The sequence below is a fragment of the Arsenicicoccus bolidensis DSM 15745 genome (assembly GCF_000426385.1).
GTDB lineage: Bacteria > Actinomycetota > Actinomycetes > Actinomycetales > Dermatophilaceae > Arsenicicoccus > Arsenicicoccus bolidensis.
Window position 1 is genome coordinate 1 of sequence record NZ_AUFG01000024.1, and the last position, 54,883, is coordinate 54,883.

The 54,883-nt window shown below is 72.2% G+C and carries 51 protein-coding genes, 1 pseudogene and 1 riboswitch (1 of these 53 cut by a window edge); of the genes and pseudogenes, 27 read left to right on the plus strand and 25 right to left on the minus strand.

Annotated elements, in window-relative coordinates:
- Positions 1-150: pseudogene (locus K313_RS23105) on the plus strand (M18 family aminopeptidase); the annotation flags it as partial.
- A 258-nt stretch (positions 151-408) separates the two neighbouring features.
- Here the strand turns inward: K313_RS23105 and K313_RS0112925 are convergent.
- The 9 genes from K313_RS0112925 to K313_RS0112965 all read right to left on the minus strand — a co-directional run bounded on the left by K313_RS0112925 (position 409) and on the right by K313_RS0112965 (position 5,851).
- Positions 409-867: an SRPBCC domain-containing protein gene (locus K313_RS0112925; protein WP_029211952.1), complete on the minus strand. Its 459-nt coding sequence runs from the start codon at positions 865-867 to the stop codon at positions 409-411.
- Positions 864-1,211, minus strand: a complete 348-nt coding sequence (locus tag K313_RS0112930) for an ArsR/SmtB family transcription factor (protein ID WP_029211953.1) — start codon at positions 1,209-1,211, stop codon at positions 864-866. Before K313_RS0112930 ends, K313_RS0112925 begins: the two co-directional genes overlap by 4 nt.
- 232 nt (positions 1,212-1,443) lie before the next feature.
- Complete coding sequence (locus K313_RS0112935) at positions 1,444-2,421, minus strand: NAD(P)H-quinone oxidoreductase (RefSeq protein WP_029211954.1); 978 nt, start codon at positions 2,419-2,421, stop codon at positions 1,444-1,446.
- Positions 2,422-2,463: 42 nt separating this feature from the next.
- Entirely contained in the window at positions 2,464-2,643 is a 180-nt protein-coding gene (locus K313_RS0112940) for a hypothetical protein (protein WP_019286618.1), read from the minus strand.
- A gap of 7 nt (positions 2,644-2,650) precedes the next feature.
- Positions 2,651-3,241, minus strand: coding sequence for a molybdenum cofactor guanylyltransferase (gene mobA / locus K313_RS21075; RefSeq protein ID WP_029211955.1), 591 nt, complete (start codon positions 3,239-3,241; stop codon positions 2,651-2,653).
- Entirely contained in the window at positions 3,238-4,011 is a 774-nt protein-coding gene (locus K313_RS0112950) for an IclR family transcriptional regulator (protein WP_029211956.1), read from the minus strand. Before K313_RS0112950 ends, mobA begins: the two co-directional genes overlap by 4 nt.
- 193 nt (positions 4,012-4,204) lie before the next feature.
- Positions 4,205-4,531 (minus strand): hypothetical protein, encoded by a 327-nt coding sequence (locus K313_RS0112955; protein ID WP_156911388.1) that lies wholly within the window; start codon positions 4,529-4,531, stop codon positions 4,205-4,207.
- 28 nt (positions 4,532-4,559) lie between these two features.
- Positions 4,560-5,447, minus strand: coding sequence for a pantoate--beta-alanine ligase (panC, locus tag K313_RS0112960; protein WP_029211958.1), 888 nt, complete (start codon positions 5,445-5,447; stop codon positions 4,560-4,562).
- A 47-nt stretch (positions 5,448-5,494) separates the two neighbouring features.
- The gene (locus tag K313_RS0112965; RefSeq protein ID WP_029211959.1) at positions 5,495-5,851 is read right to left on the minus strand and encodes a nuclear transport factor 2 family protein; all 357 of its coding nucleotides are present in this window, start codon (positions 5,849-5,851) and stop codon (positions 5,495-5,497) included.
- Between the two features lie 163 nt (positions 5,852-6,014).
- Here K313_RS0112965 and hutH point away from each other — a divergent pair, with 163 nt between their 5' ends.
- Both hutH and mptB read left to right on the plus strand, forming a co-directional pair.
- Positions 6,015-7,577, plus strand: a complete 1,563-nt coding sequence (gene hutH, locus K313_RS0112970; RefSeq protein WP_029211960.1) for a histidine ammonia-lyase — start codon at positions 6,015-6,017, stop codon at positions 7,575-7,577.
- A 208-nt stretch (positions 7,578-7,785) separates the two neighbouring features.
- Positions 7,786-9,273, plus strand: coding sequence for a polyprenol phosphomannose-dependent alpha 1,6 mannosyltransferase MptB (gene mptB / locus K313_RS0112975; RefSeq protein ID WP_029211961.1), 1,488 nt, complete (start codon positions 7,786-7,788; stop codon positions 9,271-9,273).
- 51 nt (positions 9,274-9,324) lie between these two features.
- Here mptB and K313_RS21080 read toward each other — a convergent pair whose 3' ends face one another.
- Complete coding sequence (locus tag K313_RS21080) at positions 9,325-10,362, minus strand: glycosyltransferase (protein WP_205621866.1); 1,038 nt, start codon at positions 10,360-10,362, stop codon at positions 9,325-9,327.
- Positions 10,363-10,482: 120 nt separating this feature from the next.
- The gene (locus K313_RS0112985) at positions 10,483-10,677 is read right to left on the minus strand and encodes a hypothetical protein (RefSeq protein WP_029211962.1); all 195 of its coding nucleotides are present in this window, start codon (positions 10,675-10,677) and stop codon (positions 10,483-10,485) included.
- Between the two features lie 142 nt (positions 10,678-10,819).
- On the opposite strand from K313_RS0112985, the gene K313_RS0112990 reads away from it, so the two are divergent.
- Both K313_RS0112990 and K313_RS0112995 read left to right on the plus strand, forming a co-directional pair.
- Positions 10,820-11,824, plus strand: coding sequence for an ArsR/SmtB family transcription factor (locus K313_RS0112990; RefSeq protein WP_029211963.1), 1,005 nt, complete (start codon positions 10,820-10,822; stop codon positions 11,822-11,824).
- 36 nt (positions 11,825-11,860) lie between these two features.
- The gene (locus K313_RS0112995) at positions 11,861-12,274 is read left to right on the plus strand and encodes a cold-shock protein (RefSeq protein ID WP_019286606.1); all 414 of its coding nucleotides are present in this window, start codon (positions 11,861-11,863) and stop codon (positions 12,272-12,274) included.
- Positions 12,275-12,452: 178 nt separating this feature from the next.
- Here K313_RS0112995 and K313_RS0113000 read toward each other — a convergent pair whose 3' ends face one another.
- Positions 12,453-12,725 (minus strand): type II toxin-antitoxin system VapB family antitoxin, encoded by a 273-nt coding sequence (locus K313_RS0113000; RefSeq protein ID WP_051274135.1) that lies wholly within the window; start codon positions 12,723-12,725, stop codon positions 12,453-12,455.
- Between the two features lie 220 nt (positions 12,726-12,945).
- On the opposite strand from K313_RS0113000, the gene hutU reads away from it, so the two are divergent.
- The 3 genes from hutU to K313_RS0113015 all read left to right on the plus strand — a co-directional run bounded on the left by hutU (position 12,946) and on the right by K313_RS0113015 (position 17,182).
- Positions 12,946-14,601: a urocanate hydratase gene (gene hutU / locus K313_RS0113005; protein WP_019286604.1), complete on the plus strand. Its 1,656-nt coding sequence runs from the start codon at positions 12,946-12,948 to the stop codon at positions 14,599-14,601.
- Positions 14,602-14,670: 69 nt separating this feature from the next.
- Complete coding sequence (locus tag K313_RS0113010) at positions 14,671-16,086, plus strand: purine-cytosine permease family protein (RefSeq protein WP_029211966.1); 1,416 nt, start codon at positions 14,671-14,673, stop codon at positions 16,084-16,086.
- Between the two features lie 181 nt (positions 16,087-16,267).
- The gene (locus K313_RS0113015) at positions 16,268-17,182 is read left to right on the plus strand and encodes an endonuclease domain-containing protein (protein WP_029211967.1); all 915 of its coding nucleotides are present in this window, start codon (positions 16,268-16,270) and stop codon (positions 17,180-17,182) included.
- Between the two features lie 151 nt (positions 17,183-17,333).
- Here K313_RS0113015 and K313_RS0113020 read toward each other — a convergent pair whose 3' ends face one another.
- The 4 genes from K313_RS0113020 to K313_RS0113035 are packed head-to-tail and all read right to left on the minus strand — an operon-like array spanning position 17,334 to position 20,771.
- Positions 17,334-17,942 (minus strand): response regulator transcription factor, encoded by a 609-nt coding sequence (locus K313_RS0113020; protein ID WP_029211968.1) that lies wholly within the window; start codon positions 17,940-17,942, stop codon positions 17,334-17,336.
- Positions 17,939-19,090, minus strand: coding sequence for a sensor histidine kinase (locus tag K313_RS0113025; protein WP_084412826.1), 1,152 nt, complete (start codon positions 19,088-19,090; stop codon positions 17,939-17,941). Before K313_RS0113025 ends, K313_RS0113020 begins: the two co-directional genes overlap by 4 nt.
- Positions 19,027-19,782, minus strand: a complete 756-nt coding sequence (locus K313_RS0113030) for an ABC transporter permease (RefSeq protein ID WP_029211970.1) — start codon at positions 19,780-19,782, stop codon at positions 19,027-19,029. The genes K313_RS0113025 and K313_RS0113030 overlap by 64 nt, the downstream gene beginning before the upstream one ends.
- Positions 19,779-20,771 carry an ABC transporter ATP-binding protein gene (locus tag K313_RS0113035; protein ID WP_029211971.1) on the minus strand — a complete coding sequence of 331 codons (993 nt, stop codon included), beginning with the start codon at positions 20,769-20,771 and terminating at the stop codon, positions 19,779-19,781. Before K313_RS0113035 ends, K313_RS0113030 begins: the two co-directional genes overlap by 4 nt.
- Positions 20,772-20,854: 83 nt before the next feature.
- Here K313_RS0113035 and K313_RS0113040 point away from each other — a divergent pair, with 83 nt between their 5' ends.
- The 3 genes from K313_RS0113040 to hutI are packed head-to-tail and all read left to right on the plus strand — an operon-like array spanning position 20,855 to position 24,771.
- The gene (locus tag K313_RS0113040; RefSeq protein WP_029211972.1) at positions 20,855-22,117 is read left to right on the plus strand and encodes an allantoate amidohydrolase; all 1,263 of its coding nucleotides are present in this window, start codon (positions 20,855-20,857) and stop codon (positions 22,115-22,117) included.
- Between the two features lie 60 nt (positions 22,118-22,177).
- Entirely contained in the window at positions 22,178-23,527 is a 1,350-nt protein-coding gene (locus K313_RS0113045) for a formimidoylglutamate deiminase (RefSeq protein WP_029211973.1), read from the plus strand.
- On the plus strand, positions 23,524-24,771 hold the full coding sequence (gene hutI, locus K313_RS0113050; protein ID WP_029211974.1) for an imidazolonepropionase: 1,248 nt from the start codon (positions 23,524-23,526) through the stop codon (positions 24,769-24,771). The genes K313_RS0113045 and hutI overlap by 4 nt, the downstream gene beginning before the upstream one ends.
- Positions 24,772-24,872: 101 nt before the next feature.
- On the opposite strand, the gene K313_RS0113055 is transcribed toward hutI, so the two are convergent.
- Entirely contained in the window at positions 24,873-25,502 is a 630-nt protein-coding gene (locus K313_RS0113055; protein WP_169516844.1) for a DUF559 domain-containing protein, read from the minus strand.
- Between the two features lie 535 nt (positions 25,503-26,037).
- Between K313_RS0113055 and K313_RS0113060 the strand changes: the two genes are divergently transcribed.
- The 5 genes from K313_RS0113060 to K313_RS0113080 all read left to right on the plus strand — a co-directional run bounded on the left by K313_RS0113060 (position 26,038) and on the right by K313_RS0113080 (position 32,067).
- Entirely contained in the window at positions 26,038-27,330 is a 1,293-nt protein-coding gene (locus K313_RS0113060; protein ID WP_205621867.1) for a sensor histidine kinase, read from the plus strand.
- Positions 27,327-28,001, plus strand: a complete 675-nt coding sequence (locus K313_RS0113065) for a response regulator (RefSeq protein WP_019286590.1) — start codon at positions 27,327-27,329, stop codon at positions 27,999-28,001. The genes K313_RS0113060 and K313_RS0113065 overlap by 4 nt, the downstream gene beginning before the upstream one ends.
- A 133-nt stretch (positions 28,002-28,134) precedes the next feature.
- On the plus strand, positions 28,135-28,899 hold the full coding sequence (locus tag K313_RS0113070; RefSeq protein WP_029211977.1) for an ABC transporter ATP-binding protein: 765 nt from the start codon (positions 28,135-28,137) through the stop codon (positions 28,897-28,899).
- Positions 28,896-31,505 (plus strand): ABC transporter permease, encoded by a 2,610-nt coding sequence (locus tag K313_RS0113075; protein ID WP_029211978.1) that lies wholly within the window; start codon positions 28,896-28,898, stop codon positions 31,503-31,505. Before K313_RS0113070 ends, K313_RS0113075 begins: the two co-directional genes overlap by 4 nt.
- Before the next feature lie 49 nt (positions 31,506-31,554).
- Positions 31,555-32,067: a hypothetical protein gene (locus K313_RS0113080; protein WP_029211979.1), complete on the plus strand. Its 513-nt coding sequence runs from the start codon at positions 31,555-31,557 to the stop codon at positions 32,065-32,067.
- 137 nt (positions 32,068-32,204) lie between these two features.
- On the opposite strand, the gene K313_RS21085 is transcribed toward K313_RS0113080, so the two are convergent.
- Positions 32,205-32,519 (minus strand): DUF4235 domain-containing protein, encoded by a 315-nt coding sequence (locus K313_RS21085; RefSeq protein WP_019286587.1) that lies wholly within the window; start codon positions 32,517-32,519, stop codon positions 32,205-32,207.
- 38 nt (positions 32,520-32,557) lie between these two features.
- Positions 32,558-32,663: riboswitch (TPP riboswitch) on the plus strand.
- A gap of 47 nt (positions 32,664-32,710) precedes the next feature.
- On the opposite strand from K313_RS21085, the gene K313_RS0113090 reads away from it, so the two are divergent.
- Both K313_RS0113090 and K313_RS0113095 read left to right on the plus strand, forming a co-directional pair.
- Complete coding sequence (locus tag K313_RS0113090) at positions 32,711-33,376, plus strand: ECF transporter S component (protein ID WP_029211981.1); 666 nt, start codon at positions 32,711-32,713, stop codon at positions 33,374-33,376.
- Positions 33,357-35,597, plus strand: a complete 2,241-nt coding sequence (locus K313_RS0113095; protein WP_029211982.1) for an ATP-binding cassette domain-containing protein — start codon at positions 33,357-33,359, stop codon at positions 35,595-35,597. The genes K313_RS0113090 and K313_RS0113095 overlap by 20 nt, the downstream gene beginning before the upstream one ends.
- 192 nt (positions 35,598-35,789) lie before the next feature.
- Here the strand turns inward: K313_RS0113095 and K313_RS0113100 are convergent, their stop codons facing one another.
- Genes K313_RS0113100 through K313_RS0113110 form a run of 3 tightly spaced genes read right to left on the minus strand, consistent with a single transcriptional unit; the run spans position 35,790 to position 37,834 of the window.
- Positions 35,790-36,371, minus strand: coding sequence for a hypothetical protein (locus K313_RS0113100; protein ID WP_029211983.1), 582 nt, complete (start codon positions 36,369-36,371; stop codon positions 35,790-35,792).
- Positions 36,365-37,438: a hypothetical protein gene (locus K313_RS0113105; RefSeq protein ID WP_029211984.1), complete on the minus strand. Its 1,074-nt coding sequence runs from the start codon at positions 37,436-37,438 to the stop codon at positions 36,365-36,367. Before K313_RS0113105 ends, K313_RS0113100 begins: the two co-directional genes overlap by 7 nt.
- Before the next feature lie 24 nt (positions 37,439-37,462).
- The gene (locus tag K313_RS0113110) at positions 37,463-37,834 is read right to left on the minus strand and encodes a hypothetical protein (RefSeq protein ID WP_029211985.1); all 372 of its coding nucleotides are present in this window, start codon (positions 37,832-37,834) and stop codon (positions 37,463-37,465) included.
- A gap of 232 nt (positions 37,835-38,066) precedes the next feature.
- Between K313_RS0113110 and K313_RS22490 the strand changes: the two genes are divergently transcribed.
- Positions 38,067-38,909 carry a helix-turn-helix transcriptional regulator gene (locus tag K313_RS22490; protein WP_029211986.1) on the plus strand — a complete coding sequence of 281 codons (843 nt, stop codon included), beginning with the start codon at positions 38,067-38,069 and terminating at the stop codon, positions 38,907-38,909.
- Between the two features lie 4 nt (positions 38,910-38,913).
- Here the strand turns inward: K313_RS22490 and K313_RS0113120 are convergent, their stop codons facing one another.
- On the minus strand, positions 38,914-40,311 hold the full coding sequence (locus K313_RS0113120) for an MFS transporter (RefSeq protein ID WP_029211987.1): 1,398 nt from the start codon (positions 40,309-40,311) through the stop codon (positions 38,914-38,916).
- A 103-nt stretch (positions 40,312-40,414) separates the two neighbouring features.
- A complete protein-coding gene (locus K313_RS0113125) occupies positions 40,415-41,776 on the minus strand; it encodes an MFS transporter (protein ID WP_029211988.1) in 1,362 nt (453 codons plus the stop codon).
- A 282-nt stretch (positions 41,777-42,058) separates the two neighbouring features.
- On the opposite strand from K313_RS0113125, the gene K313_RS0113130 reads away from it, so the two are divergent.
- Genes K313_RS0113130 through K313_RS0113155 form a run of 6 tightly spaced genes read left to right on the plus strand, consistent with a single transcriptional unit; the run spans position 42,059 to position 50,272 of the window.
- Positions 42,059-42,889: a helix-turn-helix transcriptional regulator gene (locus K313_RS0113130; RefSeq protein WP_029211989.1), complete on the plus strand. Its 831-nt coding sequence runs from the start codon at positions 42,059-42,061 to the stop codon at positions 42,887-42,889.
- A complete protein-coding gene (locus K313_RS0113135) occupies positions 42,886-46,623 on the plus strand; it encodes a nitrate reductase subunit alpha (protein ID WP_029211990.1) in 3,738 nt (1,245 codons plus the stop codon). The genes K313_RS0113130 and K313_RS0113135 overlap by 4 nt, the downstream gene beginning before the upstream one ends.
- A 1-nt stretch (position 46,624) precedes the next feature.
- Positions 46,625-48,382: a nitrate reductase subunit beta gene (gene narH, locus K313_RS0113140; RefSeq protein WP_029211991.1), complete on the plus strand. Its 1,758-nt coding sequence runs from the start codon at positions 46,625-46,627 to the stop codon at positions 48,380-48,382.
- Positions 48,379-49,122: a nitrate reductase molybdenum cofactor assembly chaperone gene (gene narJ / locus K313_RS0113145; protein ID WP_019286573.1), complete on the plus strand. Its 744-nt coding sequence runs from the start codon at positions 48,379-48,381 to the stop codon at positions 49,120-49,122. The genes narH and narJ overlap by 4 nt, the downstream gene beginning before the upstream one ends.
- A complete protein-coding gene (narI, locus tag K313_RS0113150) occupies positions 49,119-49,871 on the plus strand; it encodes a respiratory nitrate reductase subunit gamma (protein WP_019286572.1) in 753 nt (250 codons plus the stop codon). The genes narJ and narI overlap by 4 nt, the downstream gene beginning before the upstream one ends.
- Positions 49,868-50,272, plus strand: coding sequence for a cupin domain-containing protein (locus tag K313_RS0113155; RefSeq protein ID WP_019286571.1), 405 nt, complete (start codon positions 49,868-49,870; stop codon positions 50,270-50,272). Before narI ends, K313_RS0113155 begins: the two co-directional genes overlap by 4 nt.
- A 78-nt stretch (positions 50,273-50,350) precedes the next feature.
- Here K313_RS0113155 and K313_RS0113160 read toward each other — a convergent pair whose 3' ends face one another.
- Positions 50,351-50,971, minus strand: coding sequence for a hypothetical protein (locus K313_RS0113160; protein WP_156911392.1), 621 nt, complete (start codon positions 50,969-50,971; stop codon positions 50,351-50,353).
- Between the two features lie 62 nt (positions 50,972-51,033).
- Between K313_RS0113160 and K313_RS0113165 the strand changes: the two genes are divergently transcribed.
- Positions 51,034-52,455, plus strand: coding sequence for a DUF4185 domain-containing protein (locus K313_RS0113165; protein WP_156911394.1), 1,422 nt, complete (start codon positions 51,034-51,036; stop codon positions 52,453-52,455).
- Positions 52,452-52,850, plus strand: coding sequence for a Rid family detoxifying hydrolase (locus K313_RS0113170; protein ID WP_029211995.1), 399 nt, complete (start codon positions 52,452-52,454; stop codon positions 52,848-52,850). Before K313_RS0113165 ends, K313_RS0113170 begins: the two co-directional genes overlap by 4 nt.
- Here K313_RS0113170 and K313_RS0113175 read toward each other — a convergent pair.
- On the minus strand, positions 52,847-54,883 hold the 3' portion of the coding sequence (locus K313_RS0113175) for an alpha-galactosidase (protein WP_029211996.1). The gene runs 174 nt beyond the window's last position; only the last 2,037 of its 2,211 coding nucleotides appear in the window; the start codon falls outside the window, past its right edge — the gene reads right to left on this strand; the stop codon is at positions 52,847-52,849. The genes K313_RS0113170 and K313_RS0113175 overlap by 4 nt on opposite strands.

Here is a 54,883-nt window from a genome sequence, read left to right on the forward strand (position 1 = left end):
GGCCCGATGACCTCGGCCCAGCTCGGCGTCTCCACCATCGACTTCGGGGCGCCGATGCTGTCGATGCACTCGGCGCGCGAGCTGATGGGTGCCGAGGACCCGGCGATGTATGCCGGAGCCCTCGCGGCCTTCCTCTCCCCCCAGCTCTAGACCTACCGCGGGTAAAGGCATCGACCGGCCTTCGTTCGCCAGGCTGATGCCTCGGCCCCCGGTAAAGGCATCGACCGGCCTTCGTTCGCCAGGCTGATGCCTCTGCCCCCGGTAAAGGCATCGACCGGCCTTCGTTCGCCAGGCTGATGCCTCTGCCCCCGGCGGGTCTGGTCCGTGGCCGCCCAGACCGCAGCTCCGCCGCCTCGCGCCGTTGGGCGTGGAGGCGGCGGAGCGACATGCGGTCTGTATGCCGGACGGTCAGGCGGCCTCGTCCAGCCGGGCGAAGCTCACGTCCATGCCGTCCGCCATGCCCGAGGCGTAGGCGCCGTCCCGGGCCTCCTTGGACGGGTAGCGGATGGTGCCCGTGAGCACCGTCCGGCCGTCCTGCTCCGTGAGCTCGACGACGTTGTGGGTCGGCGGCCAGTCGGTGCCGCCCATCTGCTCGGTGGTGACGAGCCGGCGCGGCGCGTCGACCTCGAGCACGTCGCCGTAGATCTCCAGCCGCCCGTCCGGATCGAGCCAGACCCAGCGGAAGCTGCCGCCCTCGCGGATGTCCATGTCGCACACCTCGAAGGTCGTGTCCTCGCTGGGGCCCAGCATCCAGGTACGGACGACCTGGGGGTCGGTGCAGGCCTGCCACACGCGCTCGGCGGGTGCGGCGAAGGTCCGTGTGTAGCTGATGGTGGTGTCGTCGGGAAGGGTGAACTCGGTCTTCATCTCTGCTCTCCTCGTGGATCGCGCGGGGACTCGACGAGTGCTGCGAGCCGGTCGAGTCGCGCGTCCACGACCTGCTCGAACTGCGACACGAAGATGGCGGCACGCACCAGGGGGTCGATCGCCAGGACGCTGTAGATGCGCGTCCCGTCCCGCTCGCGGCGGATGAGCCCGGCGCCCTCGAGCACCTTGAGGTGCTTGGAGACGGTCGGCTGGCTCAGCGTGAACCCCTCGGCGAGGTCGCCGGCGGAGCGTGGCCCCGGGCGCAGGCGCTCGAGCATGGCCCGGCGCGTCCGGTCCGACAGCGCGCTGAAGATCCGGTCGAGCTGGTCGTCGTCGGGAGCCATGGGTGTCCTCGTTCGCAGTATTTCCATGTGGCTATTTAGCTACGTGGCTATCTTTAGGCGCAGGAGGGCATTGTGTCAAGGGGGCTAGGGAGCTGAGCTGTGCGGGTTGCCGGCGGACCAGCCGGTATGACGTCCCGCCCGTCGCGTGGCAGCCCGATCAGCCCGGCTCAGGCAGGGCCAGCGCTGCGAGCGCGGGTTGTGCACGCTGGGCCTCGCCAGGCCCACGCGCGCATCAGATCGTGAGGAGGACCTTGCCGATGTGGGTGCCCTTGTCGAGCTCCTCGTGCGCGCGCGCCACCTCGCGGGCCGGGAAGCGACCGTGGATCACGGGCATGACCTCGCCGGCCTCGACCAACGGCCACACGTGCTCGCGGACCTCGGCCACGATGGCGGCCTTCTCGGCGCGGGGCCGGGCGCGCAGGGAGGTCGCGACGACGGTGCCGCGCTTGCGCAGCAGGGTCGCGATGTCGAGCTCGCCCTTGACGCCGCCCTGCATGCCGATGATGACGAGGCGACCGCCGGTGGCCAGGGCGGCGACGTTGCGGGGGAGGTACTTCGCGCCCATGTTGTCGAGGATCACGTCGGCGCCGCGCCCGTCGGTGGCTGCTCGCAGCTCCTCGACGAAGTCCTGCTCCTTGTAGTCGATCAGGATCGAGGCGCCGAGCTCGCGGCAGCGCTCGAGCTTGGCGGCCGAGCCGGCGGTGACGGCGACGCGGACGCCGAGGCGTCGCGCGATCTGGATGGCCGTCGTGCCGATGCCGCTGGACCCGCCGTGCACGAGCAGGGTGTCGCCGCGCTGCAGCCCGGCGGTCATGACGAGGTTGGACCAGACGGTGCAGGTCACCTCGGGGAGGGCGGCTGCGTCGACGAGGCTGATGCCGGCGGGCACGGGGAGCAGCTGGCCCGCGGGGACGGCGACGTGCTCGGCATACCCGCCTCCGGCGAGGAGGGCGCAGACCTCGTCGCCCTCGCTCCACCCCTCGACCCGGCTGCCGACCTGCACGACGATGCCGCTGACCTCGAGCCCGGGGATCTCGGACTCGCCGGGCGGCGGCGCATAGTTGCCCTGGCGCTGCAGCAGGTCGGCGCGGTTGACGCCGGCGGCGACGACGCGCACCAGCACCTCGTCGGCGTTGATCCCCGGGGTGGGGATCTCGGAGACGGTCAGGACCTCGGGGCCGCCGAACGACGGCAGGGTGATGGCCTTCATGCCTCCACCGTATGACGCAGCCCGGCCGCCGCAGAAGTCCGCTCAGAACTCGTGGTTGAGCGTGAACGACAGCGCGGCCAGGGTCATCACGAGCACGGCGAGGGGGATCAGCACGATCGACCAGGCGGGGTGGCGGCGCCGCACGGGCCCGGTGAAGGCGAAGACGAACAGCACCCACGACAGCACGAACAGCCCCAGGGCGACGAGCTCCCCGGTGCCCACGGCGCCGTCAGCCGAGGTGGATGAAGCGGGCCTCGAAGAGGTCCACCGGGGTGTCGACGTCGAGCAGCGCGCGCGGGGAGGGGGCCGGGATGCCCTCCATGCGGAGGCTGGCGGCGGTGCGGTGCACGGAGACGTCGCGGGTGCCGGGTGGGAAGGCCTGGTGCAGCGGGCCGGTGAGGTAGGCCGCGAGCAGCGGCTGCAGCGAGCCGGAGTCGTCCACGAGGGCCACGGCCTGGACACCGGACGGGGAGTCGGCGAGCGCCTCCACGACGTGGGGCGCGGCGTCGCCGGCAAAGGGCTGGTCGCCGGCGAGGACGACCGTGACGGGGGTGCTGGACAGGGCCGCGCCGGTGGCGATGCCGGCGGCGGGGCCACCGAGCGGCGGGTCCTCGCGGGTCCAGGTGACGGGGCGCGAGGTGGGGCGCTCGGTGCCGACGCAGATGATCGCCCAGTCGTCGGGCAGGTCGCGCAGGATCCGGCCGAGGACGGTCGTCTCGCCGAGCTGCTCGGACGTCTTGTCCCTGCCGCCCATGCGGACGTTGGTGCCGCCGCAGAGGATGACGGCGGTCACGGCGCTGGTCGTGTCGGGGCCGGTCATGGATGCTCCTTGTGATGTCCGCCGAGGCGGCGGGTGAGCTCCTGCGCAGCTCGTCGTGCGGCGCCCGCGAGGGGCTGGACGGACGCCTCCACCTGTCGGGGATAGGTGATCGCGACGGATGCTACCGGGTGCCCGCCGTGGTCCACCACCGCCGCCGCGACGCCTGCGAGACCCTCGGTGACGGTGCCGTCCTCGAGCGCGAAGCCGCGCGCCCGGACGGAGGACAGCTCGGAGCGCAGGGCCGTGAGCGACTGCGGCCCGGTGCCCAACCGGGTCACGAACGCGGACCGGTCGGGGAACAGCGCGCGCACCTGCGGGGAGGGCAGCGCGGCCAGCATCGCCAGACCGCTGGCGGTGAGCTGCGACGGCAGCCGCACGCCGACGTCGGTGACCAGCAGGGGGCGCCCGGGCGCCCGCTCCTCGAGGACGTAGAGCACGTCGCGACCGTGCAGCACCGCCAGGTGGGCGCTGTGCGTGGTCTCGTCGACGAGACGGGTGAGGACAGGTCGGGACAGCCGCGCGAGCCCGGCCTGCCGGGAGTAGGCGCTGCCCAGCTCGAACACCCCGACCCCGAGCCCGTAGCGACGCTCCTCGGGGAGGTGCGTCACCAGACCCTCGTCGGCCAGGAGGGATAACAGCTTGTATGCCGTCGAGCGCGGCAGCCCGAGGTCGCGCGCCACGGCGGCGGCGGGCACGGGCTCGGGGTGACGCGAGAGGTGGCGCAGGATCGCGACCGCCTGGCTCACGGCGGGGGAGGCGCTGCGGGTCATGGCCCCATCCTGACGGGTGTCACCGGTGGGGTGGCGCGGACTGTCCACAGCCTCAGTCGGGTCGCGTCAGCCCTGGGGCTCGGCGGCTCACGTCGGTCGCAGATCTTCGGGTTCCATCCCGAAGATCTGCTTCTGTGCCGAAGATCTGCGATGGGGGACCCCCGCCCCGCCCACGCAACCAGGGCGGCCCGCGTCAGTGATCGGGATCATCCAGGCACCAGGTGTGCTCGTCCTGGATGGCGAGCTCGGGCGGCAGCTCTCGCCGCAGTCGCGTCACGGCGCCCTGCATGCCGTCGGAGTACTGCTGCCTGGTGCTCGCTGAGTCCCACCCGTCCAGATAGTGGAAGTGCGTCTGGAACACGTCGCCCCATCGGCGCAGCTCGTCGGTCAGCTCGGGCGACAGCTCGTAGTCGGAGGGTTGCATCTGGTACTCGTCGGTCCCGCTCTCCCACAGCGGCCACGGGGCGCCGTACTCGTGGAAGACGCGCACCTCTCGCTGTGGTTCACGGGCCAGAGGCATTCCTCGAGGCTATCGTCACGCGGCCGGGTCAGCGGTGGGACGAGACGTCAAGCCCGGCTGGTCGGGGTGCCGGGGCGACGGGGGCCAGGACGAGGTTGTCGATGAGGCGGGTGCGGCCGAGGCGGGCGGCCAGCGACACCAGTGCGCCGCGCGCGGGGTCGACCAGGTCGAGCTCGGTCAGCGTGTCGGGGTCGGCGACGCTGACGTACTCCACCGGCACCGCGGGCTCGGTGGCCAGGACCGCGTGGGCGGCGCCGAGCAGCTCCGAGGCCTGGCGGCGGCCGGCGGCATACGACTCCTCGACCGCGACGAGGGCGCGGTGCAGGACGGGGGCGGCGGCGCGCTCCTCGGGCGAGAGATAGGTGTTGCGCGAGCTCATCGCCAGGCCGTCGGGCTCGCGGCGGATGGGCTCGACGCAGACCTCCAGCCCGAGCGCCAGGTCCTCGACGAGACGTCGGATGACGACGGTCTGCTGGGCGTCCTTCTGGCCGACGTAGGCCCGCGTGGGCCGCACCGCGCCGAACAGGATCGTGCACACGGTGGCCACCCCGTCGAAATGCCCTGGGCGGCGGGCACCTTCGAGGACCTCGGTGACGCCGCCGACGCTCACGTGCGTGGACCAGCCTGGGGGATAGACGTCCTCGACGCGGGGCGTCCAGACCAGGTCGACCCCCTCGGCCTCGAGCATGGCGAGGTCACGGTCAAGGTCGCGCGGATAGCTCGCGAGGTCCTCCCCGGGCCCGAACTGCGTGGGATTGACGAAGATCGACACGACCACGGCGTCGTTGGCGGAGCGCGCTGCCCGCACCAGGGACAGGTGGCCGTCGTGCAGGTAGCCCATGGTGGGGACGAGCCCGACGGTCCCGAGCTCGGCTCTGGCGCAAGACAGCTCGTCGCGGGTGGTGACGACACGCATCGGATCTCCTTGTCCGCAGGGACGTCTCGTATGCCGTCCGACCGCTGTCAGGCGAGCGGGGCGTAGAAGTACGTGGTGCGGTAGGCGATTCGCTCGCCGTCGAGCCGGAAGAAGTCGGCGAACCGCAGGTCCAGCACGCGCCCGTCGCGAGCCGTGCCGGCGAAACGGCCCTGCACCGCCACCTCGTCGCCGTCGACGACCGTGTGCGTCAGCGTGTGCGCGCCGGACGCGATGATCCGCTCCCCGGAGTAGAACGCGGTCAGCCCCGAGTGCCCGCGCATCGGCTCGTAGCCCGGCCGCTCGTACGTCGCGTCCGGCGTGAACAGGGCGACGAGCCCGTCGACGTCGTTGGCGTCCACGAGCTCGTAGTAGCGGGTGACCGGGGCGGGGGCGGTGGTCGTCATGGCGGGGGACCTTTCGTCATACGGCGGGGTCTGTCTGCTCCGACCGTATGCCGAACCTCCCGTCGCGACGAGCGTGACCTCAGGCCGGCTCGACGCCATGTCTCGGATCCGGGACAGAAGGCGGGGTCAAGGGGGTGCTGCGCCGCGCGCCGGGGCTCGCACAATGAGCGGCATGACTGCTGAGCGCACACCCGTCCAGGTCGGCCGCGGGCCGCTGTCCTTCGACGACGTCGTCGCCGTGGCGCGGCACGACGCACCGGTCGTCCTGACCCAGGACTCGATCGACGAGATCGCCCGCAGCCGCACGGTCATCGAGGGGCTGGCGAGCGACACCGTCCCGCACTACGGGGTGTCGACCGGCTTCGGGGCGCTCGCGACGCGACACATCCCCACCGAGCTGCGCGCCCAGCTGCAGCGTTCCCTCGTGCGCTCGCACGCGGCGGGATCGGGTCCGGAGGTCGAGCGCGAGGTCGTGCGCGCGCTGATGCTCCTGCGCCTGTCCACGCTCGCGACCGGCCGCACGGGCGTGAAGGTCTCGACCGCCCAGGCCTATGTCGACCTGCTCGACGCGGGCATCACGCCGGTGGTCCACGAGTACGGATCCCTCGGGTGCTCCGGCGATCTCGCGCCCCTGGCGCACTGCGCGCTCGCGCTGATGGGGGAGGGCCCGGTGCGGCTGCCGTCGGGCGAGACCGCCGACGCGGGTGACGCGTTGCGCGATGCCGGGCTCACCCCGATCTCGTTGGAGGAGAAGGAAGGTCTGGCCCTCATCAACGGGACGGACGGCATGCTCGGCATGCTCGTCCTCGCCATCACCGACCTGCGCGCCCTGCTCAAGGTCGCCGACATCAGCGCCGCCATGAGCGTCGAGGGCCTGCTCGGCACGGACAACGTCTTTGCCGCCGACCTGCACGAGCTGAGGCCGCACCCGGGACAGGGGGACTCGGCCTACAACCTGCGAACCGTCCTGGCGGACAGCCCGATCCGAGAGAGCCACCGCACCGAGGCGTGCACGCGCGTGCAGGACGCCTACTCGCTGCGGTGCGCGCCGCAGGTCGCGGGCGGGGCGCGGGACACCGTCGACCACGCGACGCTCGTGGCGACCCGCGAGCTGGCGGCGGCCGTCGACAACCCCGTCGTCACCCTGGACGGTCGGGTCGAGTCCAACGGCAACTTCCACGGGGCACCGGTGGCCTACGTGCTCGACTTCCTCGCGATCGTGGCCGCCGACGTGGCCTCGATGAGCGAGCGGCGCACCGACCGGTTCCTCGACAAGGCGCGCTCGCACGGGCTCAACCCCTTCCTCGCCGACGACCCCGGCGTCGACAGCGGCCACATGATCGCGCAGTACACCCAGGCCGCGATCGTCTCGGAGATGAAGCGCCTGGCCGCGCCCGCCTCGGTCGACTCCATCCCGTCCAGCGCCATGCAGGAGGACCACGTGTCGATGGGGTGGTCCGCGGCCCGCAAGCTGCGCCGCTCGGTCGACGCCCTCACCCGGGTGCTCGCGATCGAGGTGCTGACCGCCGCACGGGGCATCGAGCTGCGCGCGCCGCTCGAGCCGTCGCCGGCGACCGGTGCGGTGGTCCGAGCCCTGCGCGAGGCCGGGTGGCAGGGGCCGGGGATCGACCGCTTCCTCGCTCCCGACATCGAGACCGCCCGCACGCTGGTGGCCGACGGCACGGTGGTGCGCGTGGTCGAGGAGGTCACCGGCCCGCTGCGCTGACACCTTTCGCCGATTGGTCAGTTTCGGACGGGTGGGGGTGTCGGGATCTGACCAGTGGGCGGGGTCGGGTTCGCCGATTGGTCAGTTTCGGACGGGTTGGGGTGTCGGGATCTGACCGGTGGGCGGGTGGGGAGTCGCCGTCAGGGGTTCGCCGGGACGTCATACGGAGTTCAGCCCGGGACCGGGCGCCCTGCCTAGCGTCGCAAGGGTGATCACCCGAGGCGTCGTCGGCGCGCTCCTGGTCCTCGTCGGAGGCTTCGTCATCACGCCGCTCCCGGCGTCGGTCGGCGCGACGCTCGCCGCGCCTCTGGCCGGGTGGGGCGAGACGATGCCGGGTCACGGCCTCGGGCTCTCGATGGCCGTCCTCGGGCTGGCGCTCCTGTCGTGGGCGTGGATCTCGCTGCTGCACACCTGCGCTCGTGGCCACCGCGGCACCGGCGCCCTGGACCTCGTGCGCAGCGCCACCTGGTCCTGGACGCTCCCGCTGCTGGCGGCACCGCCGCTGTTCAGCCGGGACGGGTTCAGCTATGTCGCTCAGGGCGAGCTGACGAGGCGGCTGCTGTCGCCATACGGCTATGCCCCGGTGACCCTCGCCGGGCCCTGGAGCGAGCGCGTGGACCCGCGGTGGATGGACACGCTCACGCCCTACGGCCCCGTGCCGCTCGTGTGGGGCGCGATGGCCACGACGCTGACGCGGGACCCCTGGGTGGCCATCGTCCTCGAACGCTGCGCCGCCCTGCTCGGGCTGGCCCTGCTGCTGTGGGCCCTGCCCCAGCTCGCCCGCTGGTGCCGTCGCGACGCGGCCACGGTGACGGCGCTCGTGACAGCCAGCCCGCTGGTGGTCGCGCACGGCGTCGGCGGGCTGCACAACGACCTGCTGCTGGCCGGTCTCGGCGCGGCGGCCCTCGTGGTGGCGGGACGCGGCAGCTGGGGGTGGGCCGCGGTGCTCGGCGGGCTCGCCGCCGGCGTCAAGGTGCCCGGCGGCCTGATCTGCGTCGGCGTCGTGCTGGTGAGCCTGGGCGTGGGGGCGACGGCGCGCCAGCGGGTCGGCCGGGCTGCCGCGGTCGGAGGGCTGGGCGTCGTCACGCTGCTGGCCTGCGGGCTGCCCTATCGCCTCGGCGTGGGCTGGGTCGGCGCGCTCGCCGTGCCCGGCGAGGTGCTCACGCCGTTCTCGCTGTCGACGACGGGCGGCCGCGCGGTCGGCTGGGTCGTCGACCACGCCGGCCACCCCGAGCTCTGGGCCCCGGCCCTCACCACGGCACGCACCCTCGGTATGGCGCTGGCCGTGCTCGTCGGCGTGGTCTGCGCGTTGCGGGCCCGCACCGGCGACCGCCCCGCCGCCCTGAGGTCGGTCGCCGTCACGATGCTGGCCGTGCTGCTGCTCGGGCCCGTGGCGCACGCCTGGTACGCCCTGTGGGTGGTGCCGTTCGTCGCAGCCCTGCCGCTCGGGGCGCGGCGGCTGCGGGTGCTGCTGGCCGTCAGCGTGGTCGGTGGGATCAGCGCGCCGCTCGACTCCTCGCTCGAGGGGCGTCCCGTGGCGATCGTGCTCACGGCGGCGATGGTGCTGGCCGTGGCGGTGCCGCTGCTCCTGGGGACACGCAGGGTCCCCGCGTCGTCCGAGCCTGTCCGCGCCCCCGAGTCCGACCACCCCACCGGGTCCGACCCCGCCCCGGTCCTCGCCGGCGCCCGTCGTTGAGAGGCGACAGATGGGGGTTATGAGGCCTTCACAACCCCCATCTGTCGCCTCTCAACGGGTGGTGGGGGCGGCGGCGAGGGTGCGGTGCAGGCTGAGCGTCCGCTCGACGGTCCGGCTCCACGGATAGCGCTCGGCCCGAGCCCGCGCGTCACGTCGCCGCTCGGCCGCCGGACGGGCCACGACCCGCAGCACGGCGTCGGCCAGGGACTCGGGATGCGGGTGCCCCCACGCCCCCGAGCGGTCGTCCACGAGCTCGCGCGCGCCGCCCCGGTCCGCGGTGACGACCGGCGTGCCGCAGGCCAGCGCCTCCAGCACCGCGAGCCCGAAGGGCTCGCCCGCGCACACGCTGAGCGCCACGTCCGCCTCCCCGAGACGGCGGGCCAGCGCCTCGCGCCCCGCCACGTGACCGTGGAAGGTGACGGGGGATCCGGCCGCGAGACGTTCGAGCTCGTGACGGTGGGGCCCCTCGCCATACACGTCGAGCCGCACCGGCAGGCCGCGGTGGTGGAGGGCGACGGCGGTGCGGACGGCGAGGTGGGGATCCTTCTCGCGGGAGAGGCGACCGGAGTGGACGAGGCGGATCGTCCTGTCCGGGGCGGGCTCGGGAGCCGGCTCGAGCGGCCGGAACGTCTCGAGGTCGACGCCCAGCGGCACCTGGTGGAGGCGGTGCGGGGCCAGGGACGCGAGCCCGGAGAACTCGCCCGCCGCGAAGTCCGACGTCGTCACCACGTGGTCGAAGGCCCGCGACAGCGCGCCGTTGAACAGCCGGATCGGGTGACGCAGGCCGCGCTGCAGGCCGATTCGCATGCTGAGCATCGTGTCCAGGCGCTCGTGGGAGAACAGCACGGTCGGCACCTGGCGGCGACGCGCCACGAGCGTGACCGGCAGCAGCGTCGACTTGTCCGAGATCTCGATCGAGGTCGGCGCGAAGGCCTCCAGGGCGCGCAGCACCGGCCGCGGGTCGAGGATCATCTGATAGCCGCCGCCGACCTCGCGCGACGCCACCGTCACGACGTCACCGAGCTCGGTGGGGATGCGGTCGTCGGTGGAGCCGGGGATGATCAGCAGCCGCTGCGCCCCGGCGTCCACGTAGCCGCGCGCGCTGGTCGATCGCCACCTTCATCCCGCCGGACGTGGGCCTCACGAAGTTGGCCAGCTGGGCGATCCGGAGCTCCACGCCCCCAACCTAGCTGGCGCGGAGGCAGAGGTTCAGCGGAACGCCGCCCAGTGGATGTCGGGCCGCCGGCGGACGTCCTCGGCCCAGGCGGCCAGGCCCTGCGGACGGCCGACGGCGCGCTCGCCGGCCTCGCTTCGGCGCTCGTGACGGGCGGCCGGCGCGTCATACGTGGTCGGCGTCGTGGTGATGTCGGTGGCCGAGTCGTGGCAGCGGTCGATGATGGTCATGGGGTGCTCCTCTCGTCGAGACGGGGCGGGTCCTGCACCAGCCCGTATGCCGCCAGGCTGCCTCGGCGCGGGATGTCCCGGCCACGGTGCGGGCAGGGCCGAATCCTGCGGGGGGCCAGCGGGTCCGACCTAGGCTTAGGGCATGGCCGATCTGCTGCTGAGCAGCTCCGACGTCGCGCGGGTGAGGTTCGTGACGACCCGCACCCAGGAGCTCGCGATGTCGCTGCGGGTGCTGCAGCACGACGTGACGGGGCTGCACCGGTCCTGGGTGCGGTCGGCCCGCGAGCGGCTGGCCGCGGAGCCCGCCATCGACTTGGGGCTGCTGGTCGCGCTGGTGCCGCCGGAGGGCTTCCTCGCGGACGTGCTGACACCGTCCTTCCTGTCGACCCCGGCGGACCTCGAGGCCGAGCTCGCCGGCGTGCGCGCATTGGGCCCCCGGGTGCTGCTGCGCGACGTGGACCTGCTGCGGAAGCAGCCGCATGACGCCACCGTCGGAGCGGTCCTCGCGAGGCTGGGCGCCGAGCCGGAGGTCGGCCTCGAACGCGTCGTCGCCGCGATGCGGGGCTACTGGGAGCTGGTCCTCGCCGACCGGTGGGGTGCGATCCGTCGGCTGCTCGACGCGGACATCGTCCAGCGGTCGACCCGGCTCGCGGCGCGAGGGCTCGAGCCGCTGCTCGGCGAGCTGAGCCCGCGCGTGCACCTGCTGCCCGACCGCCTGGAGGTCGCCGGATCCTCTTATCCGGCAGAGCATTTCGAGGGTGGGCGAGGACTCCTGCTGCACCCCAGCGTGTTCGCGGGCCCGAGAGGCCTGATCGGTCTGCAGGAGCCGCTCGTGCCCACGATCATCTATCACGCCCTCGGGGTCGGAAACCTCTGGGCCGCCGAGGAGCTCGACCACGAGCACGCGCTCGACGACGTGCTCGGCCGCACGCGCGCGCAGCTGCTGCGGGCGACGGGCGTGCCCGCCTCGACCACGGAGCTGGCGTGCCTGCTCGAGCTGAGCCCGGGCACGGTGAGCGAGCACCTGGCCATGCTGAGGCGGGCTGACCTCGTCGCGTCCGCCCGATCGGGGCGCGCCGTGCTGTACCGCCGGACCGACCTGGCCCAGCAGCTGCTCGACCGTTCGGCGCGGTGTGACGGATCCTGACGGTTCAGCGGGGCTCACGTGGGTAAGGTGCGTCACATGGCGGATGTGATCCAGGGTGAGGTGCTGTCGTTCGACGCGGTCAAGGGATATGGCTTCATCGCTCCCGACGACGACGGACCCGACGTGTTCCTGCACGTCAACGACATCGTGGGTGATCGCGCGCAGGTGCGCCCCGGCGTGATCGTCGAGTACGTGCCCGAGGAGGGCGCCAAGGGCCCCAAGGCCGCGCAGGTGCGAGCTCTCGGCGACGACCTGGACGTGCGGCGTCCCGCCGGTCGCCCCGTGGAGCGCCCCGACGGCGAGGTCGACGTGCTGTCGCCGCGCGAGTTCGAGGACGCGATCACCGAGATGCTGCTGCGCGCCGAGCCGACGCTCACGGGCTCGCAGATCCTGCACCTGCGGGGGCGGCTGGGGACGATGGCCCGCGGCTACGGCTGGGTCGAGGACTGACGACGAAGGCGTGAGGACCCGAGCGAGGGACGAGCGAGGCCCGGAGCGTCGAGGAGTCGGTCCCATCATGTACGGACTGACGACGAAGGCGTGAGGACCCCAGCGACCTACCGCGCGGGATCGACGTCCGTGTGGCAGAAGTCGTCGCCCGTGAACAGCAGCGGTTCGGCGTCGACGATCATCGAGGGAGGCCGCCCTCGTCATACATCTCGTCCAGGTCCCGCTGCATGGCCTTCCGATCCGCGTCGGTCAGCATGGTGTCGATCCGCTCCAGCACCTGCATGGACCGGGCGTAGCGCTCCTGCGCGACCTGCTCGCCGGCCCGTCGGCGTTGCTCGTCGTGGCGCTCGAGCGCCTGCTCCAGCGCGCTGGTCTGGGTGGTGCCGAGCGTGTCGGCGGCCCGGCGCGCGAGCGCGCACACCCGCTCGTTCTTGATGTTCAGGCTCATCATGGTCTCCCACCTGGCGGTTTCTACCCTGGGGCCACCGACTTTACCGTCGGGTGGAGGTGAGTGCGGGGTGGGCTTGGTCTCGGATACGGGACAGATGCCGGTATGCCGGGGGTGGCCGCCGTGACGTCGGCGCGGTTCGATGGGGGGACCCCGCTCCGGTGACGACGCCGGGTGGTGACCCCGGTTTCGTCATACGACCCGATCGCCCGAGGAGGCAGCCATGGAAGGCTCCCGTCCCGTCCGCGCCGCGCGCGGCACCACCCTCACGGCCCGCAGCTGGCAGACCGAGGCGCCGATGCGGATGCTGATGAACAACCTCGACCCGGAGGTCGCCGAGCGGCCGGACGACCTGGTCGTCTACGGCGGGACGGGGCGGGCGGCGCGCGACTGGCGCAGCTTCGACGCGATGGTGCGGACCATGCAGAGCCTGCGCGAGGACGAGACGATGCTCGTGCAGTCGGGGCGCCCGGTCGGCGTCATGCAGACCCACGAGTGGGCGCCGCGCGTGCTCATCGCCAACTCGAACCTCGTTGGTGACTGGGCGAACTGGCCGGAGTTCCGGCGGCTCGAGCACCTCGGGCTGACGATGTACGGCCAGATGACGGCCGGGTCGTGGATCTACATCGGCACGCAGGGGATCCTGCAGGGCACCTACGAGACCTTCGCCGCGGTGGCCGAGAAGCGTTTCGGCGGAACGCTGTCCGGCACGCTGACCCTCACCGGCGGGTGCGGCGGCATGGGTGGGGCGCAGCCGCTGGCCGTCACGCTCAACGGTGGCGCCTGCCTGGTCGTCGACGTCGACAAGGCGCGGCTGGACCGTCGCGTCGAGCACCGCTACCTCGACGAGGTGCACGAGTCCATCGACGCCGCAGTCGAGTCCGCCCTGCGGGCCAAGGACGAGAAGCGCGCGCTCTCGGTCGGTCTCGTGGGCAACGCGGCCGAGGTGTTCCCCGAGCTGCTGCGTCGCGACGTCCCCATCGACATCGTCACCGACCAGACCTCCGCGCACGATCCGTTGTCCTACCTGCCGGTTGGCGTCGAGGTCGACGAGTGGGCGGAGTACGCCGAGAAGAAGCCCGACGAGTTCACCGACCGCGCAAGGGAATCCATGGCGACCCACGTGCGGGCGATGGTGGAGTTCCAGGACAAGGGCGCCGAGGTCTTCGACTACGGCAACTCGATCCGCGACGAGGCGCGCCAGGGCGGTTACGAGCGCGCCTTCGAGTTCCCGGGATTCGTGCCCGCCTACATCCGGCCGCTGTTCTGCGAGGGCAAGGGCCCGTTCCGCTGGGTGGCGCTCTCGGGCGACCCCGAGGACATCTACCGCACCGACCGGGCCGTGCTCGACCTGTTCCCCGACAACGAGCGACTTCACACGTGGATCAACGGTGCTCGCGACAAGGTCGCCTTCCAGGGGCTGCCGTCGCGCATCTGCTGGCTGGGCTACGGCGAACGCGACCAGGCCGGGCTGAGGTTCAACGAGATGGTGGCGAGCGGCGAGCTGTCGGCCCCCATCGTGATCGGGCGCGACCACCTGGACTGCGGATCGGTCGCCTCGCCCTATCGGGAGACCGAGTCCATGGCCGACGGCTCCGACGCGATCGCGGACTGGCCGCTGCTCAACGCCCTGGTCAACACCGCCTCCGGCGCCTCGTGGGTGTCGATCCACCACGGCGGCGGCGTGGGCATCGGACGCTCGCTCCACGCGGGGCAGGTGTCGGTCGCCGACGGCACGCCCCTCGCCGCCCAGAAGCTCGCGCGCGTCCTCACCAACGACCCCGGCATGGGCGTCATCCGGCACGTCGACGCGGGCTACGACATCGCCGAACAGGTGGCCGAGGACAAGGGCGTCCGCATCCCCATGCGTGAAGACTGAGTTACAACCTGGGCGTCACCTGCGTCTGCCCGTGGCGCGAACGGGCTGGTGGGGGCCATGCTGACGCCCATGGCTCAGACAACCCGCATCGAACGCCGCAGCATCGACGTCGTCCCCGTCAGCGAGCGACACGGCACCCCGCTCAACCAGCTCACCCTCTGGTTCGGCGCAAACATGCAGATCACGGCGATCGTGGACGGCGCGCTCGCCGTGATCTTCGGCGCGGACGCCCTATGGGCGATCGTCGGCACGCTCGTCGGCAACCTGCTCGGCGGGATCGTCATGGCCCTGCACTCCGCCCAGGGGCCGAGACTCGGTCTGCCGCAGATGATCTCGAGCCGGGCGCAGTTCGGCGTCATCGGCGCGGTGGTGCCGCTCGTCCTCGTCGTCCTGATGTACCTCGGCTTCGCGTCCACCGGGACCGTCCTTGCAGGACAGGCGATCTCACGCACCATGGGCCTTGACAGCCCCAACATCGGCATCGTCGTGTTCGGCATCCTGTCGGCGGTGGTCGCCATCGTCGGCTACCGCTGGATCCACGCCATGGGGCGCGTCGGCACCGTGGTCGGCATCATCGCGTGGACCTACCTGCTCGTGCGGCTGTTCACGGCATACGACATCCCGGCCCTGCTGGGGCACAAGCCTTTTGACATCGTCACCTTCCTCCTGGCCGTCTCCCTCGGCGCCGGCTGGCAGCTGACCTACGGGCCGTATGTCGCGGACTACTCGCGCTACCTGCCGCTGGGCACGTCCGAGACCAAGACCTTCTGGGCGACCCTGGCCGGCAGCGTGCTCGGATCGCAGTGGTCGATGACCCTCGGCGCGCTCATCGCCGCCGTGCCCGCCGTGACCGGCAAGGGCTTCCTCGCCAACCAGGTCGGCTTCATCGGCGAGCTGGCCGGCGGCGGCATGCTCGCGATCGTGTTCTACCTCGTCATCGTCGTCGGCAAGCTGACCGTCAACTGCCTCAACGCGTACGGCGGCTCGATGACCATGCTCACCACCATGTCGGCCTTCCAGCGGACCGCCCGCGTCTCGACGCTCGCGCGAGCGCTCTACATCACGGCGTTCATCGCCGCGTCGGTGCTCGTGGCCCTGCTCGCCAGCGCCGACTTCCTCAACAACTTCAAGAACTTCGTGCTCGTGCTGCTCATGGTGTTCACGCCGTGGAGCGCCATCAACCTGGTCGACTACTACCTCGTCGCGCGCGAGCGGGTGGACGTGCCTGCGCTGTATGACGCCCGCGGTCGCTACGGCAGCGTCAACGGCGGGGCGCTGCTCATCTATGCGCTCGGGATCGCGGTGCAGGTGCCCTTCCTCGCCCAGGCGATGTACACCGGCCCCGCCACCAAGGCCCTCGGCGGCGCCGACATCTCCTGGATCGTGGGCCTCCTCGTGACGGCGGCCCTCTACTACCCCTACGCCCGCCGGACGGCACGCCACCCCTCGCGGATCATCTACCCAGAGGGCGTCCTCGACGCCTGACCCCCACCGCGTCTTCGCGCCTTTTCGCGCTCGGAGCTCACAGAGTCTCGATTTTCGGGTGTCATTTCGAGCTTTCGTGAGCCCCGAGCGCACAACTGCCCGCTGTGGATAACTGTTGGCCGGATCGCCCGGCTGGGGATAACGCGGTTGAACACCCGCAAACGCCCTTCATCGTGGTCGCATGACCTCTATTGCATCGATTCCGGCAGCGCTCGACGGGATGCTCTTTTTCACGACCTCGGCGGCTCTGAGATCCGGCATGTCGCGGTACGCGATCAGTCAGCTGGATCACCGTCATCACGGCGTCGTTGGTCGACGCATGCCGATGACCATTCTCGAAGACGCCCAGGCGTTGGCCCTCGTCCTGCCATCGGACTGCGGGTTCACCCACTGGTCCGCAGCTTGGCTGCTCGGCCTGGGTCTGCCCGCGAGGTGGACCGCCAGTCCGCGACCTCGGTTGGACGTGGGTCGGCACGGAGGCACGCCGCCACGGCACCGGACCGTGAGGGGGCATCGATTGTCGTCAAGCGACATCCCGACGGTTGTCGTACCAGGGCTCGATCGACGGGTCATCGCGCCGGAGCACCTGTTCCGCCAGCTGGCCGACTCGATGAGCCATACGGATCTGGTCGTCCTGCGAGATGCGATCTGCAGCTGGAAGTCGAATCGCTCGGTAGAAGATCTCGACTCGGGGCTGAGCATCCGGTCGCCGGGGCTCGTGGCGGCTCGCTCAGCGCGTGCCGAGGTGCGGGCCGGAACCAACTCCGTCATGGAATCGCGGCTGCGCCAGGACTTTGCGCGTGAGGGTCTGCCGGAGCCGGAGCTCAATGCACCTATCGCCGACGGGACCGGGCGGGTCCTGGCCTACGCGGACTTCCTGTGGCGGGCAGAACGTCTCGTGGTGGAGTACAACGGTGCGCACCACTTCGCCTCGGCGGAGCAGAGGGTGGCCGACGAATCGCGACGAAACCTGCTCGAGCGGATGGGCTATCGCGTGATCATCGTCAACAAGACCGACTACTTCCAGCACCACGCCGACACCATGCGCGCCGTCAGGGAGGCGCTTGCCGACCAGCGTGCACGTGTCAGTGCCTGAGCCCTGGTCGGTATTGGTGAGCTGGGAGCGCGTGAAGGTGCGGGGTGGGGCGTCGGGGTCGTGCGTTTGTGAGCTGGGAGCGCGCGAAGGTGCGGGGTGGGGCGTCGGGGTCGTGCGTTTGTGAGCTGGGAGCGCGTGAAGGTGCGGGTGGTCAGAGCCAGCCGCGGGACTGGGCCTCGCGCGCCGCCTCGACGGCCGTCGAGGTGCCGGTCTTGGCGATCGCGGAGGACAGGTGGTTGCGGACGGTCCCCGGTGAGAGGAACAGGCGCGCCGCGATGTCGGGAGCGCGGTGGCCCTCCATCGCGAGCTGCAGGGTCTCGCGCTCGCGCGCCGTCAGTGGCGAGGCGCCGCCGTAGAGGGACTCGGTCGCCAGCGCGGGGTCGACCACGCGGAGCCCCGCGTGCACGCGCCGCACGGCCTCGGCGAGCTCGGAGGCTGGCGCGTCCTTGACGACGAAGCCACTGGCCCCCGCCTCGAGCGCCCGCCGCACGTAGCCCGGCCGCCCGAAGGTCGTCACGATCAGCGAGCGGACGCCCGGTGCTTCGCGAGCCAGCTGCGACGCCACCTCCAGGCCGTCGAGGCCGGGCATCTCGATGTCGAGCAGGCACACGTCGGGCGAGGTCACGCGGACCGCGCCGAGCACCTCGTCGCCGCGGCCGACCTGCGCCACGACCTCGAGGTCGGTCTCCAGGTCGAGCAGCGCCGCGAGGGCCCCACGCACCATGGCCTGGTCGTCGGCCAGCAGCAGGCGGATCGTCATAGCCGCACCTCCAGTCGGGTGCCCCGCCCGTCCGGTCCGGGGCCGAGCATCAGGGATCCTCCGGCGCCGGCGACCCGCTCGCGCAGCCCGCGGATGCCGTTGCCCTCCTTGGCTCCTCGCAGCCCGCGCCCGTCGTCCTCGACGACCAGGCCTGCGGCCGAGAGCCGTATGGCGCACCGCCCCGCCCCGGAGTGCCGCACGACATTGGTGACGGCCTCGCGCAGCACCCACGCGAGGACCGTGCGGTGACGTGGGTCGACCACGGTGAGGTCGCCCGGCAGGTCGGCGGCGATGCCGGCACCGGTGAGCGCCATACGGGCGCCCTCGACCTCGTCGCCGAGCGACGCGACCCGCAGCCCACCCACGGTCTCGCGGATCTCGGCGAGGGCGGTGCGGGTCAGCGAGCGGATCTCGATCAGCTCGGCGCGGGCCCGCTCGACGTCGACGTCCAGCAGCCGCTCGGCGAGCTCGGTCTTGACCGCGACCACGGTCAGGGAGTGCCCGAGGACGTCGTGCACGTCGCGGGCCACCCGCTCGCGCTCGGAGGCGATGCGCAGGGCGTCCTTGGTGCGGGTGTAGTCGAACTCCTTGTCGTTGGCGACCCGGGTCACCGCGGTGGAGATGAAGACGATCGCCAGGATGATCGTGAGGAAGCCGAAGCTGCCGAACACCCCGGCCCACCAAGGGAGCCCGACGGCGAGGGCGAGCAGCACCCCGGCGATGCCGAAGGCGTGGCGCAGCGGGAACGTGAACATCGCGAAGCTCAGCAGGAAGGGCGACATCCCGACGACCTCGACGCCCAGCACCGGCACCGTGACCAGGCAGAGCGCGATCAGCACGGCGTACCACCGCACGGCGGCGGGGTTGACGCGCCGGCCCTCGCCGAAGGCCCAGAGCCGGTTCATCGACCAGACGTAGACGAACGCGAAGCACGCGATCGCGGCCAGCGCGATGCCCTTGAGCCAGGTCGGCGCGGAGTCCTGCAGGACCTCGATCACCGGGAAGCCGAGGAAGGCGAGCCAGACGGCGGCCATCACCCACCCGTAGCGGCTCCACGGGTTCTCGAGGGTCGGGTGGGCTCCGCTCACTGCCGTCCCCGGCTGCGGCGCACGAGCCAGGTCGCCAGGATCGCGAGGAGCGTCAGCCATGCGGCCACGTTAGCAACGGGGATCCACAGGCCCTCGTTGATCAGGACGTCGCCGGACATGACGCGGCCCTCGGTGAGCGGGTAGCGGCTCAGCTGGACCAGGCCGTAGAGCGGGGTGAACCGGGCGATGGTGAGCAGGACGCCCTCGAGCGGGATGAAGATGTTGCCGAGGAACGCGAGGATCACCAGGGAGCCGCTGGCCGCCGAGACCGCCGACTCGCTGCGCAGCCAGAGCCCGAAGACGAGGCCGTAGAGCGCGAACGCGGCCGCTCCGGCGACGGTGATGAGCGGGCACAGGACCCAGGCGAGCCCGTCGGCCCGGGCTCCGGTCAGCGCGCCCGCCGCATAGATCAGGGCGATGGGGATCACCGCGATGGTGAGGGCGACCAGGACCTTGACGGAGACGAAGGTGCGATCCTTGAGCGGGGTCAGCCCCAGCTGGCGTCCCCAGCCCAGGCTGCGCTCGGTCGCGGCCGAGGCGCCGATGCCGGTCGTGGCGGTGACGGCGCCGTAGGCCGCCATCGACACCATGATGTAGAAGGTCACGTTGCCGTGGCCGGCGTTCTCCTTGCCGAAGGACTGGGCCGCGCCGAAGACGAGGTACATGAACAGCGGGATGCCGACGGTGAAGAACAGCCCCACCCGGTCACGGACGAAGCGCAGGACCTCGAGGCGGTAGTAGGTGGCGTTCATCGCACGTCCTCCGTGGCTGCGGCGGCCTGCTCGGCCTGCTCGGTGATCTCGAGGAAGGTCTGGTCGAGGGAGCCGCGCGAGACCTCCAGCTCGCGGGCGCCAAGGTCGCCCAGCAGGACCCGGGCGACCCCGTCGGAGTCGGTGCAGCGCACCACGACCCGGATGCCGCTGGCCGCCGTCCCCGTGTGGTCGACGTGGTCGACGCCTGCCACCCGCTGCAGCACGTCCGTCACGCGGGCGAGCTCGCCCGCCACGATCTCCGCGCTGACGAGCCGCCCGGTCGCCCGGGCGCGCAGCTCGGCGGTGGTCCCGTCGGCGACGACCCGCCCGCCGGCGACCAGGACGATGCGCCGGGCGAAGTCCTCGGCCTCCTCCAGGTAGTGCGTGGCGAACACCACGGTCCGGCCGGCGTCGGCGTCGGCGTGCATGGTCGACCAGAAGTCCCGCCGGGCGGTGACGTCCATCCCCGCCGTGGGCTCGTCGAGGACCAGCAGGTCGGGCGAGGGCAGCAGCGCCATCGCGAAGCGCAGCCGCTGCTGCTCACCGCCGGAGCACTTGGACACGCGGCGACCCGCGAGCCCGGAAAGGCCTGCCCGCTGCAGGACCGAGTCGACGCTCTCGTGCTGCGGGAAGGTCGAGGCGATCAGCTGCACCGTCTCGCGGACGGTGAGGTCGGGGAGCAGCCCGCCGCTCTGCAGCACCGCCGACACGCGTCCGGCGGCGACCGCTCGACGGGGGTCCTCGCCATACGTCCGGGCGGTCCCGCTGGTGGGCTCGGTGAGCCCGAGGACCATGTCCAAGGTGGTGGTCTTGCCGGCGCCGTTGGGGCCGAGGAAGGCCACCACCTCGCCGGGCTCGATCGTCAGGTCGAGGCCGTCGACCGCGGTCACGGTGCGAGAGCCGGGCTTGCCCTTGGCCCCCTTGCCCGTGCCCTTGAAGGTCTTGCGCAGGTCCCGCAGCTCCACCGCGGGTGCTGTCGTCGTCGTCATGTCTCCAGCCTGCTGACCTGCGCCGACGGGGCCGTGCGGGTCCTGTCACGAGTCACGGGTGACAGGTGTCATAGGTTGGCCGTATGTCGACGCCGACCGCCTCCCAGCCCGCCGCCCACGGCCCCGCCCACGCAGAGCTGGACCGGATGTGGGGCGAGCTCGCCCCGGTGGGGCGGGACGGCGGGTCGGGGGGCTACCGGAGGTTCGCGTGGACGCGCGAGGACGCGACGCTGCGGGAGTGGTTCGCGGGGGAGTGCGCCCGGCGCGGCCTGGACGTCGTCGAGGACCTGGCCGGCAACCAGTGGGCGTGGTGGGGCGACGTCGACGCGGCGCGGGCCCGCGGGGTGCAGGGCGTGGCGATCGGCTCGCACCTGGACTCGGTGCCGGACGGCGGGGCGTATGACGGACCGCTCGGCGTGGTCACCGCCCTCGCCACCGTCGACGCGCTGCGGGCGGCCGGGCACGAGCCGACCGTGCCGATCGGGGTCGTGAACTTCGTGGACGAGGAGGGCGCGAGGTTCGGGGTGGCGTGCATCGGCTCCCGCGTCGTGACGGGGGCGATGACGCGGGAGCGGGCGCTCGGGCTGCGTGACAACGACGGCGTGACCCTCGCCGAGGCGCTGCGGGACGCCGGGCGCGACCCCGACGCGATCGGGCGCGACGACGAGGCCCTCTCTCGCGTGGGCACCTTCGTCGAGCTGCACGTCGAGCAGGGCCGCGGCCTCGCCGACCTGGACCGGCCCGTCGCCGTCGGCACCGCCATCTGGCCGCACGGCCGCTGGCGCCTCGACCTCGCGGGGCAGGCCAACCACGCCGGCACCACCCGCCTCGAGGACCGCGACGACCCGATGCTGCGCCTCGCGTCCGCGATCCTCACCGCCCGCACCGCCGCCACCGCGCACGGCTGCGTGGCCACCATCGGCAAGACCCGCGTCGTCCCCGGCGGCGTCAACGCCATCCCCTCCGCCGTCACCGCATGGCTCGACGCGCGCGGCCCGGTGGAGGCGGACGTGCGGGAGGTCGTCGAGGCGGTGGCGCGCGACAGCGGCATACGGCCTGCGGCGGAGCCGGTCTGCGAGTCGTGGACCCCGGAGACGACCTTCGACGCGGACCTGGCCGCCCGGTTGTCCAGCCTGCTCGACGACGCACCCCTGCTCGGCACCGGGGCCGGCCACGACGCCGGCATCCTGACCAACGCGGGCGTGCCGACCGCGATGCTCTTCGTGCGCAACCCGACCGGCGTCTCGCACGCCCCCGACGAGCACGCCGAGGTCGCCGACTGCCACGCCGGGCTCGATGCGCTGACGGCCGTCGTCACCGACCTCGCGGCACCGGCCGGGGGATAGGGTGGGGGCGTCGCCGACGCCGAGGCCGACGACTGGGTCGATGCGAGGGGGCCACGGGTCATGACCACGTTCTGGTCGGAGCACGCGCTGCTGCCGTCCGGGATCGCCAACGGCGTGCGCACGACGGTGTCCGAGGACCGGATCACCGCCATCGACGTCCGCACCCATCCCCGGCCGCACGACATCAAGCTCCACGGCGTGACCTTCCCCGGCCTGGCCAACGTCCACAGCCACGCCTTCCACCGCGGGCTGCGCGGGCGCACCCACGGCAACGGCGGCGACTTCTGGTCCTGGCGCGAGCGGATGTACTCCCTCATGAGCCACCTGCAGCCCGACACCTACCTCGACCTCGCCCGGGCGACCTTCGCGGAGATGGTGCTGGCGGGGTTCACCTGCGTCGGCGAGTTCCACTACGTCCACCACCAGGAGGACGGCACCCCCTATCCCGACCCCAACGCCATGGGGCACGCCATCCAGCAGGCCGCCGCCGAGGCCGGGATCCGCCTCACCCTGCTCGACACCTGCTATCTCACGGGCGGGCTCGACGGGTCGGGCTACCTGCCGCTCGACCCCTACCAGCGCAGGTTCGGCGACGGGACCGCCGAGGGCTGGGCCGCCCGCGTGGGCCAGCTCCGCGAGAGTCCGATGTCCCGCGTGGGCGCCGCCATCCACTCCGTCCGGGCCGTCCCCCGCGAGCAGCTCGGCGTCGTCGCCGAGGCCGCCCGCTCGGGGCTCGGCGTGCACCGTTCACCCGTCCCGCTGCACGTGCACCTGTCCGAGCAGCTCGCCGAGAACGCCGCCACGCTCGCGTGCTACGGCCGCACCCCGACCCAGCTCCTGCACGAGCAGGGGGTGCTCGGGCCCACGACGACCGCGGTCCACGCCACCCACCTCACCGAGGAGGACGTGCGGCTGCTCGGCGACAGCGGCACCGGCGCGTGCTTCTGCCCCCTCACCGAGCGCGACCTGGCGGACGGCATCGGGCCCGCCCGCGACCTGCACCGCGCCGGCGCGCGCCTGTCGATCGGCACCGACCAGCACGTGTCCATCGACCCCTGGGGCGAGCTGCGCTCCCTCGAGATGCACGAGCGGCTCGTCACCAACGAGCGCGGGCGCTTCGACCCCGCCGAGCTCGTCGACTTCGGCACCCGCCAGGGCTATGCCTCGCTCGGCTGGGAGGACGGCGGCCGCCTCGAGGTCGGGGCGCTGGCCGACCTGTGCAACGTCCGCCTCGACAGCGTCCGCACCGTCGGCGCCAAGCCCGCGCAGGTCGTCTTCGCCGCCACCGCGGGCGACGTCGACGCCGTCGTCGTCGGCGGCCAGCCCGTCGTCGAGGGCGGCCGCCACCGCATCGGCTCGGTCGCCCTCATGCTCCGCGCCGCCCTCGACGCCCTCCTGGAGGAGCCGTGACCGCAGTCCTCGTCACCGACATCGGCCAGCTCGTCACCTGCTCGCCCGAGCTCGGCGACGGATCGCCCCTCGGAGTCCTGCAGGACGCCGCCGTCGTGCTCGAGGAGGTCCCTGCGGCGGGCGCGTCGGCATACCGGATGATCGAGGGCGAGCCGGTGCCCGACCGCGGCCACGTCGCCTGGGTGGGGCGCGCGGCCGACGCACCCGCGGCCGACGAGGTGCTGTCCGTCGGGGGCCGTTGCGTGGTGCCGGGATTCGTCGACTCGCACGCGCACCTGATGTTCGCGGGGGACCGCGGCGAGGAGTTCGCGGCGCGGATGACGGGGCAGCCCTACGACGGGGGCGGGATCGCCGTGTCCGTGGCCGCCACCCGCGCCGCGTCCGACGAGGAGCTGCTCGACCTGCTGCTCGACCGGGTCCTCGAGATGCGCGCGCAGGGCACGACCACCGTCGAGGTCAAGTCGGGCTACGGGCTCACCGTGGAGGACGAGGCGCGGGCGCTGCGCCTGGCGTGCGAGGCCGGGATCGAGGAGACGACCTTCCTCGGGGCGCACGTCGTCCCGCCCGAGTTCCGTTCCCGCCGTGCGGACTACGTGTCCCTGGTGACCGGACCGATGCTGGAGGCGTGCGCGCCCTACGCGGTGTGGGGCGACGTGTTCTGCGAGCCGGCGTCGGCGCACGCGTTCGACGGCGACGAGGCGCGGGCGGTGCTGCTCGCGTGCCGCGAGGCGGGGCTGGAGCTGCGCGTCCACGGCAACCAGCTCGGCCACGGCCCGGGCGTCCAGCTGGCGTGCGAGCTCGAGGCGGCGTCGGTCGACCACTGCACCTATCTGTCCCCGGCCGACGTGGACGCGCTCGTGGGGGCGGCCGGCACCACGACCGCGACCCTGCTGCCCGGCGTCGAGTTCTCCACCCGCTCGCCCTATCCCGATGCGCGCGCCCTGCTCGACGCCGGGGTCTCGGTAGCGCTCGCGACCGACTGCAACCCGGGCACCTGCTACTCCTCGTCGATCCCCTTCGTGGTGGCCCTGGCCGTGCGCGAGATGGGTATGACGCCCGCCGAGGCCCTCCTCGCGGTGACCCTCGGCGGGGCTCGCGCGCTGCGGCGCAACGACGTCGGCCACCTCGCGGTGGGGGCGCGCGCGGATCTGACGGTGCTCGACGCCCCGTCCTACGTGCACCTGAGCTATCGCGCCGGCGTCCCCATCGCGACCGCCCTCGACCTGACCCCACCGCCTCGTTGAGAGGCGACAAATGGAGGTTATGAGGCCTGGATGGCCCCCATTTGTCGCCTCTCAACGTGGGGGATGGGCGGAGCGACCCACCTGGGAGGCCCATGCCGGCGTCAAGCCACCCCTGGACGCCACCCGGCGCGCACCAGGGCACGCCGCACGATCGCCAGGGCGTCGGGGGTGCGGCCGTTGACGTTCCTGCTGATGAGGCGCTCGTAGTCGTACCCCGCATCGCGAAAGGCCCTCTCCCGGGCCACGTCTCGCTCCCAGGTGTTTTGACGCTCCACGTGGTGACGACCGTCGTACTCCACCACCAACCGCCACCGCCTCCAGAACAGGTCCACGATCCCCAGCCACCCTCCCTCGTCCGTCACGGTCACGTTGAGCTCCGGCTCGGGCAGGCCCCCGCGCACCAGCTGAAGTCGGGTCTTGGTCTCCATGGGGCTCGCCGATCCAGGACGGATCTCCAGCAGGGCCGCCCGCGCCGTGCGCACGCCGCGCATCCTGCGAGGCAGGACGCGGGCAAGGTCCCCGACGGTGCGGGTGGAGCGTGGTCGGAGGATCCAGTCGCCCGCTGCGATCAGCTCGTCCACCGACAGCGACGCGGCGGCGTCGGCCCAGGTGTGGAGGTCATCGGTGCAGGTCAGGCCGTTCTCCAGGAGGATGGTTCCACGTCGCTGCAGCCCACGGTGGTTGACGATCCCCGGCCGCTCGAGGTGGAACTGTCCGCTCCGGGTGACCACGTGAACCGGCTCGTCGGGTGTCCACCGCGTCGGCCAGGTCCCCATGAGTCGGGCGGCCGTCACGTTGCTGAACGCGTGCGCCGGCGGCAGCACCGGTAACGCGTCCTTCGCGGCCTGCTCGATGCCAAGGAGAGGGAGCGGGGATCTGACGCCGTGATGAGGGGCTCGAGTGTCGGACGCTCGGAGTCGATCGCGTGAGACCCCGGATGCCATGGCGTCGGACGTCCTGAAGGGCTCGGCATCATACGGGTCGGGCAGGGGAGAAGGTGAGCGCACGCAAACTATCGTAAATGGCAACAAATGTAGTCTGAGAGGTTATCCACAGCGCTGCCGCCGCCCAATGAGAGGCGACAGATGGGGGTTATGACGCGCCCAGAACCCCCATCTGTCGCCTCTCAACGAGTGGTGGGGGGCCGAGAGCGCAGGGCGTGGGGGTGGGCGTCGGCGGGGGCGGTGGCAGAGGACCCAGAGTGGAGGGGGAGGATCAGACCGCGGTATGACGACCCGGCGCCGCCCGCACCTCTAGCGTGGAGGGATGCGTGCGTTCTTAAGGCTCCAGCGGTGGCTCCGCGAGCACGTCATGCTGGTCGACGCCTTCTGGGCGGGGGTCGTCACCCTGCTCTGCCTCGTCGTGTCGGCAGGCGTGCTCGACGAGCTCACCGTCGGCTGGGTGGGCTGGCTCGCGTGGACCCTCCTCGGCACCAGCCTGCCCCTCGTGTGGCGCCGCACCAGGCCCGACCCGGCCATTGTGGCGGTCGCGCTCGGCTGCGTGGTCCAGCTCGTGATCGCTGACAACGTCATGCCCCAGAACCTCGCGGCGCTCATGATGCTCTACGCGGTCGCGGCCCACGGGCACCCGCGGTGGCGCTACTGGTGGCTCGCGGCCGCGCTGGTCGGCGGGGTGGTGGGCGCCTGGGACTGGACCTACAACTGGGTCCGGCCTGCCGGCGCGCAGCGCGTGGAGTACGCCGTCATCAGCTGGGTGTTCGTCGCCGCCATGAGCGTCGCGTGCTTCGTGCCCGGGGCCCTCGCGAGGCAGCGGCGCGACATGGTGCAGAGCCTGCGCGACCGGGCGGACTCCCTGGAGCGCGAACGCGACTCGATGGCGCGCCTCGCCGCGCAGGAGGAGCGGGCCCGGATCGCGCGCGAGATGCATGACGTCGTCGCGCACTCGCTCAGCGTGATCGTGGTCCAGGCGGACGGAGCGTCGTATGCCGTGGAGCACGGTGACGTCGACGCCTCGCGCATGGTCGCCGCCCGGACGCTCGCCACGATCGGCGACACCGCCCGGGGCGCGCTCGGCGAGACCCGGCGCCTCGTGGGGGTGCTGCGCGAGGAGGGGGAGGCGGCGGCCTACACCCCGCAGGCCACGCTCGAGCAGGTAGAGGAGCTGGTGGCGCACGTCAACGACGCGGGCTTGCCGGCGACCCTGACGCAGGTCGGCGACGAGCGGGTGCACGAGGCGCTCGGGCCGGCGCAGCAGATGGCGGCCTACCGCGTGGTGCAGGAGGCGCTGACCAACGCCCTCAAGCACGCGGGACCGGCGGCGACCGTGCGGGTCGAGCTCGCTCACCACCCGGACCGGGTCGAGCTGGCCGTGCGCGACACGGGTCGGGGTCCAGGTGGCGGGTCGGACGGGCGCGGCCATGGGCTGATCGGGATGCGCGAGCGGATGGCGTCGATCGGCGGGACCTTCACGGCCCGGGAGCGGGTAGGGGGTGGCTTCGAGGTGCTTGCTAGCCTGCCGACGCGGGACCCGGAGGCGCCGCCGACGGCGCCCACCGTGCCGGTCCCGGTCACGACGGGACGACGACGGGAGCGCGAGTGAGCGACGAGCAGATCAGGCTGCTGCTGGCGGACGACCAGGAGCTGGTGCGGATGGGCTTCCGGATGGTGCTGGACGCCCAGCCCGACATGCAGGTCGTGGGTGAGGTGGGCGACGGCGCGGCGGCGGTCGAGCTGGCCGCGCAGGCCGACGTGGTGCTCATGGACATCCGGATGCCACGCATGGACGGCGTTGAGGCGACCCGACGGATCGTGGCCTCGGGCGCCGCGGCCAAGGTCCTCGTGCTCACGACCTTCGACCTCGACGAGTACGTCCACACCGCGCTCAAGGCCGGTGCCGGCGGCTTCCTCCTCAAGGACGCGGGCCCGGCGGAGCTGCTGGCCGCCATACGCGCTGTGCACCAAGGAGACTCGGTCGTCGCCCCGAGCGCGACCCGGCGCCTGCTCGAGAGGTTCCTGCCCGGGCTGCCCGACGAGCACGAGCCCCTGCGGAGCGCCGAGGAGCGGCTCGCCCCGCTGACCGAGCGGGAGCGCGAGGTGCTGCTCGCGGTGGGGCAGGGGCGCTCCAACCAGGAGATCGCGGCCGAGCTCTATGTGGCCGAGGCCACCGTCAAGACCCACGTCGGGCGGATCCTCGCCAAGCTCCACCTGCGAGACCGGGTGCAGATGGTCGTCCTCGCCTACGACACAGGGCTCGTGCGACCGCAGTCGTAGGCCCGCTGCGCCCGTGGTCCTCGGGTCGCCCCCGGGGTCGAGACCGCAGGTCGATCCGGGCGACACCGGCCGCTCCCTAGCGTCGACATCGACCGCGCACCAGCGATGTCCGACGACCAGACGGAGCGACCCGATGACGACCACCAGCCCGACCACCAGCCCGACCACCGTGACCCGCGCGGCCGTGCGCGCGCGTGACCTCACCAAGACCTATGGCAGCGGCGACACCCGCGTCGTCGCCCTGGACCACGTGGACGTGGAGATCGCCGAGGGGGAGTTCACCGCGATCATGGGCCCGTCGGGGTCCGGCAAGTCGACGCTGATGCACTGCGCGGCGGGCCTCGACGACGTCACGAGCGGGCAGGTCTGGGTCGGCGACACCGACCTCACCACGCTGGACGACACGCGGCTGACGCTGCTGCGGCGCGAGCAGGTGGGGTTCGTCTTCCAGGCCTTCAACCTGCTCCCGACGCTGACCGCCGAGGCCAACATCACCCTGCCCCTGCGCCTCGCGGGCCGCACCCCCGACCGCGAATGGTTCGAGCATGTGGTGCGGGTGCTGGGCCTGACAGATCGTCTGGGGCACAAGCCGACCGAGCTCTCCGGCGGGCAGCAGCAGCGCGTGGCGGTGGCCCGCGCCCTCGTCATGCGGCCGCGCGTGATCTTTGCCGACGAGCCGACGGGCGCCCTCGACAGCGTGACCGGGCACGAGCTGCTGGACTTCCTTCGGCGCTGCGTGCGTGAGCTGGGCCAGACCGTCGTGATGGTGACCCACGACCCCGGGGCCGCGACGTATGCCGACCGCGTGCTGCTCCTCGCGGACGGTCGCATGGCGGGGGAGCTGCGGCACCCCACCGCCGACGACGTGCTGGCCGCCCTGCGCGGGCTGGGGGCGTGATCGCCGTGCGCACCTCGATCTCCCTGGCGGCCAGCATGATCCACGGTCAGGCCCGGCGCTTCGTCAGCGTCCTGGTCGCCATCACGATGGGCATCGCCTTCGTCGCGGCCACGTTCATGGTGGGCGACACCTTCCGCGAGTCCCTGGCGCGCGACGCCGCCGGCTCGGTGGGCCGAGCGAGCGTGGTCGTCACCACGCCGGACGGGTCCTCGGGCGTGGGGGGCGCGCCTCGCGGCGGCCCGGCCGCCATACCCCCCGGGCTCGCCGCGCAGGTGACGCGCGCCTACCCGGGTGCCTCCGTGCGCACGGTGGCCGGCGGGGCCGTCCAGCAGGACCTCGGGGGTCGCGAGGCCTCCCTCGTGCTGCGGTCAGTGCCGCAGCTGTCCGGGACGACGACGCTCACGGCCGGACGCCTGCCCGCCCGCCGCGGCGAGATCGCCGTCGTGGACTGGGTCGCCTCGGCGCGCAAGCTCGCCGTGGGCAGCACGACCCGCCTGCTGCAGCGCGGCACCGGCACCAGCCCTGGCACCGGCACCGAGCAGCGGCCGCAGGAGGCCCGTCCGGCCGAGGCCACGGTCGTCGGCATCGTCAAGCCGGGGCGTGACGTCGTGCAGGGCCAGGGGATGCCGGTGGCCTTCGCCCAGGACCAGGACATCTGGGCCTGGACGGGCACCACGGGCTATCGGGAGCTCGACCTGACGCAGGCTCCGGGCGGCGCGGCCGTGGACAACGAGCAGCTGCGCGCCTCCGTCGCCGGTCTCCCCGCAGCCAAGGGCCTCACGGTCCGCACCGGCCAGCAGGAGAAGGACCACCGCGTGACCCAGATGGTCCAGGGCGTCACGCAGCTCACCGCGATGCTGCTCGTCTTCGCGCTCATCGCCGTGTTCGTCTCGGCGCTGGTCATCGCCAACACCTTTGCGATCCTCGTCGCCCAGCGCACCCGTCAGCTCGCGCTCCTGCGCTGCATCGGCGCCGAGCGGCGGCAGGTGCGCGGGTCCGTCGTGGCCGAGGCGCTGCTCGTCGGCGTCCTCGGCTCCGTCGCGGGGCTGGCGCTCGGCGCGGGTCTGGCGGCGACGCTCGTGCAGCTCTCGCACGGCACCGACATGGACCTCGGCAGCCTGGTCGTCACCCCGCTCGCGGTCCTGGCTCCCCTCGCGACGGGCATCCTGGTCACCCTCGTGGCGAGCCTCGCCCCGGCCCGCGCGGCGACGCGCGTCAAGCCGCTCGCGGCCCTGCGCCCCGAGACCGCGACGCGGGTGCGGCGCGTCCGCGCCCTGCGCGTCGGGGTCGGATCGGTCCTCGCGGCAGGTGGGTTCGGGCTGCTCGTGCACGGCGCCCTCCAGCACCAGCTCGTGACGGGCATCCCCGGTGGACTCCTGTCCTTCCTCGGCGTGCTCATGGTCGCCCCCGTGGTGGTGCCCGGCCTCGCCCGCGCCGTCGGTGCGCTGCCCGCCCGCCTCGGCGGCGTCCCCGGGTCGCTCGCCGTCGACAACGCCGGCCGCAACCCCGCTCGGGCCGCGGCCACCGCGAGCGCCCTGCTCGTCGGGGTCACGCTGATCACGATGATGAGCGTGGGCTCGGCGACAGGGGTGCGCTCGGCCACCGACGCGCTCGACAAGCAGACCCCCGTGGACGCCCTCGTGCAGGCGCCGCAGGGCCTGGCGCAGCGTGACCTCGACACCCTGCGGCGCAGCAGCGTCGTCGGTGCGGCCACCCTCGTCGTCGACGCCCCGGCCACGCTGACCCACGGCGGACGGCCGGTGCACGTCGGCCAGAGCGGTGGGCAGAGCGACGGTCAGGCCGGCGGATCGAGCGGCGGGCAGACCACCGTCACCGGCGCCGACGACGCGGCGGTGCAGGTCTCGCGCCGGCCGCAGCTCTTTGCCGGGCTCGACGACCACACCGTGCTCCTGCCGGCGAGCTCCGGCCTGCGGACCGGCGACACCGTGACCCTCGCCCACGGCGCGACGCGGCTCGACCTGCGCGCCGACGTCAGCGCGGACCATGCGGACGCACCGGTCGTCACGGCGGCCACCGTGCGGCGCCTCGACCCCCAGGCCAAGGGGTCCGCGTGGATCAGGTTCGCCGAGGTCAAGGACGCGGCCACCGCGTCGGAGCAGCTCGCCCAGGACGCCGTCGCCATCCAGGGCGCCCAGGTCCAGGGGGTCGCCACCCAGCGCGCCGAGATGGAGCGCATCATGGGCGTCGTCCTGCTCGTCGTGACCGGCCTGCTCGGCATCGCCGTGCTGATCGCGCTGGTCGGCATCGGCAACACCCTCGGCCTCTCGGTGCTCGAGCGCACCCAGGAGTCCGGCCTGCTGCGCGCCCTCGGCCTCACGCGCCGCCAGCTGCGCAGCACGCTCGGGCTCGAGGCGCTGACGCTGGCGGGCGTGGGCACGATCGTGGGGCTCGCGCTGGGGGTGGCCTACGGCCTCGGCGGGGCCTACGCGCTCTTCGGCAGCGAGATGACCATCACCACCGAGATCCCTTGGGCGCGGCTGGGGCTCGTCGTCGCCGTGGCGCTCGCCGCGGGGTGGCTGGCGTCCGTCATACCGGCTCGTCGGGCCGCGCGGGTGAGCCCGTCCGCGGCGCTGGCCACCGACTGACACGCGGCTCCCAGGCCCCGGGCCTAGGCTGGCAGGAAGGAGGGACGAGATGGGTCGGGTCGAGCGCGAGGTCTACGCCGCGGCCACGTCACCGCGCCACGTGCGCGCGCTGACGGTCGGTGCCGGCACGCTGCTCGCCGCCCTCCCGCTGCCGGCGCCGCTGCGCGCGGGCCTCGGGATCGCGGGCTACCTCGGCGGGCTCGCCCTGCCGGCCGACCACGTCCCGACCGACGAGCCCGACCACCTGTGGCACCTGCGCCGCCAGGTCGGGGCGGTCGGCGACTGGCTCGACGACCGCCGGGGAGCGCTCGGCTGGGACGTCGAGACCTGGCTCGACCGGGTGCTGGCGCGGGCGCGCGGCGTGCTCGACGACCCGAGGCTGGTCACCGACCCCGAGCGGCTGGCGGGCCTGTCCCGGCTCCTGCTCGTCGAGCTGCCCGAGGTGCTGCGCGACGGCGACGACGTGGCGCTCGAGCCCGACCCGACCCGGCGCCGGCTGCGGGTGGCGCTGCGGCTGGACCAGCTCGACCGGCGGCTGGCGGCCCTGCGCACCCCCGCCTGATCGCCGCCACGTACCCCAGGCCCGAGGCCGCCACGCACCCAGGCCCGCAGACCCCCAGGCCCGTCATACCGCCCAGCAGCAGCGAGTCGCCCCGACCGATGGACCGGTCGGGGCGACTCGCGTGACGGACGGGGTGATCAGGCCTTGTTGGTGCGGGCGTCGATCTGCGCCTGCAGGTCGACGTCACCGATGTCGTTGCTCTGGCGCTTGACCGCGGAGACGAACCCCTTGGCCGCCTGACGCTGCGCCACCAGGCGCGCGATGCCGATCACGAGACCGGAGAACGCCGCGAAGGCCAGCGCTTCCTTCCAGTCCACGTCGGGGTTGGTGGGGTCGGAGGGGGCCTCCTTGCCCGTGGCCTTCTGCCAGCCCGAGTTGACGATCTTGTTGGCCACCATGCCGGCCAGCATGGCGGCGCCGGTGCCAATGAGCTTCCACACGTTAGGTCCCATGCGTTGAGTCTCACACGATCTTCGCGGTAGCGTCACGTTTCACACGACAGGGGAGCGCAGATCGCGCTGAGAGTGCGGGCGACCGCAGACCCTCCGCACCTGATCCGGTTAGCACCGGCGCTAGGGAGTCGGATTCTCGAGGCGACCCGAGGGGTCACCTTCCCTCTTGGTGACCGACCAGGAGATCTCGTATGCCGAACACCACCGGCTCCGCCGCCACCGCGCGGCCGGGCCAGCACGCACGACCGTCCGCGCTCGCCACGGGGGCCCTCATGTCATGGCGAGGCATCGACCTCGTCCTCGGCGCCGTCCTCGCCGTCGCGCTGGGCGTCGCCTTCTGGGGGTGGGACAGCACCCTCTACCACGTCGTCGAGGCGGCCGCCGTCGGCTATGCCCCGATCGGCTCGCTCGCGCTCGGCGTGTGGGTGCTCCCCGCCGTGGCCGGCGCGCTGCTGATCCGGCGTCCCGGCGCGGCCCTCTACGTCGAGCTGATCGCCGCGAGCGTGGAGACGCTGCTCGGCAGCAAGTGGGGCTGGCTCGTGATGCTGTCCGGGCTGCTGCAGGCGCTCGGGGTGGAGCTGGCGATGTGGCTGTGGCGCTGGCGGCGGTTCGACATGGTGGCCGCGGTGCTGGGCGGCGTGCTCGGTGCCGTCCTGGAGATCTGCCTCTACGAGTGGTGGCAGTACGTCCCGCAGCTCGCCTGGATCCACAAGCTCGTCTACCTCGGCTTCGGCATGGTCTCGTGCGCGCTGATCGCCGGGCTCGGGGGCGCCGCGCTGGTGCGCGCGCTGGCCCGGGCCGGCGTGGTCGACGCCTTCCCGGCGGGCCGCGAGGCGCGTGAGTCCCACGGCCGCTGACGCCTCCCTCGAGCGTGGTCTCGACCTCGACGAGGGTCCGAGGGGGGCTCTCGTCGAGGTCGACGACCTCACCTGGCTCCCGTATGGCGCCGCCCGCCCGGTCCTCGACGCGGTGTCGCTGCGCGTGGCGCCGGGGGAGCGGGTGCTGCTCGCGGGCGCCAGCGGGTCCGGCAAGTCGACCCTGCTCCGGGCGCTGGCCGGCGTGCTCGCCGACACGGGTGGCGGTGACCAGACGGGGCAGGTGCGGGTGTCGCGGCAGGTGGGCCTGCTCCTGCAGGATCCCGACGACGCGGTGGTCGCGCGGACCGTGGGGCGCGACGTGGCCTTCGGCCCCGAGAACGCCGGCGTGCCACGCGGGCCGCTGTGGGAGCGGGTGCGGGCGGCGCTGGACTCCGTGTCCTTCCCGTATGCCGTGGACCGCGAGACGCGCGCCCTGTCCGGCGGCGAGACCCAGCGCCTCGCGCTCGCGGGCGTGCTCGCCCTCGACCCGGGCCTCGTGCTGCTCGACGAGCCCTGCTCGATGCTCGACCCCCAGGCCGCGGAGGCGGTCCGGTCGGCGGTGGCCCTGGCCGTCGCCGAGGTGGGGGCCACCCTGGTGGTCGTCGAGCACCAGCTCGCGCACTGGGTGGACGTCTGCGACCGGCTCGTCGTGCTGGGCGACGGCGGTCGGGTGGTGGCGGACGGCCCGATGACGTCGACGCTGGCCGCCGAGGGGGAGCGGCTGGCAGAGCTGGGCCTGTGGGTGCCGGGGGCGCCGCCGCCGTCGTCGATGGAGGTGGCGACCGGGCTGGTGACCCCGGTCCGGCCGGGCGGGGTGACGGCCTCGATCGACGCGGTGCTGCGCCAGGTGCAGCCCGGGCTGGCCTCGTGGCAGGCGGTGCACCCGCCGCAGCTCGTGCTGCAGGACGTGGCGCTGGAGGCCTCGCCGGGGGAGGCGGTGGCCGTCACCGGCCACTCGGGCGCCGGCAAGTCCACGCTGGTGGCCTGCGCCGCCGGGCTGCTCGAGCCGACGTCCGGCACGGTGCGGCTGGGGGCCGGCGACCGCGAGGCGCCGCATGGCTGGCGGGCTGCGGAGCTTGCCGCAGCGGTCGGGTGGGTGCCCCAACGACCCGAGCTGCCGATCACCGCCCGGACCGTCGTCGACGAGGTGATGCTGACCGGTCGGGCGCTCGGCCAGGACGAGGACGCCCTCGCAGCCCGGGCCGGGGCGCTGCTCGAGGTGCTCGGCCTCGGCGACCGCCGCGACGCCGACCCGCACACCCTCTCGGGGGGTGAGCAGCGACGTCTCTCGCTCGTCGCCGCCCTCGCCCACGGCCCGTCCGTGCTCCTGCTCGACGAGCCCACCGTCGGCCAGGACCGCCACACGTGGGCCGCCGTCACCGGGGTCGTCGAGGCGGCCCGCGCCGCAGGGACGACCGTGGTGGTGTCCACGCACGACCGCAGCCTGGCGTCGCGCTGCACCCGCGAGCTCGTGCTCGCGAGGCCGCAGGCCGGCGCAGAGCCGGTGCGCCGTCGTGCGCAGGGGCTGGCGGCATACGCCTCGGCCCTGCCGCTGATGCTGGTGAGCCTGGTGGCGATGGTGGTCGGGTTGGTCGTGCCCACGGTGCCGGCGGGGCTGGGTCTGCTCGGGGCCGAGCTGGCGCTGCTCCTCGTGCTGTGCGGGGTGCGCTGGCCGCAGCCGGTGCTGCGGCTCACCCCGGTGGCGATCGGCGCGGCCTCGTTGTGGTGGTCCAACTGGTGGTGGGCCGAGACGCGTGATCCCGTCGCGGCGCTGCTGCCCGCGCTGCGCATGACGTCGGCGGCGCTGCCCGGCGTGGTGCTGGCGGGCTACCTCGAGCCGTTCTCGCTGGGGGACCAGCTCGGGCAGCGACTGCGGCTGCCGGCACGTCCGGTGGTGGCGGCGGTGGTGGCGCTGCAGAGGTTCGACCAGCTGCGGTCGACCTTTGGCGACCTGCGCGCGGTGCGCCGGGCGCGTGGTGTCCTGGGGCGGGGGGTCAAGGACGCGGTCGTGCTGACCTTTGCCCTGCTGGTGCAGGCGTTGCGGCAGGCGGGGCGGCTCGCGGTGGCGATGGAGGCGCGGGGCTACTCGTCGCCCGTGGTGCGGTCGGGGCGGCGCACGTGGGCGGAGCCCGCGCGGTGGGGCCGGACGGACCTGTGGGTCGTGGTGTGCGCCGTGACGCTCGCCGCCGCGGCGGCTGTGGGGCACCTTCTGGGGAGGTAATGGATCCCTAGTCCTGGTGACGGGTCTCGACTACTCTGGGTAACGCCTAGTGGGTATCAGCAACGTCATCCGTGACGCCCCCACGGCCAGCGGGTCGGGCTCCCGAGGGGGGAGTCCGGCCCGCCTCGGCGTCCGCCGCCGAGTGGTCAGTTCTGGCCACGGGTAGGTGCTTGGCATCTGACCAGTGGGCGGTCAGGGAGTCGGTATCTGACCAGTGGGTGGAAGGGGTGTGCCGGACGCGGTGTCGTCTTCGTCCTCGCGCCGTCGTCGGGCCAGGGCGATCAGCAGCATGCCGACGCCCACGGCTGTGCCACCCGCGGCGAGAAGCACGATCACGTCGGCCCCCGTGTGCGCCGGGGCTCCGGAGAGCGGCCCCGAGGACACGCCGAACGCGTCCCCGCGGGGCACCGAGCCGTCACTGCCACCTGTCTGACCCACGTCTGCTCCAGTCACGTCGGTGCTCGGCGGAGCGAGATCGGCCGGCGTCATCGCCATCGACACCCTGATCGGATCCGTCCACGTGTGATTTTCGGCCAGCGTCCGGTCGACATCGCCGACGGCGCCCGCCAGGAGCGCGGCAACCTCCACGCGGACGACCTGGCCCGGGCGGACGGCGCCCGTGGTCAGATCTCCTCCCCTCGCGGCGAGGCTGGCGGCGGTCGGCGAGGTCTCGGTCGGCGTGGCGGCGCCGCCGATGCCGGCGGCCAGGTGCAGCACCTCGGCGAGCGGGTCGGAGACGGCGTCGCTGCCAGGAACGGCCCCGATCGTCAGCATGGCGGTGTCGGGGAGGCATTCTTGACGTACAAGGCTCCGCCGACTTTCCGGCCCGGGACCAGGCGCTGGCCCGCGTGGAAGATGCCCGTGTCCAGAGTGGGCTCCCACGGTCCGGTGGGGCGCGTCGCGTACCACATCACGGTGCTCTCGGCGTACTTCGTGCTACCGGCGAAGGGGTAGACACGCACGACGAACTCGTAGGTGCCCGGGCCATACCCGGCGTTGTTCATGGCGATATAGCTGACCCACTGGTCCCGGTCGTTGGCTGGGATCCCGCCCTGGACCAGCTTGAAGGGGACGGTCGAGCCCTTGGGGCGAGCCCAGACCTCCCACCGGTTGATCGCCGGGGTGCTGCCTGACGAGCTCGTGGCGGCGTTGGGCCAGGCCCAGTACAGTCGCACGTTCTCGGCCAGGCCCGTGGTGCAGACGTTTCCGTCGGAGCCCAGCATCGGGGAGGGGATCGAGATGACGTAACGACTCGTCCAGGTCCAGTCCTTGGTCGCCGTGCCGGCCACCGAGACGGCCCGGCCGGTGGTCGTCACCTGGAACTCGCGACCTGCGAACCTGTTGTAGCGGTCGTAGTCGGTCCCGCTGGGCTTGACGATCACGCAGTGGGACGTTGAGGAAGCCTTGGCGAGGGGCGTGCGGACCGCGGCGGTCACCGGCGACACGGCTGTCGTGGCGGCCGTCCCGAGAGCTGTCTGCCACAGCGCGGTCGTCGACGAGTATCCCGTGTAGTCGTACTGCACCCTGTTGTTCAGGAAGTCGCTCGCCATGGCACTGGTCGTGGGGGTGCTAGGTATCGCCGTCAGGTTCACCTGGTAGGGGCGGTACTCGAGGCCGTAGCCGGCGTCGTTCTTGAGGGTCGCCTTGAGCGCGTCCGTGAACGGCTTGGTGACGGGGACGTCCGTGGGCGTCAGAGTAGGCGTGCCCATCGTCATCCTGGGGACGACGCTGGTGCGGGTCTCGGTCCACCGTGCCTGGGTGTCACCGGTGGGCGCCGCGATGACGGCGGTCGCCGCGACGGCGGTGACGCCGAGCGTGGCCAGGACGCGCCGACGGGACATGGGGTGCCTCCAGGGATCGGTGGATCAGTTCTGGGTGAGGGTGAAGGGCAGGTTGCGGGTGGACACCGAGGTGCCGTTGAGCGTCGTGTTCCACCATCCGCTGCCGCCGGCCGGCTCGGTGCGGGCCGCGCCGGTGCTCGTCGCGCGAACCGTGTACTTCATGGTGGCGAGGTAGGTCGCGCCGTTGTGGGCCGAGGTGATGGCCCACTGGTTGGTGCCGGTGCTCGTGAGGTTGGGCGCGGTCCCGACGGGCGTCAGCGTCACGACGGAGCCGTTGTTGACGTTGACCTCGGAGACCAGGGCCGCGGTGCCGGTCAGGGCTGCCGGGGCGGTCGAGAGGGTGGCCTTGAGGTTGGTGCCCACGGCCTGGACCGTGATGGGCAGCGTGATCGTCACCTGGTCGCCGGGGGCGAAGGGGTGAGAATCTGTCCGATTGACCCACTCCCAGCCGACCACCGCGACAATCGGGCATGAACCGACGTCGAGAGGCGCCGGAATGGTCTTGGGGTTGACAGATCGTGTCCGCCGCCCGAGCCGGAGGTCTCCGCCACGACCGGGCCGGCTGGCACTACGCTGATCGTTCAAGGGCCGCCATCACCGAGCGGTCGTAGCACGCTGGAGGCAGGCCATGCCCAAGGATCGCGAGGCGCTCCTCTCGTCGGCGGTCCGCCGGTCCATCACCGACCTGGTCGCCGCCGATCCCGACCGTTGGACCGCGAGCCGGCTGGCCGAGGAGCTCGACCTGCACGTCACGACCGTGCGCTTCCACCTCGACCAGCTCGAGCAGGCCGGCGTGCTGGAGTCGGGCGTCGAGCGACGCGACCGGCCGGGCCGTCCCAGCAAGGTCTATCGCCGTCGCGCCGAGGCCGTGCCCGTCAACACCGCCGCGTATGTCGTCCTCGCGGACGTGCTCGCCGAGACGCTGGGCGGCGACGAGGACGCCCGCGTGGAGGCGGCGACGCGGGCCGGCGAGGCCTGGTCACGCCACCATCTGGACCACGTGGCCCCGGAGGGGTCCCAGGGCGAGGTGCCGGTGCGCGAGCTGCTCGACGTCCTGGCGCGGTGGGGCTACCCACGCGAGACGGTGACCGTCGAGGGGGACCCCGCCGGGCGGTGCCAGGCCACGTTGACCCACTGCCCGATGAAGGCCGCCGCGGTCCGGCACCCCGACGTCGTCTGCGCCATACATCTCGGTCTGGTCCGGGGATCCCTCGAGGGGCTCGGCGTCCAGGACCCGGCCGTCCGGGTGACGCCCATGGTCGCCCCCGACGTGTGCACCGTCGAGATGAGCGGTGCCCTCCACGCCGGCGAGCAGGTCGCCGAGGGTCTGGACCTCGCCCACGTCCGCCGCCGCCCGGAGGCCGCGAGCGCAGACGCCACGACCTCCGATGTCACGACCCCGGACGCACCCAGCCCGGACGCGACGGAGGGCCGGTCGACGAGCGACCGGCCCTCCGAGGCGACGAGCTGAGCGATCAGCCGGGCTTGGGAGCCCCCTTGCGGGCGTAGCGCATCCACGTGATCGCCACGCACATGACGGCCCAGACGACGCCGACCCAGTAGAAGAGGGTGGCGCCCATGATGCCGATGCCGAGGGCGAAGAAGAACGGACCGAAGGCGGCGATGGCGGCGGTCCAGCCGATGACGCCGCCGGCCTGACGCTTCTCGAAGATCATCGGCATCTGCTTGAACGTCGAGGCGTTGCCGATCCCCGAGAACAGGAAGATCGCGAGCATGCCCCACAGGAACCGCGTGAAGTCACCCTGCAGCGCCGCGGCGGACGAGGTGTCCGGGGTGAGCGCCGGGATCGTGTAGACGATCGAGGCGATCAGGCCGAGGCCGGAGATCAGCGTCCAGATCGCGCCGCCCATGCGGTCGGTCAGCGGGGAGAACAGCATGCGGGCGAGCGCGCCGACCAGCGGGCCGAGGAAGACGAACTTGACCGGGTCGGGGACCGCGTAGCCCTCGACGAGGATCTTGGCGGCGGCGCCGGAGCCGGACACGATGTCGGCGTTGCCGGAGCCGTAGAGGTTGCCCATCAGCAGACCGAACTGGGCGGCCAGGCCCGAGAAGGTGCCGAAGGTCATGATGTAGATCAGCGTCATCCACCAGGTGTCCTGGTTGCCGAAGATGTCGAACTGCTGGCGGACGTTGGCCTTGACCGGCACGGACTTGAGCGCGAACCACGCCCAGGCGGCGCCGATGAGGATCAGCGGGATCCAGATGAACGCGGCGTTCTGGTACCACACCTGCGTGTTGGGCTTGCCCGCGACCTTCATCGCCTGTGAGCCGCCGAGGAACCCGATCATCGAGAAGCCGATGAGCCACGGCGTGAGCAGCTGCACGAGGGAGACGCCGAGGTTGCCGATGCCGGCCTGCAGGCCGAGCGCGGTGCCCTGCATGCGGCGGGGGAAGAAGTAGGACGTCGACGGCATGAAGCCGGAGAAGGCGCCACCACCGATGCCGGCGAGGAAGGCCAGGACCATGAGCTCCCAGTAGGGGGCGGAGGGGCTCTGGACGCGCACGCCCCACCCGAGGATCGGGAAGACGAGGAGCAGCGTGGTCAGCGCGACCATCTTGCGGGTGCCGAGGATGGGCGGCAGGACCATCCAGACGATGCGCAGCAGACCGGCGGCGAGGCCGGGCATCGCGGACATCCAGTAGAGCTCGGTCTTGCTGAAGCTGTAGCCCAGGGCGTTGAGCTTGGGGATGACCGCGCTGGGGAGGTACCACGCTACGAAGCACATGGTGAGGGTGAACGTCGTGATCGTGAGGGTGCGCCAGGCGAGTGCCTTGTCCCAGGTCTGGTCGTTCTCGGGATCCCAGGACTGGAGCCACTCGCCCCCTTGGCGGGAGCTGGTTGCGGTGCTCATGGGTTGTCTACTCCACGGGTGCTGAGGTGGTGGGACGTCTCGACCGTATGACGGGACGCGGGCTGGTGCAGGGTGGTGGGTGGGTTATGCCTGTTGGGGTGTCTCACGCGGGGTGGCGGGAGGGCTCGGGGTGCGGCTGGTCGAACTGGTCCGCGAGGTGGGGGGACCGGTCGTGGAGCATCCGCACGATCGTGAGGTGCATCCAGATCAGGCACACGGCGGTGAGGAGGAACAGGACGAAGAAGGTGCTGGACGGGAAGCCTGACCAGGACTTGGTGTAGGCGAACAGCGGCGGGAGGAAGAACCCGCCGAGGCCGCCGAGCATGCCGACGAGGCCGCCGACGGAGCCGACGTTGTCGGGGAAGTACTCGGGGATGTGCTTGTAGACGGCGGCCTTGCCGACGCCCATGGCGCAGCCGAGGAGGAAGACGACGATCGTGAACGGCACGATCGAGATCGCGTAGGGCAGGTGCTCGGTCTGGGAGCCGTCGGCGTGGTTGATGGTCAGGTGGCCGTTGGGCATCATCAGCAGGCCCGTGGTGGCGAGCATGACCCAGAAGGTGCCGTACATCGCCTTGCGCGCGCCGAAGCGGTCGGAGAACCAGCCGCCGACGGGGCGCAGCAGGGACGCGGGGAAGATGAACAGCGCGGTGAGCAGGCCGGCCGTGCTGAGCGAGACGCCGAAGGTATCCATGTAGTAGTTGGGCAGCGTGCTCGAGAGGGCGACGTAGGCGCCGAACACCGCGACGTAGTAGAGGCTGAACCGCCATACGCGCACCTGCCGCAGCGGGGCGAGCATCTCGTCGAGGGGCTTGGAGGCGCCGGGCATGCGGTCGGTCGAGGGGGTCCCGAACCACGTGGCCGCCGCGAGGAGCACCAGCAGGACGGAGTAGATCACCGGCACGAGGCGCCAGCCGCCCTGGACGACACCGAGGTACGTGGCTCCGGCGGTCGTGGCGATCAGCGGCGGGCCGATGAACTTCGTGACCGAGGCCCCGACGTTGCCGGCACCGAAGACGCCGAGCGCGAAGCCCTGCCGACCACGGGTGAACCAGGCGGAGTTCCACGCGATGCCCGAGGAGAAGGAGTTGCCGGCGAAGCCCACGAGGAAGGCCAGCAGCAGGAGCATGCCGTAGCTGTGCGCCTGCGAGACGAGGTAGGCCGGGACGGCGCTCGCGAGCAGCAGCACGGTCATGACCTTGCGGCCACCGATGCGGTCGGTGATCATGCCGGCGGGCAGGCGCCACATCGAGCCGTTGAGGATCGCCGCGGCGAGGATCCAGGAGTACTGCTCCTCGCTGAGGTGCAGCTCCGCCCGGATGGGCTTCTGCAGGATGCCGAACATCATCCAGACGGCGAACATCACGGTGAACGCGGTGGTCGACCAGGTCAGGACCCGGTTGGCGCCGACGGGCTGGCTCTCGTGGGACGTGGTCGTCGGGGCGTCGGTGGCGGGTGTGCTCACGACGTGCTCCTTGCTCCAGGCATTAATAGGATCAGGCTGTATGGCGGAGACGCTGCTGGTGCAGTCGCCGCGAGACGCCCGGCTCAGGCCCTGCGAGGCATTGCGCGGAGGATCTCACCAGCAAGTTTGGCACAGCCTCCGAATATAGAGGAGGGCACCCCCCCTCTGTCGTGGCATCGCTGGTCCGGCTATGCTGCAGGCGTGCTCCTCTTTTTGGAGGAGGCATGCACCGATGGCGTCGATGACACCGGTGCACCGTGACGGGCGACCGCAGGAGAGGCGATGAGGAGCGTGGCGCAGGAGCTCCGGTGGGGCCCCGAGGCCGACGGCCGCCCGAGCCTGCTGGCCCCGTCCATGCGCCGGCGCATCATCGACGTCCTCGCCTCCGCGCCCGTCACGGTCCACGGCCGCCCCGGGCTCGCCGCGCAGGACATCGCCACCCGCCTCGACATCCACGTGACGACCGCGCGCTTCCACCTGGACGTCCTGCTCGCGTCGCACGTCGTGGAGGCCCGGTCCGAGCGCCTGGGGACCGTGGGGCGGCCGCGCAAGATCTATCACCTCGTCCCCGCGGGGGTGCGGCTGCACCCGACGCACCGCGAGCTGTCCGCCCTGGTCACCTCCTGCTGGGGGCTGGCGGAGCCGGCGGGCTCGGAGGCGATGTTCCCCGCCGCCCGCGCCTGGTCCCGCGAGCACGCCGACGTCGAGCCGCCGGCCTGGGCGCCGGCCGCGACGCCGGGGGAGTGGCTGGTCACCGTGGAGCGCCTCGTGCAGACCATGGCGCAGTGGGGCTTCCGGCACGACATCTCGCTCGTCGAGGGTGGCCGCACCGTCGACCTCGAGCTGCGGGCCGCGCCCTTCCTCGCGATCGCCGCCCGGCACGCGCCCGTCCTCTACGCCTTCCGCCGCGGCCTGATCACCGGGGTCCTCGACCGGCTCGGCGAGCCCGAGGTCGACGTCGTCATGACGCCGCACGACGACATCGCTGTCACCACGGCTCACCTGACGACGCGGACCCCCTTCCGGCATACGGTGGGGACAGGCCTCCCGGGGCCGGTCCTGCCACCCAGCACCACGACCCGACGACGCGCCAACCGCAGGAGAGACGCATGAGCACATCGACCCATCGCGGAGGTCGAGGCCCCTCGGGCATCGACACCCCCCTCGCCGAGGCCCTCGTGGGGACCCGGCGGTTCTTCACCAAGGGGGAGGTGAGCCCCGACAAGCGGACCCTGCACCAGATCGGCGGCCGCAAGGCCGACGCGTTCTACCGCGACCGCTGGAGCCACGACAAGGTCGTGCGGTCCACCCACGGCGTCAACTGCACGGGCTCGTGCTCGTGGAAGGTCTACGTCAAGGACGGGATCATCACCTGGGAGGCGCAGCAGACGGACTACCCGTCGACCGGCGGCGATCGCCCGGAGTACGAGCCCCGCGGCTGCCCCCGCGGCGCGGCCTTCTCCTGGTACACCTACAGCCCCACCCGGGTCCGCTACCCCTACATCCGCGGCGTGCTGCTCGACATGTACCGCACGGCCAAGCAGGAGTACGGCGACCCGGTGCTCGCCTGGGCCTCGATCGTGCAGGACGAGGACAAGCGTCGTCGCTACCAGTCCGCCCGCGGCAAGGGCGGGCTCGTGCGCGCGAGCTGGGGCGAGGCGGCCGAGATGGTCGCCGCCGCCAACGTGTTCACGATCAAGCGCTGGGGCCCGGACCGCATCGCCGGCTTCTCGCCGATCCCCGCGATGTCGATGGTCTCCTACGCCTCCGGGGCCCGGTTCACCGAGCTCATCGGCGGCACCATGCTCTCCTTCTACGACTGGTATGCCGACCTGCCGGTCGCCTCGCCCCAGATGTTCGGGGACCAGACCGACGTCCCCGAGTCGGGGGACTGGTGGGACGCGGGCTACCTGATGATGTGGGGCTCCAACGTCCCGCTCACCCGCACGCCCGACGCGCACTGGATGACCGAGGCGCGCTACCGCGGGCAGAAGGTCGTCGTCGTGTCCCCGGACTACGCCGAGAACGTCAAGTTCGCCGACGAGTGGCTGGCGGCCCAGCCCGGCAGCGACGCGGCGCTCGCGATGGCGATGGGCCACGTCATCCTCAAGGAGTTCTTCGTCGACCAGCAGGTCGAGTTCTTCCAGGACTACACCAAGACCTACACGGACCTGCCCTACCTGGTCTGGCTGGACGTCGAGGAGGGCGCGGACGGCGGCCAGGTGGTCACGCCCGGCAAGTTCGCCGTGGCCGGCGACGTCCCCGGCGGCCCGGAGTCCGGGTCCGAGAACGCCATGTGGAAGCCGATGCTCGTCGACGAGCGCACCGACGAGGTCGTCGTGCCCCGCGGCTCGCTCGGCCACCGCTTCGGCGACGAGGGCATGGGGCAGTGGAACCTCGACCTGGGCGACGTCAGCCCCCGCCTGTCCCTGCTCGCCGACGGCGCCGAGACGCTCGAGGTGTCCCTGCCGCGCTTCGACGCCCTGGACGGCCAGGCGACGCTGCAGCGCCGCGGCGTCCCGGTGCGCCGCATCGGCGACCGCTACGTCACGACCGTCTTCGACCTCATGCTCGCGCAGTACGGCGTGGCCCGCCCCGGCCTGATCGGCGACTGGCCGACCGGCTACGAGGACGTCACCGGCGCCTACACCCCGGCCTGGCAGGAGGACATCACCGCCGTCCCCGCCGACAAGGTCGCCCGCATCGCGCGCGAGTTCGCGCAGAACGCCGTCGACACCCACGGCCGCTCGATGATCCTCATGGGCGCTGGCACCAACCACTGGTACCACTCGGACCTGATCTACCGCGCGATGCTCGTCCTCACGACGATCACCGGCTGCCAGGGCCGCAACGGCGGCGGCTGGGCGCACTACGTCGGTCAGGAGAAGGTCCGCCCGCTGACCGGCTTCCAGCACACGGCCTTCGCCCTCGACTGGCAGCGCCCGCCGCGCCACATGATCCAGACGGCCTACTGGTACCTCCACACCAGCCAGTACCGCTACGACACCTACACCGCCAACGACATCGGCGCGGGCCGAGGGGCCTTCCCCGGCAAGACGGTGGCCGACCTGGTCGCTCAGTCCGCGCGGCTCGGGTGGATGCCGAGCTACCCGACGTTCAACCGCTCCTCGATCGCGTTGCCCGACGAGGCGGAGGCGGCCGGGATGGAGGTCCCGGCCTACGTCGTCGACCAGCTCAAGAAGGGCGAGCTGAGCTTTGCGGCCGAGGACCCCGAGGCCGAGGAGAACTGGCCGCGCGTGCTGATGATGTGGCGCGCCAACCTGTTCGGCAGCTCCGCCAAGGGTGACGAGTACTTCCTCAAGCACCTGCTCGGCACGGACCACGGCGTCAACGCCGAGGAGGCGCCGGCGGACAAGCGCCCGGCGGACGTCGCCTGGCCCGAGCGGGCCCCCGAGGGCAAGCTCGACATGCTGATGACGATCGACTTCCGCATGACGAGCTCGACCCTGCTGTCCGACGTCGTCCTGCCCGCCGCCACGTGGTACGAGAAGAACGACATCAACACCACGGACATGCACCCCTTCATCCACTCGTTCAACCCGGCGATCGCCCCGCCGTGGCAGAGCCGGTCGGACTGGGACGCCTTCGTCACCATCGCCGAGACCTTCAGCGAGCTCGCCGGGACCCACCTCGGCACCCGCAAGGACCTCGTCGCCAAGCCGCTGTGGCACGACACCCCCGAGTCCATGGCGACGGTGCACGGCCGGGTCCTGGACTGGAAGGCCGGCGAGTGCGAGCCCGTCCCCGGCAAGACCCTGCCGGTCCTGGCGGTGGTCGAGCGGGACTACACCAAGGTCTTCGAGAAGATGACCACGATCGGGCCGCTGCTCGACAAGCTCGGGACGACCACCAAGGGCGTCACCTACGACGTCAAGCGCGAGGTCGACTACCTGCGGCGCAAGAACGGCGTCGCGAGCCGCGGTGCCGGGCAGGGCAACCCGCGCCTCGACACCGCTGTGGACGTCGCCGAGGCGATCATGGCGCTGTCGGGCACCACCAACGGCCACCTCGCCACCCAGGGCTTCAAGACCCTGGAGAAGCGCACCGGCCACCAGATGCACGACCTGGCCGCCGAGCACGAGGGCAAGCAGGTCACGTATGTCGACACCGTGGCCGCCCCCGTCCCCGTCATCACCTCCCCGGAGTGGTCGGGCTCGGAGTCGGGCGGTCGCCGCTACAGCCCGTTCACGATCAACATCGAGCGGCTCAAGCCGTTCCACACACTGACCGGGCGCCAGCAGTTCTACCTCGACCACGACTGGCTGCAGCGGATGGGGGAGGCCCTGCCGACCTACCGCCCACCGCTCAACATGACCCAGCTGTTCGGCGAGCGCCCGCTCGGCGAGGTGTCGGAGTCCGACGCAGGAGTGGCGGTGTCCGTGCGCTATCTGACCCCGCACAACAAGTGGTCCATCCACTCGGAGTACCAGGACAACCTGTTCATGCTGTCCCTCGGTCGCGGCGGCCAGTCGATCTGGATGTCCGACAAGGACGCCGCCAAGATCGGGGTCAAGGACAACGAGTGGGTCGAGGCGGTCAACCGCAACGGCGTCGTCGCGTCCCGCGTGATCGTCACGCACCGGATGCCCGAGGGCACGATCTACATGCCCCACGCGCAGGACCGCCTGATCGACGTGCCCCTCACCGAGCACAACGGCAAGCGTGGCGGCATCCACAACTCCATGACCCGGATCATGGTCAAGCCGAGCCACATCATCGGCGGCTACGCCCAGCTGTCCTACTTCTTCAACTACATCGGGCCCACGGGCAACAACCGTGACGAGGTCACGATCATCCGCAAGCGCTCGCAGAAGGTGGAGTACTGACATGAGAGTCATGGCACAGATGGCCATGGTCATGAACCTCGACAAGTGCATCGGGTGCCACACCTGCTCGGTCACCTGCAAGCAGGCGTGGACCAACCGGGCCGGCACCGAGTACGTCTGGTTCAACAACGTCGAGACGCGCCCCGGCCTGGGCTACCCGCGACGCTACGAGGACCAGGAGGAGTGGCAGGGCGGCTGGGTGCTCGGCAAGAACGGCCGGCTCAAGCTCCGCGCCGGCGGCCGGTTCAAGAAGCTCCTCAACATCTTCGTCAACCCCAAGATGCCGTCGATCCAGGACTACTACGAGCCCTGGACCTACGACTACGAGACGTTGCTCAACGCGCCGGCCGGCAAGCACTTCCCGGTCGCGCGGCCGCACTCGCTGATCTCCGGCAAGCCGATGAACATCTCCTGGTCGGCCAACTGGGACGACGACCTCGGCGGCTCGATGGAGACGATGCACCAGGACGTGATGCTCAAGGGCATCGAGGACAAGGTCACGACCGACTTCGAGTCGACCTTCATGTTCTACCTCCCCCGCATCTGCGAGCACTGCCTCAACCCCTCGTGCGCGGCGTCGTGCCCCTCGGGCGCGATCTACAAGCGCGAGGAGGACGGCATCGTCCTCGTCGACCAGGAGCAGTGCCGCGGCTGGCGCATGTGCATCTCGGGCTGCCCCTACAAGAAGGTCTACTTCAACCACAAGACCGGCAAGGCCGAGAAGTGCACCTTCTGCTTCCCGCGCATCGAGGTCGGGATCCCGACCGTGTGCTCGGAGACCTGCGTCGGTCGCCTCCGCTACATCGGGCTCGTCCTGTATGACGCCGACCGCGTCCTCGAGGCCGCGTCGGTCGAGGACGACCAGGACCTCTACGAGGCGCAGCGCTCGGTGTTCCTGGACCCGCGCGACCCGGCGGTGGTCGCCGAGGCCGAGCGCGCCGGCATACCGTCCGACTGGATCACGGCCGCGCAGCGGTCCCCGGTCTATCGCCTGATCAACGACTACAAGGTCGCGCTGCCGCTGCACCCGGAGTACCGCACGATGCCGATGGTCTGGTACATCCCGCCGCTGTCGCCGGTCGTGGACGCGCTGGCCGGGTCCGGGCACGACGGCGAGGACAAGGACAACCTGTTCAACGCCATCGAGACGCTGCGCATCCCGATCGAGTACCTCGCCAACCTGTTCACCGCCGGGGACGTGAAGCCCGTCGACGGCGTCCTGCGCAAGCTGGCCGCCATGCGGTCCTACATGCGCGACATCAACCTCGGGCGCGACCCCGACGGGTCGATCCCCGCGGCCGTCGGCATGGAGGAGGAGGACATGTACGACATGTTCCGCCTGCTCGCCCTCGCGAAGTACGAGGAGCGCTATGTCATCCCGACCGCGCACGCCGAGGAGGCGCACGCCCTCGAGGAGCTCGCCACCGAGTGCTCGGTCAGCGACTACCAGACCGGCAACCAGGGCGCGTTCGGCGAGGGCTCGGGGTCGCTGACCCCGATCGCCGTCGAGAACTTCCAGATGCTGCAGGCCCGCCAGACCGCCGACACCCTCGTCGGCGGCGGCTCCAAGGAGGGCCGGGTCAACCTGCTCAACTGGGACGGCAAGGGCATGCCCGAGGGCCTCTTCCCCGGTCAGGGTGGCAGCCTCGGCGCCGGGATCTCCGAGGAGGCCCGCCGCGAGGGCGAGGGCATGCCGATGGGCTCCGACCCGAGCGCCTCGCACGACCGCGGTGCCATCCCGCCCGAGGACATCCGGTGAAGGTCGCCCTGCGGCGTCGCAAGCAGGCCGCCCTGCCGGTCGGCACCGACGAGATGCAGGCCGCCTGGCAGTGCGCGTCGCTGCTGCTCGGCTACCCGGACGAGGAGCTCCTGCGCCACCTGCCGGTGCTGCGCGACACGGTCGCGCAGCTGCCGGCGCCGGTGGGGGAGCCGCTCGGTCGTCTCGTCGCGACCATCTCCGCGGCCGTGGAGGCGGGGGAGCTGGACGTGGTGCAGAAGCGCTACGTCGACACCTTCGACTACACGCGCCGGTGCGCGCCCTACCTGACCTACTTCGCGCACGGCGACACCCGCAAGCGCGGGATGGCGCTCGTGCAGTTCAAGCAGACCTATCGCCGGGCCGGCGTCGAGATCGGTGACGAGGAGCTGCCCGACCACCTGTCGGTGGTGCTGGAGTTCGGCGCCACCGTCGACCTCGAGGCCGCCCTCAAGCTGGTCCTCGACCACCGCGCCGGGCTCGAGGTCCTGCGCCTCGCGCTGCTCGACCGCGGCGTCCCGTGGGCGGACGTGCTCGTCGCCGTGTGCGCCACCCTGCCGCCGCTGGACGGTGACGAGCAGACGGCGGTCGCGCGGCTGGTCGCGCAAGGGCCCCCGTCGGAGGACGTCGGGCTGGCGCCATACGAGATCGACCCCCGGCTCAACCCCCACCCGGCCACCGACCCATCACCCGAGGAGCTCGAGGCCGAGCTCCTGCAGCACTCGCAAGGAGGGCGCTCATGAACACCCTGCTCTGGGTGGTGTTCCCCTACATCTGCCTGACGATCTTCGTCGTCGGTCACCTCTGGCGCTACAAGTACGACAAGTTCGGCTGGACCACGCGCTCGAGCCAGCTCTACGAGGACCGGCTGCTGCGCTGGGGCTCGCCGATGTTCCACTTCGGCATCCTCTTCGTCGTGATGGGGCACATCATGGGCCTGCTCGTGCCGAAGTCCTGGACCGACGCCGTCGGGATCTCGCAGTCGGTCTATCACTTCCTCGCCCTGTCGGTGGGCCTGCTCGCCGGCTTCCTGACCCTCGTCGGCATGGCGATCCTGATCTATCGCCGCCGCACCACCGGCCCGGTCTTCTCCGCCACGACGCCGATGGACAAGGTCATGTACGCCTTCCTCGTCGTCGTCATCCTGCTCGGCCTGGCCAACACGCTCGGCTGGCACGCCCCCGGCATCAACAACCTCGGCGGGCCCGCCGAGCACTACAACTACCGCGAGGGCGTCTCGATCTGGTACCGCCAGTTCCTGACCTTCCACCCCGACGCGGACCTCATGGCGGCGGCGCCGCTCGGCTTCCAGCTGCACACGCTCGTGGCGTGCATCCTGTTCGCCCTGTGGCCGTTCACGCGGCTCGTGCACGTGTTCTCGGCGCCGCTCGGCTACGTCACCCGGCCCTACATCGTCTATCGCTCGCGCGACCGTCGCCCCGGTGCGGGCGTCGGCAGCCGGGCCCCGCAGCGCGGGTGGGAGAAGGTATGACGGACCAGCCGTCTCGCGGCTCGGCCGGCGGCTCGGCACGCGGCTCTGCCACCGGCCGGGACCCGGAGACGCCCGAGCTGCTGCCCAACCTCGTCGAGCTGGTGGACGAGCTGATCGGGGAGGCGCACGCCTCCTCGTCGGGGCGCGCCACCCAGTCCGTGATGCACACCGACCTGCTGCGGACGGTGGTGATCGCGCTGCGCGCCGGGGCCACCCTGGCCGAGCACGAGGCGCCGGCCGCCGCGTCGCTGCAGGTGCTGCGCGGCGAGGTGACGCTGGGCACCGGGTCGGTGGACTTCCACCTGACGACAGGGCTGTTCACGCCGATCCCGCACGAGCGGCACTCGGTGGTGGCGCACCAGGACTCGGCGCTGCTGCTGACGGTGGCCACCGGTCGCTGACCCAGCCATCCCCTCGCCCCACGATCTTCGGGGTTCTGGGGGTTCTGGGGGCTCTGGGGGTTCTGGGGGGTCTGGCGTTCAGGGGGTGAGGTCGACGCTCCGGAGGGCGCGCCGCAGCCCCGAGGTGGGATAGCTCGAGACGGGGGCCTGGGCGATGACGGTGATCGTGCCGGCGGGAGTCTCGGTGCTGAGTGCCTCCACGTGCAGCCCGGTCGAGGTGTTGACGTAGGCGAGGTGGGCCGGCCGCCCCTCCCAGGTGGTCGTCGTGACGATCCCGCTGGCCGTGCCGGCGTCGCGGCTGCCCCCGGTCCGCGCGATCGTCCCGGCCGACTGCTGCGCCGTGGTCTCCGCGGTGGGAGCGACGCTCAGGCCGAGCGAGGTCTGCGGGTTGCCCTTGGGGTCGGTGAGCCGCTTGTAGGTCCAGCCCTTGCGCGGCGCCGCAGGCCCCGCGTCGGCCTCCGTCAACGCGGCCGGCGCCACGACCGACACGGGACCCCATCGCCTCGGGGTCTCGCCCACGTCGGCCGGTTGCGGCGCGAGCAGCTCACGCACCCGCGAGGACTGGTCCTGGGCCGAGCGGGCAGCGGCGCCGGTCAGGGTCGGGCTCGGCGCCGGGTCCGAGGCGCACCCCGCGAGCAGCAGCCCCGCGGCCGTGAGGGTGACCGTGGAGGAGGCGGCGCGTTGCGGCATACGGGGCATATGTGAACCCTAGGTGATCAAAGCGGCGCCATGCGTGCCCGTCGCGCCCGTAGCGTGCCCGTATGACGCCAGCGCGGGGGACGCGGCGCACGAGTCGTGCCTGCGGGCTGCTCGTGCGCACGACGCTGATCACCCTGGTCGCGGTCGGCGGCGCCGTCGCGCCCGTCGGGACCGGCGCTCTGGGCGGGCGCGATGTGACGGCGATGGCGCTCGACGGACCGAGGGGACCCGCGACGGGCGGCGCCCGCAGCCCCGCCCGCGACACCGCCCGCGGCGCAGCGCGACCCGTTCTCACCACACCCTCCGGCCGACGACCCGATCCCAGGGGGACGACCCCGCCCACGAGCGCCGGCCCCCGCCCGGTCGCCCCGGTGACCACGACCCTGCAGACCGGCTGCGCCGCACGAGGGTCCTTCGACTCGGTCGAGGCGATCAACCGGGCCGTCGACCAGCTGCACGTGGCCCCGACCTTCCTGGGCGCCGACGTCGGCGCGGGGGCCCGGCTCCAGGACGGACGCCGGCTCCTGCTCTTCGGCGACACGCTGCGCTCGCCGGACGTCGCGGGGCACCGGTTCGTCCGCAACTCCATGCTGCTCAGCAGCCCCGGCTGCCTGCGGGCCGTCCTGCCCGCCGGTCGTGGCGCGATCGTGCCGGACCGCGCGAGGCCGGCGGGGAGCACGGGCGCGGTCGTGGGCTACTGGCCGATGTCCGTCACGGTCACCCCGCGCGCGGGGCAGGACCTGGTGACGGTGATGCTGCAGCGGGTGGGGACGACCGGGGGAGGGACCTTCGACTTCGAGAACCTCGGGCCGTCCGCCGCGCTCTTCACCGTGGGCCGGGGTGGCACCCCGCAGCTCCTGCGGCTCGTCGACCTGGGGCCGGACTCCCCCGACGTGACCCGCCCGGCCTGGGGGGCCGCCTCGGTCCTGTCCGACGGCTGGCTGTACCTCTACGGGACGGCAGGCTCGACCGAGGCGATGACCTTCGGGCGCTCGCTGCGCGTCGCTCGGGTCCGCCCGGACCGGGTGCTGACCCAGTCCGAGTGGACCTACTGGGACGGCAGGGGGTGGTCGCGGTCGGCCGCCGCCGCGGCGCAGCTGATCCCGGCGGTGAAGGGGACCTCCCAGACCCTGTCCGTCTTCGCGCAGGGCGGTCGGTGGTACGCCCTCAGCAAGCGGGACGACTTCCTCGGCCGCGACCTCACGGTGTGGACCTCGCCGACCCCGTGGGGGCCGTTCGACACGGGCCGGACCGTCGCCGACCTGCCCTCCGACCCGGAGACGGGGGTGCTGCGCTACATGCCGCTCGCGCACCCCGACCTGCTGCCCGAGCCGGGCACGGTCGTCGTGTCCTACAGCCGCAACAACACGGACCTTGCCACGGTCCTCGCGGACCCGTTCTCCTACCGGCCGCGCTTCCTGCGCGTCCGGCTGCCGGTGGGCGAGGTGCGCTCCACCCGGTATGCCGGAAGGCTGGCCCCATGACTCGAACCACCGTGCACGCCGACGCCGCCCCCGCCCCGGTCGGCCCCTACTCGCACGCCGCGAGCAGCGGCGAGCAGGGCCTGCTCCACCTCTCCGGCCAGACGCCCATCGACCCGGGCACCGGCCGGCTCGTCGACGGGGACGTGAGCACCCAGGCGAGGCAGGTGTTCACCAACCTCCAGGCGGTGCTCGCCGCCGCCGGCCGCACGCTGGACGACGTGGTCAAGGTCAACGTCTACCTCGTGGACATGGCCGACTTCTCGGCGATCAACGAGGTGTACGCCACCGTGTTCGCCGAGCCGTATCCCGCCCGGACCACGGTCGCCGTCGCGGGCCTGCCGCTGGGCGCGCGGGTGGAGATCGAGCTGGTGGCGGGGCACCCGTCCGTCCGCTAGTCCGTCGTCAGGTGGAGGACGACGATCTCGTCGGGGGACAACGCAGGTGCCTCCACCCCGACCGCCTGCATCGAGCGACCGCGCAGCAGGACGCCCTCGTCGCCGGGCCACCAGGCGGGCGGTTGCGGCATACCGTGCGGCGGGCGGCTGGGCGTGACGTCCCGGACGCGGTAGCGGCGGTCGGGGTCGAGCCCGGCGAGGCGCATCCGGCCGATGGGGTCGACGATCGCGCGACCGGTGGACACGACGGCGAAGAGCGCCTCGTCCTGGGTCGGGGAGACGACCCCGTGGACGTGCAGCTCGGGCACGACGTCGTCCAGGCGGACCACGGCGCCGGAGTGCAGGAGCTCGCGGTGGTGCTTGTAGAAGCGGACCCAGTCGCCGAGCTCCGCGAGCTCCGCGTCGGAGGCGCGGGCGAGGTCCCACTCGATGCCGAGGTGTCCCCAGACGGCGGTGCCGGCGCGGAAGTGCAGGGTGTGCATGCGGCCCGTCGTGTGCGAGGCGCCCGAGGCGATGTGCGAGCCCATGAGCTCCGGGGGGACGAGCTGCTGGGTCCAGCGGTGCATCACCTGACGCTCGAGGGGGTCGACGCAGTCCGACGTCCAGATCCGGTCCGTGTGCTCGAGGACGGCGAGGTCGACGCGCGAGCCACCGGAGCTGCAGGCCTCGATCTCCAGCCCGGGGAAGCGGTCCTTGAGCTCGGCCATGAGCCGGTAGGCGGCGAGCGTCTGCTCGTGCACGCCCGCCCGCCCTGTGGGTGCGGTGCCGGCGTCGACCAGGTCGCGGTTGTGGTCCCACTTGATGTAGCCGATGGCGTAGGTCTCGAGCAGCGCCACCATCTGGTCGCGGACGTGGGCGTAGGCCTGCGGGATGCCGAGGTTGAGCACCTGCTGGTGGCGGCTCTCCACGGGAATCCGGTTGCCCGTGGCCATGATCCACTCGGGATGGGCGCGGGCCACGTCGCTGTCGAGGTTGACCATCTCGGGCTCGAACCAGATGCCGAACTCCATGCCCAGGCCGGTGACGTGGTCGACCAGGGGGCCGAGGCCGTCGGGCCACATGTCGGGGGAGACGACCCAGTCCCCGAGGCCGGCGTGGTCGTCGCGGCGGGCGCCGAACCAGCCGTCGTCCAGGACGTAGCGCTCGACGCCGAGGGCGGCGGCGCGGTCGGCGAGGTCGGTGAGGCGCGCCAGGTCGTGATCGAAGTAGACGGCCTCCCACACGTTGAGGGTGACCTTGCGGTCGGTCTGCGGGTGCGTCGGCCGTGACCGCAACCAGCCGTGGAAGCGCGCGGCCTGGGCGTCCAGGCCGTCGCCATACGCGCCGAATATCCAAGGAGAGCAGTAGGACTCGCCCGTGGCCAGCCGCATCTCGCCGGGGAGCAGCAGCTCGGACCCGCCGATCACGGTGCGGCCGTTGAACAGTCGCTCGGCCCAGTGGCGATGGTTGCCGGACCAGGCGGTGTGGACGCCCCAGACCTCACCGTGGCGGAACCCGAATCCCTTTGTCCCAGCAGAGAGCACGTAGGCCGCGTCGGCGCCCGTGCGTCCCTTGCGTCCCTCGCGCAGGTGCTGCCCGACGGTGAACTCCTTGCGCTGGGGCGCGCGTTCGGTGCCCCAGTGCCCGGCCAGGTCGTGAATCTCGTTGGCCTGGTTGGGAACCGGGAGGGTGAGTGCCAGCTCGTCGAGGGCGTGGTCGGTGTCGCCGTCGTTGGTGAGCGTGGCGCGCGTGCGCACGAGTCCCGTCGCCAGCAGCTCGATCTCGACGGTCAGGGTCAGGCGCGCCTCGTCGTCGTGGGCGGTGACGTGGAGCGCGCCGGCGCCGAGGGTGGTGAGCGTGCCGTATGCCGTCGCGCCGGCCGCCTCGTCGGTGCGGGCCTCGGCCGTGGTCACCGTGAAGCGGGGCGACCAGCCGGACCCGTCGTCGCGGCTGCCGCTGATGCCCGGCCGACCGGACCAGCCGGCGTGGTGCTCGGGCAGGACCGCGACCCGGACGGGGACGTCGACGTCGTTGCCGCCGCGGCCGTAGGTCGT

Bases quoted from the DNA above. Each gene is read 5' to 3' on its own strand.
- K313_RS0112925 (WP_029211952.1), bottom strand. From the start codon at position 867: ATGAAGACCGAGTTCACCCTTCCCGACGACACCACCATCAGCTACACA.
- K313_RS0112930 (WP_029211953.1), bottom strand. From the start codon at position 1,211: ATGGCTCCCGACGACGACCAGCTCGACCGGATCTTCAGCGCGCTGTCG.
- K313_RS0112935 (WP_029211954.1), bottom strand. From the start codon at position 2,421: ATGAAGGCCATCACCCTGCCGTCGTTCGGCGGCCCCGAGGTCCTGACC.
- mobA (WP_029211955.1), bottom strand. From the start codon at position 3,241: ATGACCGGCCCCGACACGACCAGCGCCGTGACCGCCGTCATCCTCTGC.
- K313_RS0112950 (WP_029211956.1), bottom strand. From the start codon at position 4,011: ATGACCCGCAGCGCCTCCCCCGCCGTGAGCCAGGCGGTCGCGATCCTG.
- K313_RS0112955 (WP_156911388.1), bottom strand. From the start codon at position 4,531: ATGCCTCTGGCCCGTGAACCACAGCGAGAGGTGCGCGTCTTCCACGAG.
- panC (WP_029211958.1), bottom strand. From the start codon at position 5,447: ATGCGTGTCGTCACCACCCGCGACGAGCTGTCTTGCGCCAGAGCCGAG.
- K313_RS0112965 (WP_029211959.1), bottom strand. From the start codon at position 5,851: ATGACGACCACCGCCCCCGCCCCGGTCACCCGCTACTACGAGCTCGTG.
- hutH (WP_029211960.1), top strand. From the start codon at position 6,015: ATGAGCGGCATGACTGCTGAGCGCACACCCGTCCAGGTCGGCCGCGGG.
- K313_RS0112985 (WP_029211962.1), bottom strand. From the start codon at position 10,677: ATGACCATCATCGACCGCTGCCACGACTCGGCCACCGACATCACCACG.
- K313_RS0112990 (WP_029211963.1), top strand. From the start codon at position 10,820: ATGGCCGATCTGCTGCTGAGCAGCTCCGACGTCGCGCGGGTGAGGTTC.
- K313_RS0112995 (WP_019286606.1), top strand. From the start codon at position 11,861: ATGGCGGATGTGATCCAGGGTGAGGTGCTGTCGTTCGACGCGGTCAAG.
- K313_RS0113000 (WP_051274135.1), bottom strand. From the start codon at position 12,725: ATGATGAGCCTGAACATCAAGAACGAGCGGGTGTGCGCGCTCGCGCGC.
- hutU (WP_019286604.1), top strand. From the start codon at position 12,946: ATGGAAGGCTCCCGTCCCGTCCGCGCCGCGCGCGGCACCACCCTCACG.
- K313_RS0113010 (WP_029211966.1), top strand. From the start codon at position 14,671: ATGGCTCAGACAACCCGCATCGAACGCCGCAGCATCGACGTCGTCCCC.
- K313_RS0113015 (WP_029211967.1), top strand. From the start codon at position 16,268: ATGACCTCTATTGCATCGATTCCGGCAGCGCTCGACGGGATGCTCTTT.
- K313_RS0113020 (WP_029211968.1), bottom strand. From the start codon at position 17,942: ATGACGATCCGCCTGCTGCTGGCCGACGACCAGGCCATGGTGCGTGGG.
- K313_RS0113025 (WP_084412826.1), bottom strand. From the start codon at position 19,090: ATGGCTGACGCTCCTCGCGATCCTGGCGACCTGGCTCGTGCGCCGCAG.
- K313_RS0113030 (WP_029211970.1), bottom strand. From the start codon at position 19,782: ATGAACGCCACCTACTACCGCCTCGAGGTCCTGCGCTTCGTCCGTGAC.
- K313_RS0113035 (WP_029211971.1), bottom strand. From the start codon at position 20,771: ATGACGACGACGACAGCACCCGCGGTGGAGCTGCGGGACCTGCGCAAG.
- K313_RS0113040 (WP_029211972.1), top strand. From the start codon at position 20,855: ATGTCGACGCCGACCGCCTCCCAGCCCGCCGCCCACGGCCCCGCCCAC.
- K313_RS0113045 (WP_029211973.1), top strand. From the start codon at position 22,178: ATGACCACGTTCTGGTCGGAGCACGCGCTGCTGCCGTCCGGGATCGCC.
- K313_RS0113060 (WP_205621867.1), top strand. From the start codon at position 26,038: ATGCGTGCGTTCTTAAGGCTCCAGCGGTGGCTCCGCGAGCACGTCATG.
- K313_RS0113070 (WP_029211977.1), top strand. From the start codon at position 28,135: ATGACGACCACCAGCCCGACCACCAGCCCGACCACCGTGACCCGCGCG.
- K313_RS0113080 (WP_029211979.1), top strand. From the start codon at position 31,555: ATGGGTCGGGTCGAGCGCGAGGTCTACGCCGCGGCCACGTCACCGCGC.
- K313_RS21085 (WP_019286587.1), bottom strand. From the start codon at position 32,519: ATGGGACCTAACGTGTGGAAGCTCATTGGCACCGGCGCCGCCATGCTG.
- K313_RS0113090 (WP_029211981.1), top strand. From the start codon at position 32,711: ATGCCGAACACCACCGGCTCCGCCGCCACCGCGCGGCCGGGCCAGCAC.
- K313_RS0113100 (WP_029211983.1), bottom strand. From the start codon at position 36,371: ATGCTGACGATCGGGGCCGTTCCTGGCAGCGACGCCGTCTCCGACCCG.
- K313_RS0113105 (WP_029211984.1), bottom strand. From the start codon at position 37,438: ATGTCCCGTCGGCGCGTCCTGGCCACGCTCGGCGTCACCGCCGTCGCG.
- K313_RS22490 (WP_029211986.1), top strand. From the start codon at position 38,067: ATGCCCAAGGATCGCGAGGCGCTCCTCTCGTCGGCGGTCCGCCGGTCC.
- K313_RS0113120 (WP_029211987.1), bottom strand. From the start codon at position 40,311: ATGAGCACCGCAACCAGCTCCCGCCAAGGGGGCGAGTGGCTCCAGTCC.
- K313_RS0113130 (WP_029211989.1), top strand. From the start codon at position 42,059: ATGAGGAGCGTGGCGCAGGAGCTCCGGTGGGGCCCCGAGGCCGACGGC.
- K313_RS0113135 (WP_029211990.1), top strand. From the start codon at position 42,886: ATGAGCACATCGACCCATCGCGGAGGTCGAGGCCCCTCGGGCATCGAC.
- narH (WP_029211991.1), top strand. From the start codon at position 46,625: ATGAGAGTCATGGCACAGATGGCCATGGTCATGAACCTCGACAAGTGC.
- narI (WP_019286572.1), top strand. From the start codon at position 49,119: ATGAACACCCTGCTCTGGGTGGTGTTCCCCTACATCTGCCTGACGATC.
- K313_RS0113155 (WP_019286571.1), top strand. From the start codon at position 49,868: ATGACGGACCAGCCGTCTCGCGGCTCGGCCGGCGGCTCGGCACGCGGC.
- K313_RS0113160 (WP_156911392.1), bottom strand. From the start codon at position 50,971: ATGCCCCGTATGCCGCAACGCGCCGCCTCCTCCACGGTCACCCTCACG.
- K313_RS0113165 (WP_156911394.1), top strand. From the start codon at position 51,034: ATGACGCCAGCGCGGGGGACGCGGCGCACGAGTCGTGCCTGCGGGCTG.
- K313_RS0113170 (WP_029211995.1), top strand. From the start codon at position 52,452: ATGACTCGAACCACCGTGCACGCCGACGCCGCCCCCGCCCCGGTCGGC.